The organism is Rhodococcus sp. 05-2254-5 (assembly GCF_002258575.1).
Lineage (GTDB): Bacteria > Actinomycetota > Actinomycetes > Mycobacteriales > Mycobacteriaceae > Rhodococcoides > Rhodococcoides fascians.
The window spans coordinates 173015-225483 of record NZ_NOZG01000001.1; the positions used below are offsets into that span (position 1 = coordinate 173015).

At 62.7% G+C, this 52469-nt stretch carries 47 protein-coding genes and 3 pseudogenes (1 of these 50 cut by a window edge); 34 read left to right on the forward strand and 16 right to left on the reverse strand.

Features of this window, described 5'->3' with window-relative positions:
- From CH278_RS00750 to CH278_RS00765, 4 genes are all read left to right on the forward strand, one after another.
- A protein-coding gene (locus tag CH278_RS00750) for a sensor histidine kinase (RefSeq protein WP_139278552.1) crosses the window boundary here: on the forward strand, positions 1-563 show its 3' end. Its footprint begins 616 nt before the window's first position; 563 of the gene's 1179 nt are visible here — the last part of the coding sequence; its start codon lies beyond the left edge, outside the window; the stop codon is at positions 561-563.
- Positions 560-1228: a response regulator gene (locus CH278_RS00755; RefSeq protein ID WP_032375872.1), complete on the forward strand. Its 669-nt coding sequence runs from the start codon at positions 560-562 to the stop codon at positions 1226-1228. Before CH278_RS00750 ends, CH278_RS00755 begins: the two co-directional genes overlap by 4 nt.
- Before the next feature lie 72 nt (positions 1229-1300).
- A complete protein-coding gene (locus tag CH278_RS00760; protein WP_015586189.1) occupies positions 1301-2503 on the forward strand; it encodes a glycosyltransferase 87 family protein in 1203 nt (400 codons plus the stop codon).
- Positions 2500-3660: a glycosyltransferase family 4 protein gene (locus CH278_RS00765; RefSeq protein ID WP_015586190.1), complete on the forward strand. Its 1161-nt coding sequence runs from the start codon at positions 2500-2502 to the stop codon at positions 3658-3660. Before CH278_RS00760 ends, CH278_RS00765 begins: the two co-directional genes overlap by 4 nt.
- A gap of 289 nt (positions 3661-3949) precedes the next feature.
- Here CH278_RS00765 and CH278_RS00770 read toward each other — a convergent pair whose 3' ends face one another.
- The 12 genes and pseudogenes from CH278_RS00770 to CH278_RS00820 form a co-directional block, all read right to left on the reverse strand.
- Positions 3950-4327, reverse strand: coding sequence for a hypothetical protein (locus CH278_RS00770; RefSeq protein WP_015586192.1), 378 nt, complete (start codon positions 4325-4327; stop codon positions 3950-3952).
- Positions 4324-6405, reverse strand: a complete 2082-nt coding sequence (locus CH278_RS00775) for a hypothetical protein (RefSeq protein ID WP_015586193.1) — start codon at positions 6403-6405, stop codon at positions 4324-4326. The genes CH278_RS00770 and CH278_RS00775 overlap by 4 nt, the downstream gene beginning before the upstream one ends.
- On the reverse strand, positions 6402-8321 hold the full coding sequence (locus CH278_RS00780; protein ID WP_015586194.1) for a hypothetical protein: 1920 nt from the start codon (positions 8319-8321) through the stop codon (positions 6402-6404). The genes CH278_RS00775 and CH278_RS00780 overlap by 4 nt, the downstream gene beginning before the upstream one ends.
- On the reverse strand, positions 8314-9030 hold the full coding sequence (locus tag CH278_RS27830) for a hypothetical protein (RefSeq protein ID WP_256991776.1): 717 nt from the start codon (positions 9028-9030) through the stop codon (positions 8314-8316). Before CH278_RS27830 ends, CH278_RS00780 begins: the two co-directional genes overlap by 8 nt.
- A 333-nt stretch (positions 9031-9363) precedes the next feature.
- Positions 9364-9795: pseudogene (locus tag CH278_RS28170) on the reverse strand (site-specific integrase); the annotation flags it as partial.
- Positions 9796-9925: 130 nt separating this feature from the next.
- Positions 9926-11830 (reverse strand): hypothetical protein, encoded by a 1905-nt coding sequence (locus CH278_RS00790; RefSeq protein ID WP_015586196.1) that lies wholly within the window; start codon positions 11828-11830, stop codon positions 9926-9928.
- 752 nt (positions 11831-12582) lie between these two features.
- The gene (locus CH278_RS00795; protein ID WP_015586197.1) at positions 12583-13317 is read right to left on the reverse strand and encodes a type 1 glutamine amidotransferase domain-containing protein; all 735 of its coding nucleotides are present in this window, start codon (positions 13315-13317) and stop codon (positions 12583-12585) included.
- On the reverse strand, positions 13314-14321 hold the full coding sequence (locus CH278_RS00800) for a cupin domain-containing protein (protein WP_015586198.1): 1008 nt from the start codon (positions 14319-14321) through the stop codon (positions 13314-13316). The genes CH278_RS00795 and CH278_RS00800 overlap by 4 nt, the downstream gene beginning before the upstream one ends.
- On the reverse strand, positions 14318-15796 hold the full coding sequence (locus CH278_RS00805; protein WP_015586199.1) for a pyridoxal phosphate-dependent decarboxylase family protein: 1479 nt from the start codon (positions 15794-15796) through the stop codon (positions 14318-14320). Before CH278_RS00805 ends, CH278_RS00800 begins: the two co-directional genes overlap by 4 nt.
- On the reverse strand, positions 15793-16104 hold the full coding sequence (locus CH278_RS00810; protein WP_015586200.1) for an antibiotic biosynthesis monooxygenase: 312 nt from the start codon (positions 16102-16104) through the stop codon (positions 15793-15795). Before CH278_RS00810 ends, CH278_RS00805 begins: the two co-directional genes overlap by 4 nt.
- Before the next feature lie 22 nt (positions 16105-16126).
- Complete coding sequence (locus CH278_RS00815) at positions 16127-16963, reverse strand: hypothetical protein (protein ID WP_015586201.1); 837 nt, start codon at positions 16961-16963, stop codon at positions 16127-16129.
- Positions 16914-17906, reverse strand: a complete 993-nt coding sequence (locus tag CH278_RS00820) for a DMT family transporter (RefSeq protein ID WP_230591638.1) — start codon at positions 17904-17906, stop codon at positions 16914-16916. Before CH278_RS00820 ends, CH278_RS00815 begins: the two co-directional genes overlap by 50 nt.
- Before the next feature lie 92 nt (positions 17907-17998).
- On the opposite strand from CH278_RS00820, the gene CH278_RS00825 reads away from it, so the two are divergent.
- The 4 genes from CH278_RS00825 (at position 17999) to CH278_RS00840 (ending at position 21164) form a co-directional block, all read left to right on the forward strand.
- On the forward strand, positions 17999-18856 hold the full coding sequence (locus CH278_RS00825) for a LysR family transcriptional regulator (protein ID WP_158514280.1): 858 nt from the start codon (positions 17999-18001) through the stop codon (positions 18854-18856).
- A 374-nt stretch (positions 18857-19230) separates the two neighbouring features.
- Entirely contained in the window at positions 19231-19428 is a 198-nt protein-coding gene (locus tag CH278_RS00830; protein ID WP_032375875.1) for a hypothetical protein, read from the forward strand.
- A 22-nt stretch (positions 19429-19450) separates the two neighbouring features.
- Positions 19451-20104 (forward strand): MerR family transcriptional regulator, encoded by a 654-nt coding sequence (locus CH278_RS00835; protein WP_371828345.1) that lies wholly within the window; start codon positions 19451-19453, stop codon positions 20102-20104.
- Positions 20105-20156: 52 nt separating this feature from the next.
- The gene (locus tag CH278_RS00840; RefSeq protein WP_139278550.1) at positions 20157-21164 is read left to right on the forward strand and encodes a DUF6615 family protein; all 1008 of its coding nucleotides are present in this window, start codon (positions 20157-20159) and stop codon (positions 21162-21164) included.
- A gap of 136 nt (positions 21165-21300) precedes the next feature.
- Here the strand turns inward: CH278_RS00840 and CH278_RS00845 are convergent, their stop codons facing one another.
- On the reverse strand, positions 21301-22167 hold the full coding sequence (locus CH278_RS00845; RefSeq protein ID WP_015586207.1) for a phosphoadenosine phosphosulfate reductase domain-containing protein: 867 nt from the start codon (positions 22165-22167) through the stop codon (positions 21301-21303).
- 827 nt (positions 22168-22994) lie between these two features.
- Here CH278_RS00845 and CH278_RS27835 point away from each other — a divergent pair.
- From CH278_RS27835 to CH278_RS00870, 4 genes and pseudogenes are all read left to right on the forward strand, one after another.
- Positions 22995-23987 (forward strand): annotated as a pseudogene (locus CH278_RS27835) (MinD/ParA family ATP-binding protein); the annotation flags it as partial.
- A 750-nt stretch (positions 23988-24737) separates the two neighbouring features.
- Positions 24738-25187: a hypothetical protein gene (locus tag CH278_RS00860; RefSeq protein ID WP_015586210.1), complete on the forward strand. Its 450-nt coding sequence runs from the start codon at positions 24738-24740 to the stop codon at positions 25185-25187.
- A complete protein-coding gene (locus CH278_RS00865) occupies positions 25184-26044 on the forward strand; it encodes an RAMP superfamily CRISPR-associated protein (protein ID WP_032375876.1) in 861 nt (286 codons plus the stop codon). Before CH278_RS00860 ends, CH278_RS00865 begins: the two co-directional genes overlap by 4 nt.
- A complete protein-coding gene (locus CH278_RS00870; protein WP_015586212.1) occupies positions 26044-26760 on the forward strand; it encodes a hypothetical protein in 717 nt (238 codons plus the stop codon). Before CH278_RS00865 ends, CH278_RS00870 begins: the two co-directional genes overlap by 1 nt.
- 302 nt (positions 26761-27062) lie before the next feature.
- Here CH278_RS00870 and CH278_RS28175 read toward each other — a convergent pair whose 3' ends face one another.
- Positions 27063-27848, reverse strand: coding sequence for a WhiB family transcriptional regulator (locus CH278_RS28175; protein WP_230591640.1), 786 nt, complete (start codon positions 27846-27848; stop codon positions 27063-27065).
- Between CH278_RS28175 and CH278_RS27840 the strand changes: the two genes are divergently transcribed.
- The 21 genes and pseudogenes from CH278_RS27840 (at position 27737) to CH278_RS27305 (ending at position 49550) form a co-directional block, all read left to right on the forward strand.
- On the forward strand, positions 27737-28837 hold the full coding sequence (locus tag CH278_RS27840; protein ID WP_015586215.1) for an ATP-binding protein: 1101 nt from the start codon (positions 27737-27739) through the stop codon (positions 28835-28837). The two genes, CH278_RS28175 and CH278_RS27840, sit on opposite strands and share 112 nt — an antisense overlap.
- A pseudogene (locus CH278_RS00890) lies at positions 28834-30004 on the forward strand (vWA domain-containing protein). Before CH278_RS27840 ends, CH278_RS00890 begins: the two are co-directional and overlap by 4 nt.
- A complete protein-coding gene (locus tag CH278_RS00895; protein ID WP_032364835.1) occupies positions 30001-30189 on the forward strand; it encodes a hypothetical protein in 189 nt (62 codons plus the stop codon). The pseudogene CH278_RS00890 and the gene CH278_RS00895 overlap by 4 nt, the downstream one beginning before the upstream one ends.
- The gene (locus CH278_RS00900; RefSeq protein WP_015586217.1) at positions 30186-31382 is read left to right on the forward strand and encodes a hypothetical protein; all 1197 of its coding nucleotides are present in this window, start codon (positions 30186-30188) and stop codon (positions 31380-31382) included. The genes CH278_RS00895 and CH278_RS00900 overlap by 4 nt, the downstream gene beginning before the upstream one ends.
- 57 nt (positions 31383-31439) lie before the next feature.
- A complete protein-coding gene (locus tag CH278_RS00905) occupies positions 31440-32735 on the forward strand; it encodes an AAA family ATPase (protein WP_015586218.1) in 1296 nt (431 codons plus the stop codon).
- A gap of 27 nt (positions 32736-32762) precedes the next feature.
- On the forward strand, positions 32763-33098 hold the full coding sequence (locus tag CH278_RS00910) for a hypothetical protein (RefSeq protein WP_015586219.1): 336 nt from the start codon (positions 32763-32765) through the stop codon (positions 33096-33098).
- 677 nt (positions 33099-33775) lie between these two features.
- A complete protein-coding gene (locus CH278_RS00915; protein WP_032375878.1) occupies positions 33776-34078 on the forward strand; it encodes a hypothetical protein in 303 nt (100 codons plus the stop codon).
- A 343-nt stretch (positions 34079-34421) separates the two neighbouring features.
- A complete protein-coding gene (locus CH278_RS00920; protein WP_032375879.1) occupies positions 34422-34829 on the forward strand; it encodes a hypothetical protein in 408 nt (135 codons plus the stop codon).
- Between the two features lie 151 nt (positions 34830-34980).
- Entirely contained in the window at positions 34981-35301 is a 321-nt protein-coding gene (locus CH278_RS00925) for a hypothetical protein (RefSeq protein WP_015586223.1), read from the forward strand.
- The gene (locus CH278_RS00930) at positions 35298-36017 is read left to right on the forward strand and encodes an HNH endonuclease family protein (protein WP_015586224.1); all 720 of its coding nucleotides are present in this window, start codon (positions 35298-35300) and stop codon (positions 36015-36017) included. Before CH278_RS00925 ends, CH278_RS00930 begins: the two co-directional genes overlap by 4 nt.
- A gap of 20 nt (positions 36018-36037) precedes the next feature.
- The gene (locus CH278_RS00935; protein ID WP_139278549.1) at positions 36038-36226 is read left to right on the forward strand and encodes a hypothetical protein; all 189 of its coding nucleotides are present in this window, start codon (positions 36038-36040) and stop codon (positions 36224-36226) included.
- Positions 36226-37179 (forward strand): DUF5131 family protein, encoded by a 954-nt coding sequence (locus CH278_RS00940; protein ID WP_032375880.1) that lies wholly within the window; start codon positions 36226-36228, stop codon positions 37177-37179. The genes CH278_RS00935 and CH278_RS00940 overlap by 1 nt, the downstream gene beginning before the upstream one ends.
- Entirely contained in the window at positions 37176-38570 is a 1395-nt protein-coding gene (locus CH278_RS00945; RefSeq protein WP_015586227.1) for a DNA cytosine methyltransferase, read from the forward strand. Before CH278_RS00940 ends, CH278_RS00945 begins: the two co-directional genes overlap by 4 nt.
- Before the next feature lie 142 nt (positions 38571-38712).
- Positions 38713-39324 carry an NYN domain-containing protein gene (locus tag CH278_RS00950; protein ID WP_157773221.1) on the forward strand — a complete coding sequence of 204 codons (612 nt, stop codon included), beginning with the start codon at positions 38713-38715 and terminating at the stop codon, positions 39322-39324.
- A gap of 14 nt (positions 39325-39338) precedes the next feature.
- On the forward strand, positions 39339-40487 hold the full coding sequence (locus CH278_RS00955; protein WP_157773223.1) for a DUF4407 domain-containing protein: 1149 nt from the start codon (positions 39339-39341) through the stop codon (positions 40485-40487).
- Between the two features lie 79 nt (positions 40488-40566).
- Positions 40567-42981, forward strand: a complete 2415-nt coding sequence (locus tag CH278_RS00960) for a DUF4407 domain-containing protein (RefSeq protein ID WP_015586230.1) — start codon at positions 40567-40569, stop codon at positions 42979-42981.
- A 404-nt stretch (positions 42982-43385) separates the two neighbouring features.
- Positions 43386-44420, forward strand: a complete 1035-nt coding sequence (locus tag CH278_RS00965; protein ID WP_157773226.1) for a PP2C family protein-serine/threonine phosphatase — start codon at positions 43386-43388, stop codon at positions 44418-44420.
- A 71-nt stretch (positions 44421-44491) separates the two neighbouring features.
- Positions 44492-45340 (forward strand): FHA domain-containing protein, encoded by an 849-nt coding sequence (locus tag CH278_RS00970; RefSeq protein WP_032392088.1) that lies wholly within the window; start codon positions 44492-44494, stop codon positions 45338-45340.
- Positions 45337-48081: an FtsW/RodA/SpoVE family cell cycle protein gene (locus CH278_RS00975; RefSeq protein ID WP_015586233.1), complete on the forward strand. Its 2745-nt coding sequence runs from the start codon at positions 45337-45339 to the stop codon at positions 48079-48081. The genes CH278_RS00970 and CH278_RS00975 overlap by 4 nt, the downstream gene beginning before the upstream one ends.
- 579 nt (positions 48082-48660) lie before the next feature.
- Complete coding sequence (locus CH278_RS27175; RefSeq protein ID WP_139278548.1) at positions 48661-48957, forward strand: hypothetical protein; 297 nt, start codon at positions 48661-48663, stop codon at positions 48955-48957.
- A 422-nt stretch (positions 48958-49379) separates the two neighbouring features.
- Complete coding sequence (locus CH278_RS27305; RefSeq protein WP_155289038.1) at positions 49380-49550, forward strand: hypothetical protein; 171 nt, start codon at positions 49380-49382, stop codon at positions 49548-49550.
- Between the two features lie 359 nt (positions 49551-49909).
- On the opposite strand, the gene CH278_RS00990 is transcribed toward CH278_RS27305, so the two are convergent.
- Both CH278_RS00990 and CH278_RS27845 read right to left on the reverse strand, forming a co-directional pair.
- A complete protein-coding gene (locus CH278_RS00990; protein ID WP_032375883.1) occupies positions 49910-50200 on the reverse strand; it encodes a hypothetical protein in 291 nt (96 codons plus the stop codon).
- 1181 nt (positions 50201-51381) lie between these two features.
- The gene (locus tag CH278_RS27845; RefSeq protein ID WP_255032396.1) at positions 51382-51504 is read right to left on the reverse strand and encodes a hypothetical protein; all 123 of its coding nucleotides are present in this window, start codon (positions 51502-51504) and stop codon (positions 51382-51384) included.
- 19 nt (positions 51505-51523) lie between these two features.
- Here CH278_RS27845 and CH278_RS01000 point away from each other — a divergent pair, with 19 nt between their 5' ends.
- Positions 51524-52240 carry a hypothetical protein gene (locus CH278_RS01000; protein WP_143536193.1) on the forward strand — a complete coding sequence of 239 codons (717 nt, stop codon included), beginning with the start codon at positions 51524-51526 and terminating at the stop codon, positions 52238-52240.
- The last annotated feature ends 229 nt before the right edge of the window (positions 52241-52469 follow it).

Here is a 52469-nt window from a genome sequence, read left to right on the forward strand (position 1 = left end):
CACCCGAGGCGATTGCGACGTTCGACGACATACATCGCGCATCGGCAACCGCACTGACCGAGATGCGCCAGGTTATCGAGGTCCTTCGTGACCCGGACGAGGCAACTGAACACTCACCGGCACCGAACCTGTCCGACATCGGCGCCCTTGTGAGCCAATGGAGCGCGGCCGGAGCCCACGTCACGTTGTATACGGACGGGGAGCTCGACACGCTGCCGGAAGCGCTGTCCACTACCGTCTACCGCATCCTCCAGGAATCGCTCGCCAATGCAGCACGTCACGCACCCGGCACGAAGGTTGAGATACGCGTGACCCGCACGAACGACGAGCTTCGGGTGACTGTCGGCAACGAAACCGAACAGGTGTCCGCCGATTCGAGAGGCCGAGGACACGGACTTGTCGGTATCTCCGAGCGGGCAGCCGCATTCGGCGGAAGCATGACTGCCGGGATGACGAAGAACGGACGATTCGAGGTGTCTGTAATCTTCCCAGTTCGCGGACGAAACATCCCACCACGCAGTAACATTGGCGATGATCCGAGCGCAGTGGAGCGCCGCCGATGACCATCAGGGTTCTGCTGGCGGACGACCAGGAATTGGTGCGCGACGGAATCGCAGCCGTACTCAGGGCCGAACCTGACATCGTCGTGGTCGGTGAGGCCGCGAACGGTGCGGAGGCCGTCGATCTTGCTGTCAGCCTGCGGCCCGACGTTGTCGTGATGGACATCCGAATGCCAGTGCTCGATGGAATCCGGGCGACCGAGCAGATCCTCGCATCACAGGGCGAGAGGACGAACTCGATCCGCGTGCTGATGCTCACGACGTTCGACCTCGACGATTACGTGTACGAAGCGCTCAGTGTCGGTGCAAGCGGGTTTCTGCTCAAGCAATCCACCGCAGCGGATTTCGTCCGGGGCGTCCGCACAGTCGCGTCCGGGGAATCGATGCTGGCACCGACTGTCACAACCCGGCTCATCTCGGAGTTCGCCCGGCGTCGGCGCGGTCGCCCGAACACCGCCGCAGTGTCGGCGTTGACTCCCCGAGAGCTCGACGTGTTGGACGCTCTGGCCACGGGTCTGTCGAATCGAGAGATCGCGTCCGATCTCGTGCTGGCGGAGGAGACAGTGAAGACCCACGTCGGGCGGATTCTCACCAAGCTCGACCTTCGTGACCGGACGCAGGCTGTCGTTTTCTACTACGAAAATGAACTCTCCCACCGACTCGACTAGCTCCTCCGGGGGATGCCGAGTTTGGCTCCGATGCGTGACGACATAGTCCCACTGTCTTTGTAGCGTCGAAACATGCTCTTACAGAGGGATTCTCGTAGCATTGTCGGTCGGGACCGCCTACTCGTCGGGATCTACGTGGCACTCGCCGCGTACACGGCCGTGTACGTGATGACCACCGAATTGACCACGCATCGGGTGTGGGGAGTGTGCGCTGTCACTGGCTATCTCGCTGCGGGTGCGGTCCTGTTGCGATCACGTAATCGACCTCGAGCGGCTGGTGTCGCTGTGTTGGGCGCTGTGTTGGTTCCGATGATCGTGCTGATCGGGGGCGCACTCGCGCAGCTCGAGGTTGCAGTAGTCATCGACTCGGCCCGCCACTTGCTCGACACCGGCAGTCCATATGTCAATGACCCTCACGAGCTGACTCAGTACAACCCGTACCTTCCGGCGATGGCGTTGTTCGGGCTGCCTGGCGTCGTCCTGGAGGGTCCGCTCGGGGACCCCAGAGTCTGGTTCGGAGTGTTCTTCGCCGCCTGTGTGCTCATCGTTGTTCGGCTGACGAGATCCGACCGGGGACGAATCGATCAGGAGTCGTTCGGGAAGCTCGGGCTTCTCACAGCGTCCCCTCTCATCGCGATTCCGCTGTGCACAGGTGGGGTGGATCTGCCGGTCATCGGTGCTTGTCTGCTCGGTTTGGCGCTGATGGCGGCAGACCGCCGATGGGCCGCGGCTGCTGTGTTGGCGTTCGCATGCGCACTGAAGTGGACCGCATGGCCGGTAGCCATCGTCGCGTTGGTACTACATCGTCAACGCGCCGGTACATGGTCAGCAGTGCGGGTCAGTGCGGTGTCCGTTGCTCTGGCGGGAGCGGTAGTCGTTCCTCCAGTGATCCTCGATGGCGGCGCACTGGTGGAGCACACGGTGTTGTTCCCACTCGGTCGCGCAGACGTTCCGACTCCGGCAGGCTCGTCGGTGATCGGCGGCGCGTTGGCGGAAGCGGGCGAGTACGGCCACATCGTTTCTTTGCTCGCACTTTTCGTCGGTGCCATCGTCATCGGAATCAGACTGTGCGTGAAACCACCGCGCACGTTCGCGGCGGCCTGCTCGATCGCTGCACTCGGGCTCACCGTGCTGTTCCTTCTTGCCCCTTCGGCCAGGTTCGGGTACTTCGCCTACCCTTTGATGTTCTGGGGAATGGCGTGGATTGCGAGGGTTCCCGGAACGGACACCGCCGTCTCGAGTCCCAATCGTGAAAGCGAGCGGGTCGCGGCATGAGCCGGACCTTGATCGTGACCAACGACTTCCCGCCGAGGCAGGGCGGCATCGAAACGTTCGCATCGGAAATGGCTCACCGCTTTCCGTCCGAGTCGATCGTGGTCTACACCTCGGCGGAACGCGGAGCAGCCGCATACGACGCTTCGCTTCCATTCTTGGTCATACGGGACCGCAGCCGAACCCTGCTTCCGACGGGACGGGTGATGCGCAGGGCAGGTCGAATCGCGCTCGAACACGGCTGCGATACCGCGTGGATCGCTGCCGCAGCTCCCCTGGGCCTGATCGCTCCCGCGCTTCGGGCCTGCGGGGTGAAGCGGGTCGTCGCCACCACTCACGGGCATGAAACATGGTGGGCCAAGGTTCCTTTGACGCGGTGGGGATTGCACACAATTGGCCGTTGGGTCGACGTGCTGACGTACATCTCCGGCCATACCTACCGCGCAATCCTGCCAGCGGTTACGCCCGATACAGCGTTGGTGCGTTTGAGCCCGGGCGTCGACGTCGAACAATTCAACCCCGTGCGCGGCTCCGTGGCGGGCCCCGATCCATCCCCGGACGGCAACAGCGGCGTGATCGTGTGCACCGCGCGTCTCGTCCCGCGGAAAGGCCAGGACTCGTTGATTCGTGCGCTTCCTGCGGTTCTGGAACGACATCCCGACACCACGTTGCTTCTCGTCGGCGACGGCCCTGACCGTCGACGTCTGCAGCGTCTGGCCCGGACAAAGGGCGTGGAGAACGCGGTGACCTTCGTTGGGGGACTTCCGCACGAGCTCGTTGCGCAAGTCCTCGCCGGCGCCACGATCTTCGCGATGCCGTGCCGAACGCGTCGCCTGGGACTCGAAGAGGAGGGACTCGGTATCGCATACCTGGAGGCCTCCGCCATGGGACTGCCGATCATCGCGGGTGATTCCGGAGGTGCCCCCGAAACCGTGCAGGCAGGCCGAACTGGCTATGTAGTCAAAGACGTCGAGCAATTGACCCAAGCCATCGTCGAACTCCTCGACAACCCGGTCCGCGCCCGCGCGATGGGTGAACGCGGACGCAGTTGGGTTGCGGCGCAATGGACTTGGAATACCGCGTATTCAACTCTTCTCACTGCTCTGTTCCCGAACGTCCTGGCAGACGGCCAGGATCGGTCGAGTACGCCACAACAGTGATTCGCAAAACCGCCTGACCCTGCGATCTAGACCTACAGCTCAGAGCGGTGGCGGTAACTCGGGGCGGGTGTGAGCCGGTCCGGGCACGAGAGCTGCAACACCGGAGTCGCCGGAGCTTCGAGGTGGGGTGAGATTGTCGCATTGGGCTCAAGGCTTCGCTCCATTCGCGTTGGCCACTGGCTTGCGTATCCGCCCGGGAAGCGTTTGGGCACGCGATATGTCAACCTGACCAGCGAGGTCACGGCTACGGCCGACGCGGATCGGAGTTGGGCTGGAGAAGGTGCCAGCTTCATCGAGGTCTGAGTGTGGTGACGCCGGACGTCTTATCGAGCTCCGCTGTCATCGCTGCGTTGTCGAGGGTGAGTTGACGGATTGCGTTCGCGTAGATCGCCACTAGCTTTTTCAGGTCGGAGTTATCGCGCCGCAGTCGAGCGAGATCGTCTGCTGCACTGTCTTTTCGGCTGACCTGTGTCGCTGCCCGACTCTTGTTTTGTTGCTGGAACCAGGTGATGAGGGCGGGATAGTTCCGGTAGAACGTCGCGTGGGTAATGCCGAGACGGTCCTCTACCGAGGTGACGGTTGCTCGACGCCCCGATGTTTCGCATTCGGTAAGCACGCCATCCATCGCGGCCTGGACTGCGGCGTCATCGGGGAGTGGTTTCTTCACGGTGCTGTGAGTGAAACGTTGTGCTCGTCGGTGAGGAATTCTGCGATTTCGGATCGTTTGAGTTGGAGGCGGTGACGAACATAGGGGCCCAGACGGACGGTGTCGGAGAGTTCGCGGTCGTAGGACTGCAGCGCTTCCTTCATCTGCTCGCGGTTGCCGGTGGTCAGTGCTGCGTTGCGGCAGCGCAGTGGTTGGCAGTCCGGCAGTGACGGTCCGTCTCGTCCGTCGCTTCGTCGGCAGAGCGCGCGGTCGGGGTTGTGGACGCAGGTCACGAATTCGCCTGGGTAGATGTGGGGGTCGTGACGTGCCATGTGGCGTTGCATTCGTTTGGGGTCGTTGATGACCGTGCCGTCGAATCGAACGTGACGCTCGAATTCAGCGAGCCGTCGTTCTGCCTCGGCGGCGGCGGGTCCGGTCAGACGGTGCAGATCCGGGTTGGTGATCAGGTCGGCGAGCTTGTCGCCGCGGGCGATGTCGTCTTCGGCTTCGTCGCGGAACCCCGACTGGGAGGTGCCGGCGTAGCCCTCGAACATCTGGACGCGCACGTGGCGATATTGCAGTGCCCCGGCGATGCTCCCGCCGGGGCGTCTCGCGATGTACCAGGCCAGGGTTCGCCGGAACTGTCGGCTGCTCAGCTTCCATGCCGCGCCATTGACCTCGGGAATCCGATCGCGGTGACCGAGTTTGCTGCTGAATTTGTCGATCCAACTTACGAAGTCGGCCAGGTCGCGGTTCGTGGCAGCGGTAGATTTCACATGGTTGGGCCGCGGGCTGCCGCTTCTTCTCGAGGTCGGGGGCAGCGCAAACAGGTATTTCTCCGTCGTGGGTTGCAACCGTTCCAGGACTGCAACTGCCCGTTGTGCAGGCGCGGTAACGACCCAGGTGGCGGCGACCCCGGTGGCCTGTCGTTCACCTTTGAACGCCACTCCGGTTATCCGGTGCCTTGCGACCTTTCCGGTGTCGTCCCGCCATACCGATACGCATCCTCGCTGTAGGTGTTTGACCTCGCTGTCCCGCATGCCGGAGAGGTAGATGATCACGATGTAGCAGGCGATGTACAGCATCCTGGTGAGTTCTTCGAGTTCCGCATATCGGATCCGTCCCCGCCAGAGTTGTCCGTCCAACAGTCCGTCGATCGGTGCCCGCAGGTAGGTGTCGTCGTCGATCCCGAGCTCGGCGACGGCAGCGATGATGACCGCGCCGGCGGGCCGGGTCGGGCCGACGACCGAGCGGCCGAGATTGGCTTCGCGGCGCAGGTGACTCAAATTCACCGTTCCTTGGTAGGCCGGAAGCGCGCGTCGTTCACCGCGATAGCGAGCTATTACCCGGGAGATCGCCGCGACGTTGGCCCGTGTGTCTGTCTGCGGCCCTCGGCGATCTTGTCCCGGCGCGGCCGGGGGTCTTTGCAGCGTGTGCCACTCTGCCCCGGCGCGGAGCACATCGGGTGCGAAATCGTCGACCCATCGCATGGCCCAGACCAGTAGCGGTGCGTGCACCTGCTCGGGTATGCGGGCGGTCTCGTTCTCGTGTCCGTGCTGGGAGTGTCCGGACCGGGGTGTATCGAGGGCGGCGGCCGGATCGAAGGTCAAAGGATCATCGAGGTGTGCACGGCAGAGCCACAGCAGCTGAAAGGCCCGCGGAAGGTGCGCTCTGCTTCCGTCGGTGAGGCGGAGCTCGTGCACATGCTGCTTGAAGGCCCGTAGGTCGTCGCGCGTGATCGCGGAGATCGAGCGTAGGCCACGGTTGTCGACCCAGCGCAGGACCGCACCCACTTGCCCGGACAGGTTTGCGACCGTGTCGATCGCCTTGATGCGTTCGCACCCGCGAGGACGATCCGCCCGGAGCAATGCGTAAGTAACCTGTTTCGCGACCTCGCGAAAACTCTTAGGAACATTGGTGAAGTCGATGGATATCTGCTTCTGGTGTTGTTGTCGCTGTGCGGGTCCCAGCCTCCACACCATGTCCGAAAAGCGTGCCGTGTCTTCGAGTACCGCGCCCGGTCGCAAAGTTCGGTCCCCGAGCACCAGCGTTTCGGCAGATATCCGTGCTGGCCCGGGGTGGGGTGCTGGCAAGCTCATGCGAGTTCCTTCAATCCGTCGAGCAGGTCGGCGGGTAGGTCGTCAGGTTTCGCGGCGCGGGCCTGTTCCTGTTGCGCATCAGTAAATTTGGGAAGTATCAGGCGGGTGATGATCAGCCAAGTGACGCCGTGCCGACCACACCAATCGTCGATGTCGCGTTGGTCGAGATCACGTTGAAGCCAGTCGAGCAACGAGAAAAGGTGGGGGAGGTGGCGTTCGGTGACCAACGCGTTCGGGCAGCGCAGGCAGGTCAGGAAGGACACCCCACACACTCCGCCGCCGCTGAATGGGCTGTGCTCGAAGTCCAGACACGAACTCACCAAGGTGTCCAGTTCGCCGTCGACTGCGCGCCGGATCTGATCGACCGAAACACCCAGTCCGGCGGCGGTGCCAGTTGGATCCGACACGAATGCAGCCGCCCCAGTGGGTCCGAGAATTCTCCCACGGAAGGCATGAGCATTGTGTTCTGCCTCGTGGAGTGCTTCGGTGAGTACCTCATCGGCCCAGTCACGCACCCTAGGATCGCTACGCAGGTAGTGCAGAAATGACACATCCGGCGTGTTCGTTCTCGACGCAGACCTGAGATGCCCTCCGACAGCGCGTGTTCGACGCACTTCCACCGTGGTTTTCAGACGGTTCATCGACAACACCAACGGTTCCGCCCCCGGACCATTGCCGTCGGCTGTCAGACCATGCTGCGCAACCCACTTGCGATGCTCGAGCCATCGGCCAACCTGCAGATCGAAAGGGTCGATGTGACCGTTGGCTGCCGAGCGCGTCCGGATGAAGTCCGCTGTTCCTCGCATGTTGTCACGTGTCCAAATGGACCACACCCGTCGGCTACCGCTGAATGCTCTGCTACTGCTGGTCAACTCGTGGAGCAGTAGGAAGAAGCCGCCGGGGGTGTGCAGTCCGGAGTCGTTCGGGCCGCCCTCCCAGTGCACTGTTTCGCAGGTACGAGCCTTTCCTCGCCGGCGCTTGATCACGTTGACCGCTACCGCGCGATCCTCCAGAACGCGGTGCTCGGGCGAAAGCTCCTTGATTGTTTCGCTGTTACGGCCACTGAGTCCGACGCCCAGCACGAGCAGGGGCAGCACGTCGCGGGTCGTGAGAAATAGTTGACCGGCCTTCGTCAGCCATCCGGCCAGGTCGGTGACAGATCCGGAGACAGTGCTCGGGCGTTGCGGTGGTGTGACGGCACCGGTGCTCGCCATCTCCGCCAGATGCGCGGCTCGCTCGCGTTCTGCCGCTGAAAGCGTGTGCGGCTGCAGCTCGAACACGGACAGCAATCGCCGCGACGACCGCAGCCGCCCGCGAAGGGCAGCGACGTCCGAACGTGCCGCTGCCATGATCGCCATGAACTCGCGGTCCGAGTATCCGGGAGCCGCGCCGGCCCCGGGTCGGTGAGGTTCATGGAAGTCACCCGGTCGCGCTACGTATTCTGCGACCTCCCAGTGCAATCGGGTGACCGGCAGGTGGCGAAGTATCAGTTTCACTGCAGCCATCTGTTGGGTCACGCGCGTCGCAGTGGTTCTTTTGAGCTGCAGTGCGCGATAGTGCTCGAGATTCGCCACCGTCACTCGGTCCAAACAGACAGGCGGCTGTGGGAGATCGCCGAGGAACCTCAGGAAACGCTGCAGAGTGATCCACCCGTTGTCGGCACCCGAACGGGTGCGCACCTGACCCACCGGCCCGATTCGAGCCGCCCATGCGACAGCCAGATCGGCGTGAAGCTCAGGGCAGGGCAACCGCGCGAACGAATAGTGCGCTGTCCTGTTGTCCTCGCCGTAGAACCGCACAACCGGCGGGTCGCCTGCTGATTGCTCGGTGACATCGGGCTGGTAGTAGCCATCTGGATGCGGTGCCACGTGATGCAGTCCCGCACGGCGCACTTGGCCGTTGATCGGCTCAGACAACGCAATTGTCCGTGCCGGATAAGTCGGGGTCGACTCGCTTCTCGACAACGGTGGGCTCCCACCCGTCGGGGACCAACGCCACGCGCGTCTCCATCTCCAATTCCGAGAGGGTGTGCAGGTAGATCTGTGTCGTCTCGATCGAGCGATGCCCCAATCGAATGCGGATCCAGTTCAGCGGGTCGCCGAACACACGTTGGTACGTCTCGCGCTGAGGTCCCGACATCGGTGTCAGCTCCTTGATATGCCCGCGCCACAGTTGTTCGAGAGTGATCACGGCAAACGAATGCCGAAGCATGTGCGGATGACACCGGATCGGGACCTCGCGGCGCACACAGCGGCGGTTTGCTGTCTTGAACACTTCCTGCCACGCGGACGGCTTGCTCGGAAGACCGTCCTCGTTGATCCACAGGGCAATTGGCTCCAAGCCCTCGCGGCACTCGATGAAAGTACGGCGCCGCTCGTCGTGGGTGAGCTTGGCAGCGTCGACCCGTTCGCCGCCGATTCGAACGAACGGCCGAAGCCGATTGGCAACGATCAGCGGACTCCGAATCTGCTCGTACGCGCCGTTCGCCTGGGCCATCTCGATGGCTTCCGCCCGCTCTATCGCGATGTAGTTCCATACCTCGGTCAACGTCGACATCGGGAAGTAGATGTGGCGGGCCGATCCACCCTTGGCGATACTCCGCGGAAGCCACGATCGAACGTTCAACGTGCCCGCTACTGGGTGAGGGAATTCGAACACACTCAAGCTTGTCTGCTCGGACAACCGTAAACCGGTGCGAATCATCAGGTCGCAATAAGCCCCGTTCCGTGAGGCAAACCGTCCGCGGAACGCCGGATCCGGCAACCCTGCCATGTCGAAACCTCGGACACCTATATCGCGCCACCGCCGATACGTGGCCGGTGGGAGCCACGCGACGTCATTGACTCGGCCCCTGTGCGATGACTCTGCCGGTGTTTGACCGCGGGGTCTCCGTGGATCTCGGCTGCGAGATAGGCGCTGCACGAACGGGTTACATGCGGCGTGCCCGCGTACGACTGCCCAGCGATAGAACTGGTTCACCGTCGCTACCTCACGGTCCCACGTCGTAGCTTCTACTCGTGCGCCCGCCGGGTCGAGCAATCGCCAATGCTTGTACGCATCACGATCGCCTGGCGTTGCATCAGTCCATGATCTCTGGGATCGGTTGTCCCATAGGAATTTCAGGAACCGTTTCAGGTCGTACGCATACGCTGCCTGGGTGGTCGGCGGTGCGTTGATCAACTCCGTGGTGAAAAAGTCGTTCAGGCGTACGTCGTATCGTCCGGACGGATCGATCAGGTACGGAGTGCCATCCGGCGTTTTGCCGGTGTGAGGCAATCTGTCGAGATCCTCCGATTCAGCCCCCGGGTCGTTCACTGACCGAGGTATAGGCAACTGCTGACGAGTGAAAAACAGTCGCCAGCCCAATACGCCGGAACCCCCCGAATGCACAGCCGCAAGCTATCACCGATACCTGCGGACAAAGTTCAGAACCGCATAACGCCTCGATCACCAATGGTGCCCCGCCGACGCCGCCCAGCCCGTCGAGTAGCTACCGGAGCGGGGTGTTCGGGCTGGCCGATCAGTCTTGTTCTGTAATCGGTGTTTTCCGATGGGCAAGTGCGTTACTCATCAACGCATCCATCCATTCCCGTGTCATGTCCAAGCCTGAGTGGTTTTCCAGCAGTTCAGCGGCGGTAGCCGCCACCTTCTGTGAGAATAGAGCCAGAATGCTGATTGACTCGTGCGCCACCAGAGTCGTCACCACATTCAGTGCGTCACCACGCGCGCGTTGCAAGGCGTACGGCTCGTGAGCGTCGAGCTGCAAGTCCTTCAGGAGCTCTCTTGCGCCTTCCCAGTTAGGCTTTTTGTGGGCGTGCGCGTATGCGCCCAATACTCGATTCCAAGCCGACAGTCGACTCCACCCGGCGGTCTCTATCCACCGCTGGGGCTTGTTGTGTACGGATTTTTCAAGGCGCTGCGCTTTCTCCGGTTTCGTCCGGTGGACTCTTGATCGAGCGATTTGTTCGAGCGTGCATCGAAGCGAGGCCATCGCCCGGTCGTCGTCTTCCAACCACAGCCAGTATGCGGACCGCAACGTCGACGACACCAGAGCCAGTGGAGTCGATGCTGCTGGTAGCAGAGGACCGTTGCGTGTCCACAGAGCAGCAAGAGCTGCCAACTCGGCAACCACGATGTAGTTCGTCCCGCGCGAGGCCACCGAGTCAATGTTGAAATCGTCGCCTAGTTCGTCTCGCTCGGCGGCGAGGGCTCGTAGCGCAAACGATGCACTCGCCTGGCGATGAGCGCCGAAGGCTAAAGTCGCAAGCTCGTCGTCCCGATACAAGCGACCTGCGGGCCGATGATTCCAGGCCAGCGACTCGTACGTGGATCGTTGATCGTCTAGGTAGCGAACAAACACCGGCAAGAGGCCTTCATCGGGCGACAATGGCATGACTGTAGGCAATCTCGGCAGTACGAACGATGCCGAATAAGGGAGGGCATCATCTGGTGGTTCTTCACACGCGACGTCAGCCGACGGCCGTACGGCAAGGTTGATACTTGCTATCAACGTCACGGCGTCCTCGGGATCGCCCTGCCGATACAGGCCAGCAGCCGTCATGTACTGGATCTGGGTAAGGCTCAAGCTCAACGCGTCCGCTATGCAGTCCACCGCGCCGTATACGACACTTGGTACATCGAATCTGCTCAGGAGCGCGGCCGACTCCCACCACATGGCTTCCTCGAAGAGTCGCGCATGCATTATTTCGCTGAGAACGCCGTAGACGACGGCTGGGCATACTTCACGTCCGTTCGCCAGGACGACGTGCTTATGAGGTGCGGTTGGCTCCTCTGTGCTTGCGGAGCTGTCGTCGCCCTCGATATCTTGCGCAGTAGTCGGGTCTGCGTCGCCCTCGATGTTGGATGATTCCGGCGGTGCGCCAGGATTTGGCATGCGCTCGGCGTATGCGGTCCACGCACGCGCGATGAAGTCCTCCACTTTTTCAGACGGATGTTGCTCGACTCCGACGACAGGTGCCATGACCGCAGTCCATCGTTCGAGTTGTTGTCGGGCGATCGTGGCAGCGGCCACCACTTGTCCTGCGAGAAGCAGTCGGGTGGCCGCGACGCAGCTGTCCACTCCCCAACCGAGGTCGTGAGGCCATTTGCCATAATAGGCTGACGGTGCGCGATCCAAAGTGAGGTTCAGCTTGCGATGCGCGATATCCAGTATTGCTATCGGTGCCAGAAAAAGGATTGCTTCGAATCGGAATCCATCCGGCAGCTTCTCCGTGTTCTTCATCCTGACGTTGTGGCGCGCAATCAGAGTCTCGGCCAATCGATCGGGTCCAGATCCGCACATGCGCTCGTAATCGCGCACTTTGGTGCCGACTCGCCGTCCACGGTCATCTTTGCGCTTCGCTTTGCGTTCTGCGCTGCTCAGATGGTCCATATCGCCAGGCGACGGAATGCTTGCTCTGTCCATTCGTGCAGCCTACGAGGTCGAGCAATGCTAGGTCGCCGAATGCAGTCAGCCAGCTGTAGAGTGGTCCCAGCATGCACGACGCCTCCGGGGTGATTGAGGCGAGGTCTTGAATCGTTTTGGCCGGTGATCCGGGAAGTGCTATCGCAGGTATCGAAGCGGTCAATTCCGTAAGGTCTGCCGGGCAGCGGCGCGGCAGAATTGATGCGACAATAGGACTACTTAAAGTATCTGCCTTCTACTCTTCGCAGAGTTCGTTCTCATCGTTTGGAGGAATGGGTTGCTCAAGCGAAAAGGTGAATTACCTGCTATAATTGGTGGATGCCGGAAAAGCATCGGTAAATCTATTGAATGGAGGATCTATTTGAATCATGATAGATAAATTATACACCTTAGCGGCGATCATTGTTGCCGTGACAGAAGTAATTAAGGCAACAACGGGATTGGTTGTAGCAGCGTCTACATTGATCCCTTCGATATTAATGTTGATTTGCATTATTGCGGCGCTTTAATCGATGGAAAGACCCGTCACTCGACCTAGGGTGGCGGGTTTTCTGTATCTGTAATGTCGGTTTTCATGGTCGTGTTTTCGTTTCGGTCGGTCAGTGGTTAAGAATGCTGGTCGTGGCGACTTCGGCCAAGACGTCAATCCTGACAGACAGAATAGGCCTCTAAAATTCCAAATCCCACGCACGTTACAGCGTTCCGAGCAGTTCCATCCAGGGATAAAGCCGAGAGGTCAACCGGCCGGTGAACTAGCGAGTTCCTGAACGGGTAGTCGAACTGGAGTAGTTTGCGATCCGTTGGGTCAGCTGTTCTGCGACCGCCTCGGTGGAGGCGGGGTTCTGTCCGGTGATGAGCGTGTCGGTGATTTCGATGTGCTGCTGCCACGGGTGTCCTGCGGTGTACGTGCCGCCCCGGCGCTGGATTTCCTGCTCGACGGTGAAGGGGAGCGTGCCGAGCAGTCCTACATCGGCTTCCTCTTGGTCCGAGAAACTCGTCATCGTCAGGGCTGCATACGGCCACGTTGCTCCGGATGCTGTGTCGGCAAGCAACGCCGCAGTTCCATGGCAGACCGTCGCGATCGGGGTCCCCTCCCGTCGGAGCGCGCGGAGAAACTCTCCAACGTGAGAGTTCTTGTGCAGGTCCACCACTGGCCCGTAGCCGCCGGGCACAAAGATCCCGTCGACGGTAGAGGGGTCAACCGTTTCGAGCGCGGCCGGCGCGCGCAAATTTTCGCTCAGACCGGATAGGTACGTTCTGTACCCGTCAGGGTCTGGGCTGTGAGGGGCGTGCATGCTGTCGGGCTCGACGTGCGCAGCGCCGCCGCCGGGTGTCGCGATGATCGTCCGTATGTTTGCGGCCGTGAAGATTCGATGGGCTGTGATGAACTCTTCGGCCCAGAAGCCGCATGGTTGAGTGGAGCCGTCATTGAGCGTCAGAATGTGGGCTTCGGACAGCAGGATCGTGATGGTCGACGTTGGTGTCACCGTTGTGCGTCTTTCTCTTCGCGGTAGAGACCGAGGGCGGTCATCGCGGGCGCGTCGTTGAACTCGAACAGCACGGCTGGAATGTCGGTGTCGTTGACGTAGCTGACAGTCGACCACGATGGAACGGCGAGGCTGTCTCCTTCGCTGCACCGGAACGGCTTTCCGTCGACGTGGATGGTGGACAACCCTTGTGCCCCGATCAAGACGGCGGAAGCGGTGCGCCGCATCGGTTGTGTTTGGATCCCTGCAGGTAGGAGTGTGAATGCAGCATCGATGACCGGTGTGACAGGGTCGTGGGTTCCTTCTGCGTGCAGGGTGTGTCGGTATGCGTGGTGCGGGTCGGCCTCGTGGGTCCGCTGTTGCTCACCGAGAGCGCGAAGTACGTTGTCCCACTTGTAGAGCAGCGGCTCGCTCAGGTTTCGGTGGTGTCTGTCTTGCGCGAAAATGTGGGGCTCGAGGTGGGTGTTGTCGGTGTGGAGCTCGAACTGTGTCGCGGCGAGGGCGGCGACGAGGGGGTCGTTGGTGCAATCCTGCCAGATGGCGGGGGAGTCGGTGGGGCTGTCGTTGCCGTGCTCATGCCATTCGCCGGCGGGGGTGATCACCACGTCGCGAGGCTCGAGATACATCTTGGTTCCACCGACGGCCGTCCATGCCCCGTCACCCTCGTGCATGTAGCGCAGGGCCGTCGGCGCGTGCCGATGCGGGGTCATACCTTCACCGCGGTTGATGATCTGCAGCCCCGAATAGAGATATCCGACGGCGGCCTCGCGGGCATGGCCCGGATTGGCGAGGGTCAGTACCCGTAGAGCTGCTCGGTCGCCCTTGACCATGTCGGCGGCCGCGATCGCGAGCGGTCGAAGCTCGGCATAACTCCAGTGCACGGCATGGGAGTCGGGGGCCGGGGCCCACGGCAAGTTCTCGTTGGCCGCGGACCACCGCCCGATGGCGGAGATTGCTGCCGCCTTCTCGTGCAGCATGGCCTCGGTGGAAATGGTGGTGGTCACGATGCAGGTACCTCCTGTTGGGTGACGGTCACTGAAGCGAGTGGTCGGGGTGTGCCGACGACGGCGTCGGCTGCCTCGGTAAGTTCGGCAACCAGTTGGTCGATGTGGTCGGCAGTGGTGTGGATGTTGCCGATGGACACTCGGATGACGTAGTGGCCGTCGAGCTCGGAGTGGGAGAGCAGCGTCCGGTGGGTGCTGTTGACGGTCTCGAGGATCTTCCGCGTCGCCTGTCCGTCGGCAGAGGAGATCCGGAGGCAGAGCAAGGGGAGCGGCGAATCGTTCGCGAGATGCCACCGCGGGTCTGCGGCAAGGGCGTCTCGCAGCCTCGTCGCCAGGGTGAGACTGTGTTCGAGTCGAGTTCGGATGCCTCGTATTCCGAAGGCGCGCAGGGTCCACCACAGTTTCAGAGCTCGGAATTGTCGCCCAAGGTTGAGGGTGTAATTCATGTAGTCGATACCGCCGGTGGTGTCGGTACGCAGGTATTCGGGAACCAGTGTGAAGGCGGCTTCGAGTGCTCCGGGGTGACGGCAGAACAGTGCCCCGCACTCCATAGGGGTGAAGAGCACTTTGTGTGGGTTGGCGACGAGAGAATCGGCGGCCGCGAGTGACGGAAGGACCTGCGCGATGGCCGGGGCTATGCGCCAGAAGCCTCCGTACGCGGCGTCGACGTGCAGCCACACTCGGTGGTCGCGGCACACGGCCGCAATCGCCTCGACCGGGTCGAGAGCACCTGAAGTGGTCGTACCGACGGTGGCGACAACAGCGATCGGTGTGTAACCGTCCGCGACGTCCGATCCAATGCGAGTCGACAGAGCAGCAGGATCGAGTTGGCCGCTAGCGTCGGTGGGTAGGCGTACGACATTGTCGAGCCCGATGCCGAGAGCGATCGCAGCTTTGTCGACCGACGAGTGGGCCTGGTCGGAGGCGTAGATCCGGCCGGGTTTCTGGCCGGATGTTCCGTGATGTCGAACCTCGGGCTGTGCCCGGTGGCGGGCGGTGGCCAACGCGTAGAACGTGCCCAGTGATGCACCGTCGACGAGCAGTGCGTCTGCGGCGGGGTAGTCGAGCAGTTCGGCGAGCCATCTGGTGACGGTGTCTTCGACGGCGGCAGCCGAGGGCGCGCTCTTCCACAACATGACGTTGACGTTCAATGCCGCAGCGGTCATCTCGGCGAGGATGGCCGGTCCGGAGGAACTGTTGCTGAAGTAGGCGTGGAATCGTGGATGGTTCCAGTGCGTCAAATGCGGAACGACGTTGTTCCAGGTGTCGTCGAGTATGTCGGCGAAATCTGTTGCCTCGGACGGCAGCTCGCTGTCGATCGCGTCGGCGACATCGGCCGCATCGGCCGGCGTCGTGACGGGCACGTCGTCGAGCGCGGCGAAGTGTCGACATATTCGATCGAGGGTGTCGGTGCCGAAGGCTTTGAGCTGCTCGGGAGTCCAGTCGCCAGTCGGCTTTGTTGGGTCGGGGGTCATTCGACGTCGACCGGCAGCTCGTGGGCGAAGACGACCTCGCGGGGGCGTTCGCAGTACCGGCGGTAGAAATCTTCGAGTAGTGGCGTCTCCGATTCGAGGAGGTGCGTGGCGTGCTCGGCGCTTTCCCAGGGGTAGGTCATCGTTACGCGTTGGGGGTCCGATGCGTGCTGGAAGAAGCGCGCGTGGCCCGCCCACCCCGGGTGGTGGTGTGCGTTGTCGTCGAGGAGTTCGTCCATTTCTTGCAGGACCGAGAGGGCGTTCTCGGCCGCTTCGGCGGTCAGGTGCCAGGTTTCGATGACGGTGATCATGAGAGGGCGAAGCCTTTCTGTTTCAGTTGCTCTGACCGGTGCTGTCGAAGTGCTCTTGCAGCAGTGAATCGCCGCCGGGGACGAATCGTTGGCAGATGAGTTGGTGGGCGCGCCGGTTCTCGGCCTGGCTCTTCCAGAGCCGTCGTGCGGAATCTGCTGCGACGCCGGGAAGTTCAGCCGTCTTGAGCGTTGTACGGACGATCTTGGCGCGGGTGAGCATCACGTCGTGATCCCGGTTGAACACGGCGGAGAACCCGGGTTCGAGCCAGGGCGGTTCCATGGAAGGCCGGACGAAGTCACGGTAGATCTCCGGTGAGAAATCGGACGCGTACCGCATGCTCTCGGTCGCCCCGGCGTAGAGAGTCCCTAGTTCGGTGAGTTGGTGGGCGAGAGTGGGCCACTGCTTGTTTGCAAGGCACTCCAGCACTGCCGCGAGCCGGCTGTTCATGGATATGACGAACAGGTGGAACAGGTGGTGGCCCTTCTTCCAGCGTGTGATCGCTTGTCGTGCAGAGTCGTTCGGAGCCTGCGGGGTGCGATTGTCCGCACTGTGGTCCGTCGGCGCTGCCAATTGGGAAGGATCTCGTTCCCGTGCGGACACGGCTGCTGCGGCGGAGGCATCGCCGACGACTACGGCCAGGGCGTCGAGTAGGCGGAGTCGTGAGTCGTTGTCCAGAGTGGACTGCGGCAGATCTGTGGTGATGGCGGTGACGACGGTCAGTGCGCTGACCGCCCACGCGTGCGGGTCGTTGCTGCGGGAGATCCTGAAGTAGGTGTCGTATTCGGCGCTGCGGGCGACAGGGATGGTGCTATCGGTGGGTAGGACGACTCGATCGATGCTCGTCGGAGATGGGGTCATGAAGGCCTCTTCCGTGGCTTGAAGTGGAGTCAGGGTGGTGGGGGTGTCGGGTTGCGGTCCAGACGGCTCCGACGACGACGGCGGCTCCGGCTAGTTGAATCCAGGTGGGTCGCTCGCTGAGGACAACGAATCCGAACGCGATAGCCAGCACAGGCTGCAGCAGGAGTAGGGCCGCGACGGTATTAGCCGCCAGCGATCGGGATCCCGAACTGATGAACAGCCAGGCGGCAACCTGTCCGAGCAAAGCGAGCGCGATCATCCATCCCCACGCGGCCGCGGAGATGTCGAGATCGAGGTCTCCGAGGCCTGCCGAGACAATGCCGGCAGTGACCGTTGCCGATGCGGTGGCCACACAGATCGGGGTGACCAGATGGCTGGGGCTTCGCTGGGTGGAGCGGCGGTTCAGGAACAGGTAGGCCGCGTACGCGGCACCGGCGGAGATTCCCAGGATGGACCCGCGGAGCGCGTTGTCGGCTCCTGTTCCGCCGATGAGTCCGCCGGCGAGTGCAACGCCGAGCAGCATGCAAGGCACCGCCATGAGGAATCGTCGGGGGATTGCGGTTCGATCGACGACGAGCGCGATCAGCGGCAGCACGACGACCTGGACATTGATAAGGACGGTGGCGATCGAGGCACCGACGTCGAGGATGCTCGCGGTCCACATCACGTAGTCCGCTCCGAGGAAGACTCCGGCACCAATGGCCATGGGATACAACCTCGTCGGCATTGCGCCGCGTCGGTGAAGTTCCCACAGCGCCATCGGAACGAGAGCCGCCAGCGCGATCAGACATCGTAGAAATGCCGCCGTCCCCGAGGTGACATCGGCGAGTTTGACGAAGGTTGCGGACAGTGACAGCGACGCGGCACCGGCGATGACCAGCGCCGCATTCCCGCCCACCCCCCGATCGGCGGCGTCAGCTCTCGGTATCGCGGTTCTGGTCACCTGGTCAAGGCAACCAGTTACAAACCGATAAGTCTACTAGCCAGTTCTACCGCTGAAACAGTAGTATCACTTATATGTTGTCGTGGGATCGGATGAAAGTTTTCGCCGCAGTAGCCGAACAAGGTTCGGTCACTCGAGCTGCAGAATCTTTACACCTCACCGGACCCGGAGTGTCGCAACACATCCGCAAGTTGGAGAAGGAAGCCGGCACCACCCTGGTCGAGAGAGAGGGAAGGTCGATACGGCTGACCCCCGCCGGTCGCGCACTGGCGACACGTGCGGCCGCCATGTCCGCTCTCGCCGAAGCCGCAGAAGACGACCTTGCCTCGATCGACACCGACGTTGCCGGAGCGCTGAGAGTAGGCGCGGTCGCAAGTGCATTACGTCGGCTGGTGGTCCCAGCTCTGGCAGACCTTGCTCGCACGTATCCACTGCTGCGCCCCGAGGTCGTCGACGGAGAAGGAATCGATTTGCTCGACCGCCTCCAGCACCGCACCCTCGATCTCGTCGTCTTCGAGTCCTGGGACCATCGGCCGGCGACGGTCCCCGCAGGTATCGACGTCCACACGCTCCACACCGAGGATGTACACCTCGCGGTACCGATCGAGGACAACCGTGAGATGGCAACCCTCTCCGGCGAAACGGAATCGATCTGGACGGTATGCCCATCAGGGTCGGATGCGCACTCCGCGCTCGTGCACGCATTGCGCGAAGCTGGAGTCGAACCGACGATCCGCTACGAGGTGTCCGACTACTCGACCCAACTGGCCCTCGTCGAAGCAGGTCTGGCCGTCGCGCTGGTTCCGGACACCGCGCGAGTCCGAACGGCCAGGGTGCGGTATCTGCCGACCGAGCCGGCCGTGACACGTTCGCTACGTGCGGCGAGCTCGACCCGAATCCCGGCAGTCGGCGCGCTCCTGAATGCGATGAACGTGATTCTCGCAGGCTGATTCCGCGGCCGATCTCACCCGTAACGCTCGGTTATCAGGACTGCTCAAAAGGTAACGGGCAGGCACATGACATCTGCGAAACAGGTTGTATGGCAGTGATTGTCAGGGCGCAGGTATGCGCTAGATCCGGGTTCACGGCCACCGGAGGCGGGGAGATCGAGAATGCTGAACGTCAGCAGGGCGACGGTGGTGGCCGAACACTGTCCGACACGCCCGTGGGATCAAGCTTCGTAGAATTCCCCTATTCGGGGAATTCTACGTTCCGTTCAAGACCTCCGCCATCGGTGCCATAATCGTTACGGTGCGGCGATGAACAGCATCACGCCCCATGAAATGACCCCACTCAGCCCGATTGCATCGGCAGGTTTGCTCGGATGAGCGGCGACGACGTGCTGAACTTCTGCTCCCTGGTAGTGGCAGTCACTGCCGTTATAGCGATCCGTTCCTTCACGGAGTTCCGATCCAAGCGGGTCACGATAGCCGTCTTCCTCGCGGTGTTTCTGCTCTTCAGGTTCGGTGTTCCTCGTCTTACGCCGTTCATCGGATGGCTGCTCGGTTTGTCCGCCGAGTAACGGTGGGGGCGGACGTGCAGAGGTGGCCCGCTGGCCGGGAGAGAAAGCAGAGCGATGTCGAGCGGTATCGTGCATCGAACGATCGATTAAAGGGTGGGTGCGAGTTGTGAGCTGCAGCGAACAGGGTTCGTTCGAGGACATCGTGCCGGGGCTTTTCAAGACCTCGAACGGCACCGCCGCCGACGCCGTGAACGGGTGTCTGGGGTACAAATCGCCCCAGGTCCAGCAAGTGACTGGGGTAACGTACCGCCAGCTCGACTACTGGGCCCGTACAGGGCTTGTGTCACCGTCGATCCGCCCTGCATCCGGTTCGGGATCGCAAAGGATGTATGCCTTCTCCGACATCGTGGTGGTCAAAGTGATTCGTCGTCTCCTCGAGGCCGGAGTGTCTTTGCAGAATGTACGCATTGCGATCGAGTGCCTGCGTGCGCGTGACGCCCAGGGGCTGGCGTCTGTAACTCTGCTCTGCGACGGTATTTCGGTGTACGAGTGCACATCTGACGACGAGATAGTGGACTTGCTACACGGTGGTCAGGGCGTGTTCGGCATCGCGATCGGACATACAGTCGCGGACGTGGCTGCCGATATCCGTGCGCTCCCTGCAGTTTCTGTGGGAAGCGACAAGGTCACCCGAATCGACGAACTGGGATCGCGACGCGACCGCAAGAGCGCCTGAAGTCGGCCCCGGGATGAGTACACACTTCAGTGCCAATTACATGGTCCACGCGATGAATGAAGCAGCCTCTGATACCTGGGATCTGATGGAGACGGGAATTGCAGGCGGCATCGGACCTGGAGAAGAGACGCTCACCGACCTCAACTTGATCAAGCTTCAGCAGCGTATTCCGGCGCTGAGAGTGACGAAATACGCCAAGGCGGTCGAGGCGGGCAACGGTGCGGATTGGGAGTGGTGGATCGGTTCTTCGGCCGACGAGCGGTGGATCAAGCTTCGTATTCAAGCAAAACGCGCCAGCCACAAATTCAACCGCTATGAGCAGCTCGGACACTCAGTTAAAGAAGTCAAGCAGTACGAGACGCTGATTTTGAAGAGCAGGCTCGACGGTGCAACTCCGTTGTATGTCTTCTTCAACGGGTGGCCCGAAGATAGATTTCTCGTAAAGGGCCAGTACATCGATGCGATCGCACGCAACCTCAGGGCGGTGCACGGCGGGCACGTTCCGTATCCGATGTGGGGCTCGTTGGATTGGGGGTGCGCAGTCTCCGCGGCGCAGAAGGTCAAAGAAATTTATGAGAACCCATCCACATCAGTCTTCCCGCCAGCTCTCATCCCAGCTGCTACCCGCCGAAACAAGCGCTATATCCCACGGTATCTCGTGCATTCGACCCCTTGGGCGTATCTACTTCACTCCGGGCCTTCGGGCGCGGCTCCGACTGTGCGGCAGGTGGCCGAGAACCTGCACCACATGGAGGGAAACAGATCGCCGCTCACCGACGATGCCTTCGAAGCAATGACTTACCCGATTCCGTCTCGCGAAGCCGAGCAGGCCGCCTACGGCATGTACACGATGAGGAAATTTCTCGACCCCCGCGATGAGGCGCGTTACGCTCAGCGCCTCGCGAGCGCCGAACAATTCGCTCATGAGATCGGCAGAGACGATCTGGTGGGTCGAATGCTGAACCTGCCCGACGAGACCGAGCGGACAGGGCCGGGGTATCGCCTGTTGTTGGAGCTCAACCCGGAAAGTTCAGACCTCATGAACCTACGCCTGAGCTAGCGCCGATCGGCCGACAAGAGGTCGTTTGGTTCTGATGCAAAAAAAGTAGTCGGAGGCCACCGTGTGGTGTGCCTCCGACTCACCCTGTGCAATCTCAGTGCCAGGAATGCTACACGCGCACAGTCGATATGGCGATCTACACGAACTCGCGTATTCGCGGGAGCACTGCGGCGATCTCCTCGAACAGGCTCGGCCAACCTCGACGCAGACGAGTGACCCTGCCCGATTCGAGGAAATTTCCGTCGAGAATGTGTGAAACCCGCAGATTCGCTGCAGGTGCGCCCAGCGCGGCCAGTTTGGCGTAGACAGGGTTGCTCGGAAGGTCGTGCTGATGCGAATAGGCGAGCACATCGTCCGCGGACCAGTCCCATACCGGCCCATAGGCCACAGTTCCATCGGTGCGGCGAACCGTCCCCCCGTGGTGTCGACGCTGCTCCGCTTTGTTGCTGCAGCAGCTCGCGCCTTGGCAGCGCTCGCTGATCTCACGTGCGAGAGCGGAGTAGTACATCGACCACCTGCCGGTTCCTTTCCTGGATTCGTCTGCCCGCACGCCCCAGACCTCCCCGTCACCGAACTTGGTGTGCGCAGCCCGGGCAGGCTGCGCAATCAAGGTCTCGAAGCCTCGTGCGGGTACATGAGCCGACGGGCTACCGCCGTGGTCCCATTCCCCGGTCCGGGCCATCACTGTCAGCAGCGTTGGTTCAGCGCGAATGATGTGCAGGTCCAGTCCCAGCTTCGTCGCAATCTGCTCGACGTAGGCGTAGGTCTCGGGGTATTCGAGACCGGAATCGAAAAAGGCTACCGGGACATCTGGGTCCGCCTGGCGGGCGAGATCGACAGCAACGACGGAATCTTTTCCACCGCTGAATGCGACGTACCCATCGAATTCGTCGAGGTGTTCGGCCACGCGATCGACGATCGTCGAAATGTCATGCCGCGAGGATCGAAGGGACCGTAGTCGAGTGAGATCGAGGCCGTCGAAATCGTTGCTACGCACCGCCACAACGATAGTCGGGACACGGACACTTCAGACTGGACAAAGCAGAAGCTGTACCCGAACAGGCGGAATTACCGGTTGCACAACGGCGGTCCGTGGGGCCGCTCGGCAGCAGTTTTCGGGGTGTTCGAGGTGTCCGGTGCCGGTGTTATGTTCGCCCGGATATCGTCCGTTGAATGAGCAAGAGGAAGAGGTGGCGACCGATGAGTCCCACAGAGTCCGACCCAGGCAGCGCGTTGCCCCGGTGGGTGGTCGATCCGTCGGCGGCGAACAATGCGACCGATCAGTCGAACCATTCCGAGCCGGAAGGGGGGTCGGAAGATCGCCACGATGGGCAGGACGGTGACCTCGTCCAGGACTCGGGCGTAGGCCATCCAGAACCCGCCCGTGAACAGCCTGTAGCCAGCGAATTCGTGCCGAACGACGCACCCAAAGTCGCAGCCAACAACGCTGATGAAAACGTGTCGAAAAACGTATCCCAAGCCCGGTCCAAAGTCGCATCAGAATTCGCGCAGAGAGACCGGCCCAGCTCCGCACCCAGCAGCTCCCCCTCGGCGAGCCAGCCCAATTCTGGTGCACATCGACCCACCTCGGAGCCGGCCTCACGGCCGCCGCGCGTCAACGATGGTCAGGCACCAATGCCGGACCGGCCCTCGGCCTGGCCAGGGCAGGGCGGCTCCGCACCCGCTGTTGAGCAATGGCACACCAACAAGTCGGTCGACAGTTCAGCACCGACGTCTCACCCGGAGCCAACAAGCGCCTCCGACTCTCTGGCAGTGACAGCTCATCGCCCCTTCACCTCGCAGCCCGTTCAGTTGGTAGAACCAGTGCCGACAGCAATTCCGACAGCAAGGCCGACAGCAGCTGTTGCCCCTCCGCGGTCGATCGACGAACTGGAGCTGATCCGCCGTGCGCAACTGCCTCCGAGCAAAGGTTGGCGACGGTGGCTCTACCGACTCTCGTTCGGTTCAGCCAATCCCGGACAGTCGCCGGCTGAACTCGAGTACGAGCAGCTCCTGCGCCGCGTACGGCAACCGGTTCGAGGGAACTACAAGATCGCAGTCCTGTCCATGAAGGGCGGGGTCGGAAAAACAACCACGACAACAGGGCTTGGATCGACATTCGCAGCACTGCGGGGCGACCGCGTCATTGCCTATGACGCCAACCCAGATTTCGGGACGCTCGCCTACCGCATTCACCGAGACAGTGACCGCACAGTGCGGGACTTGCTCGCGGACAAAGAAGTACACAGCTACTCCGACGTACGGAGCTACACCTCGCAAGCGCGAAGCAGGCTCGAAGTTCTTGCAAGCGAGCGTGATCCGTCCGTTTCCGAGGCATTCAACGAGCACGACTACACCGCCGCACTGCGCATCCTCGAACAGTTCTACAACATCATCTTGACCGATTGCGGCACCGGTCTCATGAACTCGGCCATGGCAGGGGTCCTCAAAGAAGCCGACGCATTGGTCCTGGTCTCCTCCGCGGCCAAGGACGGAGCGCGCAGCGCTGGGGCGACCCTCGAATGGCTGTCGCGACACGGCTTCGACGACCTGGTCAAACGCACCGTTGTCGTCATCAACGAATCACGGAAGGGCTCGACGGCCCTCGATGTCGAGCAACTCAAGTCCTACTTCGCAGAACGCACTCGCGCCGTCCAGGTCGTCCCGTACGACGACCACCTTGCCGAAGGCGACACCATCGATCTCGAGTTACTGGGCAAGCCTGCACAACGCGCGTTCGTCGAGCTGGCTGCTCTCCTCGCCGACGACTTTCCTGCCAACGTCGGCCGGCACGCACCAGCGCCCGGCCCGAGTCCTTGGTGAGTTGGACCGTGCCGGTGAAAGTTGGCCTGTCCGTGGTGTCCGGGCGCGCCGTTAGAGTGCAGAGATGGTCGAACTATCAAGGGGCAGTGCGGCGCTCGACGTTGTGACGACCGCCTACAAGGCCGCAACAGGATGCGCGGTTTCGTGGCCACCAGCCGGCGTTTCTGGTGACTCCGCGTGCGCGCGGTGCGGTGGCGCGACAGAAGGTTCCGGACGGCGAGTGCGTGAGACTGTGTCGAGAACGTTCACCGGGTTCGACGGGTGGGTAGACGTTGCGGCTCCTACGATGTGTCACGTCTGCGTCTGGGTGTACACGACAACGGCACTTCGCTCGGACCTCCTGCTGGTCACCAGTGATCCAGTGTGCGCCACAAAATTGTCGAAGACCCGCTTACGTCGCGTTCTGGGACAAGCGATCTCTCCGACGTCCGCCGTCGTGGTTCCGTTACGCCCTGGGCGCAAGCACATTCTTCCTCATGCCCGGTGGGGTCGGGTCGCCGTCGACGACGTCGCGCTTCCATGGACAGAGCACGACGCGGAACGCCTGAGCGCAGTCGTGCGATTGCGACGGCGAGGGTTCTCCCTGGCAGCGCTTGCGCGCGCAGCGCCGGCATTCAGCACGCTCAAGAACATTCCTCATCGAACGTGGACGTCTGTGTTCGCGGATTGGGACAGCCTCGATCCGTGGCGAGAGCGTCCTGTGTACCTCGACCTCGCAGCGACGGCTTCAACGTCAACCAGAGGCACGGCATGACCCCGACCAGAGCTACGACACCGACCCGAACCTGGCTGGACGCAGCGAGCTTTCTGCCGCCCGTCACCGGTGCGGCAGCAATAGCTGAACGACTGTTGTTGCTGCTGCACTACGGAATCAACTGGGACACCGGGTGGGTGGGACGCCGGAGAGAGCTGTACTGGGACCACCACCTGCCAGACCGAGTCCGGGTCGCGACATACACCGGCGGAGCCGACCTCGATCGATGGTGGAGCACCGTGGCAACCGATCTCGAGTCAGCGCCGTCGACGAAAGAACAACGCCTCGAACTATCGGTCCTTCTACGCGAGGAATCGATACCGGTCCTGACCCTCTTACGGGAAAACACCACCGCCCTCGTACTCCGAACACGGATCGTGGCCGAAGCTGTTCAAGCGCGCCGGTCCACCGCAGCGACTGCTACATCGCCCAGGAGGCAGAAGTGACCTCGACCATGCGCTGGCAGCTCGACATCACAGCGGTCTCGGCAATCTCGCACCGCGGTGAACACAGCGCCACCACAACGACCTTGTTCCGGCGCGAAAAAATACTGCAGCCCAACGGTTCCGCAGCCTTGGTTCCGATTGTGTCCGGGAACTCCTTCCGAGGGGCGCTCCGGCGGATCGGGGAGGAGCTATTACGGGACGTCCTCGCATACGAAGGGCTTCTCAGCTTGTCTGCAGCACACACACTTCGGAACGGGGGCAGCCTGACCAAGGTCACCGGAGAGCCGCTGTCCGGCGAACGGCTACACCGGCTCCGTACATTGAACCCACAGGTCAGCGTGTTCGGCGGGAGCGGCGGCGGTCGAATGATCGACGGCTGTCTCCGCGTGGGCAAAGTGATCCCGCACGTCCTCGAAACCGACCACCTCATGAGCCGTCCCGCACCGGACCGTGCTGTCTTGAGCCAATTCGACACCATGGCGCTCGAACGGTACAGCCGGTTCGACGATTCCACCGATCATGACTTCCCCGCAGTCGGCCGAACCGACGCAGCCACCGTCGACGGTAGCTCTCTGATGCGTTATGAGATCGAAACGCTGCCTGCCGGTACACGATTCGAGTCCTTTTTGCGTCTCGATCGCGCAACCGATCTGGACGTGGCCTTCTTCTCCGACGTCGTTGGCAGGTTCGTCGAGTCCGGAACCATCGGCGGGCGTACAGCTATCGGACACGGCCTCGTCCGCACCAGATTCGAGCGGACCCTTCTCGCCGGCGACGAGCCGAAAGAGCTCGACTGGCGAACCCATCTTCGAGAGCGCCGTGACGAGGCGCTGGAAGTCATGGAGGCGTTGACGTGATGAGGCCGTTCGAGGTAAAAGCACACCTGGCGGTCGGACTTGCGCATGCAGCTCCGTGGGCGACGAGCCTCGATGGCTTGCTCGCATCCGAGATGTGGGAAGACGAAAAAGCCGCTGCTCGGGACCGCGGACAGTACCTCGAAGCCGCCGGCCCCGACGAGGTGCCCGCCGATCTGGATCTACCACTCGCTCGGTGCACTCTGGGGGGAGGCGACGACTGGCATTGGTGCGCGACATACGCCTATCCCGAAGACCTGGCCGACGCCCCGGAAATCCATCACTGGAGCGGACGACCCGACCACCGTGCGCTCGAGCAACTCGCGAGGTACCGACCATCGGTCATCTCCGACCGGCAGGGCCGATATCGCGCACGCCAAATGCCGCTCCTACTGACCTCCACGCGGACTGTGCTCTGGAGAGGTGTCGGCGACATCGACCGGGTGAGCGCAACCCTGGCGTCGATCGATGCGATCGGGAAGAAGCGCAGCCAGGGCGAGGGGCAGGTGCTGAGATGGGAAGTGCAGCCCGTCGACATCGATGACTGGTCGGCCGGCCACCTCCATCCGAACGGCCACCTCGGCCGCCTGAGCCCACGCATCTGTCTGCAGGGCAAACCAACAGTCGAAACAGGCGGTTTGGGCCGAGGCGCGATACGGCCACCGCACATGCACCGGTCGAGAATGCGCGAGCTATGCATGCCATGGACACCCCAGTGACCCGTGAACACGCACCGGAAACGTTGCGGGACAGCAACTTGTCGGAGCCGAACGCCATACTGACAACCATGCGAATCCGAACCCTCGATGGTCCACCGCTACCTGCCGAAATCTTGGCCCATGCGGCGCGCGCGGTCGTTCTTGCGGACCTTCTCGCCGGCCAAGACATCACCTGCGGCGAGAAGCCTTCAGCGAGGAGCGACGCAAGTCGAGACGCTTCGACGATCAACCGCGGTTGATCGCGCCGACTGTAACGGGGTAGGCATCACCAGGCAGGTCTGACCGGCGAATCGCGCGTTGATTCACGCTGTGCGGGAGCGTATTCGGTACACCTGCCGGGTCGTGATTCCGAGCTGGCTTGCACTGGACTCGGCTGGGACGTTCTGGGCCGAAAGCGTGGCTATCGTGAGCGCCTGTTGTTGATGCCGGGTAGGCCGGCTCTCTATGGCTGTGGTGTGCTGAAGCTCTTGGCGCTCTCGTGGTGTCTTTCCGCCCCAAATTCCGTGTTGTTCGTTGTACGTCAGTGCATGGGCGAGGCAAGCGGCTCTGGCGGGGCATTCTGCGCAGACCCGCTTTGCTCTGCTGGTTGCTCCACCCGGGGGCGGGAAGAACTCCTCGGGGTCTGTCTGTGCGCACAATGCGTCCGAGCGCCATGACGAAATGTCCGCCGCCGCGGGCGGGGGCAGTGGCGCGGCGATGGCTGTTTCGAGCGGTGTCACGTGTTGGGTCCTTTCTTTCGGGCGACCCGGCCTTTTTCGAGTGGGTTCGACGATATCGAGGGACCCGGACACTTCACGCAGCACACGTGGCGGTCCGGTGCTCTTTGAGCCCGGACCGTCAATGTCCCCGGCACTGAGTGCGCCGGGGACGTTGACGGTTGGTGTGACTGGGTGAAAAGCGTTCTGACGCAGTAAGATTGAGGCGTCCTGTTGTTGGTGAGACTGACCATCTTGCCCATCTTTCGAGGAGTTTTGCGATGCCGGATTTGGCGACTGCGGTAACTGTTGTGGATGCGTGCGGGAGGGCTGGTGTCCCGTCGTTGTTGATCTCGGGTCCGGGTATGGGGAAGTCGAGCCTGGTTCGAGCACTTGCTGCATCCGAGGGGGTGTTGTGCGAAACGGTCTTGGGGTCCTTGCGGGAGCCCGCCGACTTCGCAGGCCTACCGGTAGTCCGTGAGAGTGGCGTGAGATTGGAGGCCCCGGATTGGGCGCGACGGCTACATGCAGAGGGTGGGGGCTACCTCTTTCTGGACGAGCTGACCACGAGTCCACCGGCCGTTCAGGCGGCGATGCTGGCAGTCGCACTGGATTTGAAGGTGGGTGATCTGCAACTGCCGAAGGGGACTCGGGTCATCGCAGGTGCGAATCCGCCCGATTGCGCTGCAGGGGGGTACGAGTTGGAGGCTCCCTTAGCAAACCGCTTCTGCCACATCGAGTTCACGCCGTCTGTCGATGAATGGCTCGACGGTATGGCCACGGGTTGGGCAAGCACGGCCTCTTCGCGTGCGGTGACCAGCGACGAGCAGCGGGAGGCGTTGGTGCGCAGTTCCATCATCGGGTACATCCAGCGTGCGCCCGAGGCGCTCGATGCGTTTCCGAAGGTCGGAGTGCAGACAGGTGGAGCATGGCCGTCTCGGCGCACCTGGTCGATGCTTGCGCGGGTGTTGCCACATCTTTGCGACGACGACAATGCGGCGACCAACGCGGTGGTATTCGGCTTGATCGGGGAAGGCGCGGGTGTCGAATTCCTCGAATGGCGTCGCAAGGCCGACCTCCCAGACCCCGTTGCCGTGATCGAAAACCCCGAGACGGCGTTCGATTGGCGCTCGCGTCCTGATCTGGTGTGGGCCGTGCTGTCCGGCGTGACGGCGTGGGCGGCCTCGCGGGGCACCGTCGAAGCGTGGCGCAACGCCTGGGGTCCGCTGATTGCCGCCGCCGAGGCAGGAGCACCCGACGTGGCCGGGGCTGCGGCACGCACTCTGGCGAAAGCGCGACCGGCGAAGGCCGCTGTTCCTGCGAGCGCGCGCCGGTTTGCGCCGATGCTGGTGGCAGCGGGTTTGGTCGAGGCTGCGGCATGAGCGGCGTGCGTGAGCTCGAGCCGGTTGAAATGCGAGCGTTCCGACTCGCGCGGCTGGTGTCGGCTGAGCAGATGCCGTACTTCATGCGCGCTCTGTTCGCAGCGCAACCCGTGGCGGCACCGGGCCTGGGTACGTTTGCGGTCGACGCTCGGTGGCGGCTGTACCTGGATCCGGATCTGTTGGTCGGGCCTTGCGCGTGGCCGGTGCCGATGGTCGGTGCAGTGCTGCTGCACGAGGTCGGGCATTTGTTACGGGCACACGCCGACCGTGCCGCCGCTCTGGCGAAGCCCATCGATCATCTGGTGTGGAACTTCGCGGCCGACGCCGAAATCAACGACGACCTGTTGGCTGCGGGAGTCAGCCTGCCCGAAGGGGTGATCACCCCTCAATCATTCGGCTGCCTTTCCGGAGACACAGCCGAGCAGTACTACGACTACCTGCGTGACCCGATTGCGCATCAGACTGTCACCGAACTCGTTGGCGCTGAGGGCGATCCGGGATGCGGATCAGGATCGGGGTGCCCTGCGGTCCCCGGTGAACTCATCGGCTCGGGAGAAGTGATCACGGAGGGACTGGACAATGCGGAAGCGGACCTGGTGCGCCGATCTATCGCGCAGGCAGTTCGCGAAGCAGCTGGTACCGGTCGAGGTAGTGCCCCGGCGGGACTGGTCCGGTGGGCAGCTGATGTTCTCGCCCCGCCCACGGTAGCGTGGGATCGTCTGCTACGGGCCGTAATTCGGCGTGCGTTGGCAGAGCAGGCGGGTAGGACGAACTATTCGTACTCCCGTCCCTCCCGCCGCAGACCTCGATGCCGCGATGGGCGAAGTGGCGGGAGTTCTCAAAGCTGGTGGCATAGCACGCGACCGGGTTCGGATTCTGGCGTGTGACGCCAAATCCACTACGGCACAACACGTACGATCGGTCGCTGATGTGACGTTGGTTGGTGGTGGCGGAACCGATATGAGGGTGGGAATCGCCGCAGCCAACGCTGCGCGCCCTGCACCCCACGTCGTCGTGGTGCTGACCGATGGCGATACACCCTGGCCCGACCGGCCCACGAGGTCCCACCTGGTGTGCGCAATCATCGGCGGCGTCCAGGGTAGGGGCGTCACACCGGCATGGGCATCGACGGTGCACGTGCCAGTCGGATCGGGGGCCACACGATGAACGAAAGCGGACCCGTGGAACTGCTCAAGTACGCAGACAGGGTGCTCACCGGCACTGGAATCGCCGCCGCCGATATCCGCATCGTCGTCGCCAGCGCAGCGGCCGACGCCGCCACAATGGCGTTGCGCGCAGGGTGGGAGTGCGCGAGCAACGCCCTGATCCTCGTCGACGGTGACGAGCGATGAGCGTGGAGTGGTTCGACCTCGCGCAACGCCTCTATGCCGCCGAAAAGATGCAACCGGTCCCTCGGCTGGCACATGCCACCTTCAAGCCGTCCAGAGCCGCCGTGGCCGTGCGTGCGGTCACGCGAGGAACAACGCTGGCCGTGTCCGTCGCTCGAGATGGATGCACCGAAGAGTCCGCGCACGACACCGAGGCTCTGGCCCTGCTCGCTCGCAACGGGGCAACGACGGTGGGTACGGCTGAACCGGCCATGCTGCTCACCGATGACGCCGCGACGATACCGAGCCTGCTGGCCCTGGCGCGTGCGCACGCCCACCACCCTGATCCGGACATAGCGGGGGCTGCCGCCATGATCGGATGGTGGGCCGATCGAGCCGACCATCCCGGAACGTCGGCGGTGATCGATCTGGTTGCTGCGTCGTCCTCGCGTCTGGTCCTCGGCACTGCGCCCGACGCCGAGCGAGCGGCCCGAACATGGCGTTCCTGGCTCGGCATTACCGACGAGAGCGTCGCAGGCCTGCATGAGTGGGCAGCGTGCATCGCAACGGGACCGCTGTTGCCGCTTCTCGATCCGATACACGACGATGACCGATACTCCTGGGATCGGACATTGTCGGCCACGACTGCGGGCCACGACTGGTCACGGCCGGACAACTCAGCTAGTGCGGCCATGGGACTACGGACCCGATGCGATGCCGCCGACCTCAAAGCCGCTGCGTTGCTGAGTGATCCACTGTGGCGAGTACGTGCGCTGCATACAGGACACGTGGCCCAGGGCATCGCATCGGTGGCGGCACCGCCGACAGGTTCACGCCGCCGCAACGTTTCGGTGTCGGTGACCTGCGACCGGCTGGACTCAAGGATGCGGGTTGATTCGGCAGTTACGGGATGGGTCGGATCACCGCTCGATCAACCCTTCGAGCGCTTCTCTGCCGACGTCACGTCCGCACAGGTGGTCAACGGCAAACTGACGCTCGGTATCGGGGTGTTCGGAGCGCACGCACCGAACGACGGAGACCAGGTGACCTTGATGCCCCAACCGCCTTCACCGGCGACGATGCGAGCAGGACGGGCGAGGTACTGGAATCTGTACCGCGCTCGCCGTTCCTGGCTTTCGACCGGACAAGCCCCGAGCGCCGTGCGCCGCGAAGTCCCGCTCGATGTCCTGATAGCGGGTGCAGAGGACGCTCCGTGATCAGAAGACGACCAAAAGTATTCATGAACAACACATTAGAAGAAGAACGGGACAACAATGCGTATCGTCGCACCCGGAGCGGACACCCCGAACCCCGACGCAACACCTTTCAAGGGAACCGAACCGTCATCGCCCGCCCATTGGCCCGGATCACAGATCATGGCCGACCCGATCACTGCACGCGTGCTGTTCTCTGTGTGGTCCGGAGACCCCGTTGTCGTCGTCCCGTCACCACCGGGCGCAGGAAAAACTCGACTGGTCGCGTTGCTCGCCGCCGCCTTGGCCCATCGCGCAGACCTACGGGTGGGTATCGCGGCGCAAACCCGAGAACAAGCCGTGGAAATCGCGCGTCGGCTCGGCGCGCTGACAGATCGAGCAGCGTTGATCTGGAAGGCGAAAGCACCCCTCCCCGACAGTGGAAGCACTCCCGTAGTGACAGGACGAAAAGTGCGGTGGTCGAATGAGACTGGCGCAATTCTCATCGGTACCACGGCGCCGTGGCTCTTCTCGGACCCGGACCGAATCGGTGCCGATGTGTTGATCGTGGACGAAGCATGGCAATGTACCTACGCCGATCTGGGGGCGCTCGGCGCGATGGCTCGACAGGTCGTCTGCGTCGGAGACCCCGGACAGATCGATCCGGTGGTCACCGGAGACGTATCGCGGTGGGAGGGCAGCGAGACCGCACCGAACCTGCCTGCCCCCCTCGCTCTGCAAGCAGCTCACGGCGATTCGGTCGGCGTGGTCCGTCTGCGACACACCTGGCGTCTCGGCGCGAGGACAACGGCCCTCATTCAACCGCTGTTCTACCCCGGCCTGCCTTTCACTTCCCGTCGCCCACCGGAGCATCTGACCGATTCCAGCGGCCCCGGCCTGCCCGAACTCGCGCATCGGCCAGTGCGGGTCATCGGAGGCCCAACCGACCCCGTCCTGGCCACACAGTGCGCCCTGCGCGCGCGAGAACTGCTGGACGCCGATGTGACCACACCGGACGGACAGCGGGCCATGACAGCGGCGGACCTGGCTGTCGTCGTCCCTCATGTCACGCAGGCTGCCGCTGTCCGGGCCTTGCTCTCGGATCACCCCGACGTACTGGTCGGCACCGCAAACTCTCTGCAAGGCCTCGAACGCGCCGCCGTTGTCGTGTTGCACCCGCTTGCCGGGTACCGGACAGCCGAGCCGTTCAATCTCGACCCCGGCAGAGCGTGCGTGATGCTCACCCGCCACCGAGCCCACATGACTGTGGTCATCGATGACGCCACCGCCCACGTCCTCGAACACGCCGAACCATCCCCGGCTCACGCCACCCACACCGGCCTGATGGCCGCACTGCACTGCACGCCCGTCGTGTAGCGATCCCCAAAAAGAAAGGCACACAACATGTCCGACACAAGTATCGAGTACAAGGCCGAGCGGCTATCCGGCATCGAGACGCCGAAAGAACTCCACGCATCGGTCGAGGGACGCGAGCGTCCGCGCATCGGCTACACCCTCGATACCCAAAGCCGGGACAACGGTGTTCGAGCGGCCAACGCTGCCGAAGGGCTGATCGCATACGCCAGACCGATCGGCCTCGAAACCGAGGAACTGACAACGGTGTTCGGAGACTTTCTGAGCGACCTGCGGCACCTTGCCGACGCCGTCGGCGTCGATTGGGACGCCGTAGACGAACGCGGTCAAGACCACTACCGCTGCGAGCTGTACGGGACCGAGTAGGGGACGCTCTGGGGAGAGGAGTGAGCGGCGGTTCGGTGCGCCGGGTCGCTGCTCGCCCCAGGCCCGTCCCCGGCACTGGGTGCGCCGGGGACGTTTTCGCTGCTGAGCCCTAGCGAACTCCGGGTCCGGTGGGTAGTGTCCTGGCGTATCGGCTTGGTGGGTGGTTCCACGAAGCCGCGGCGACGACGACTTCTGTTGTTGTCGGCGTTTTCACCAGATGAGCGGACTGACCATCCGACTTCCGAGAAGTGCAGAGGTGTGTCGAATATGAGAGTCCTCGTCCGGATCGACGGTAGGAATCATGTACCTGCGAGCAGTTCGGGTTCGTCGCGATATTGCGTGGTAGCCGTAGCGCGCGGTGTTGCGGGGGTGTTGGCTGTCTTCGCTGCATTTGCCGGCTTGGCTTGGGCTGCACTGCTGCGCCGGACCGACGATGCCGCCATCGACGGAGATCCGCGTCGTGTAGCGATGGTGTTCGCCGTTTCCTCCGTGGCGTGTGCTGTAGCAACCGGGATCGAGTGGCTGCTTCGACGGCGTAGCGGCGCAACGGATGCCAAGCCCGTTCACAGGGCACGGCCACCGAGAGAGGCTGCGTCGCGCCACCACCGGACTGTGAACTCGAATAGTCGGGCGGCAGGGGAGTTCGACAGGCCCGAGCGTCTGGCCGGTGCGACATCGTGACGAGAAGATTCGCCCCCGCACTTCGGATCGAGGTGATCGTCGTCCGCGATCCAGATGGTCCTACCCACATCCAAGTCTTCGTCGACGGTGTTCCGGCTGCAGCAACACAATTTCACATCGACGCAGGAAGGGGATGGACGTGGGGCGACTGGGCCGACACACGAGACTGCGATCTCGCGGTCATCTCATCCGGAGCGCGGGGAGCGCTCGAAGACGCCTACGACGATCCCCCCGGTGGTGACGCCGTCCGCGGCAGGATCGGTGACTGGCTGGACGGCGCTGAAAGGTCGGAAAATTAAGCAGCAGAGTGATATAGCGCCGCGTTGTTGGTCGCATAGCGGCACAGAGACCAGTCAGAAATTGATCGACAGACCGACCATCTGTCCCACAGAAACGGGAGTACCCATGCAATCCTCGATCTCGACAACGCGGCCGCCCTCGGTCGACCTCTCACCGCACGCACGAGCTGCCGGCAGTACCGGCTGCAGCTCGAACAGTAAGGCGCACAGCGCCATCGCCAGCGAAGTCCATCGCCGGATGCAACACGGCCTGTCTGAGAGGTACTTTGCTGCTACTCCGAACGCCGCCGACCGCTTCCGACCAACCGTTCCTGACCATGAGCTGACGGACCACGTTTTCGAGGTGGTTTTCGGATTGCGGTGGCGGCAGGTGTTCGACTTGGCGCGCACCCTCGACGTCGAGTCCGATCTGCTGGAAACCGCACCGGAGACGGTCAGCGCCGCGTGGTGGTGCGCACCCGGCTGGCGGAAAGCGACACATGCTGCCCACACGGCGGCCTGCGGCGACAATCGGCGTCACGAACTCACAGCGACCATGAACCTGCTCGGCGTCCTCGGATGCGGGGCTGCCAGAGTCGCTGCCCGCGATGTCGGCCGAGGCTTGGTCGTACGAGATCTGATCGGTTCCGATTTCACTCAAGAGCACTACGACTACCTGACCGGGCCGTGGCGTCGCAACGTCGGCCCGGTCCATCCCGGCGACCGGCCACTAGACCAGTACCAGACGGCCCCGAACTCGCAACGCTTGTGACACCCGGGCGCATATTGCCCGCCCGGTGCAGCCACAGGAGAACGCTCCTGGGTTGCGATTCAGTGGCCGGCTGTCACAGACCTCACCGCCACGCTATCTACCCCGTGCAGGACTGCGTTTGCTATCGCGCTCACTACGAAAGGACTCCCTGATGGACCCACAATCCGGCCGAGACGGCCTCATCCACGACGTAGAGCGCCACCTCGCGGCCGAAGATGGCCGCCGCGAGGCTCGCACTGTTGCGCTTGCATGTGTCGGCTACGTCGTCGGCATGCTCGCGATCTTCAACGGGGCTCTGCCGATCGTGAAGGATCTGGTCACCGTCAGTTTGGTCATCTCCTTGGCCGGCACGTTGCTCGCTGCCTTCTCGGCTCTGACTCTGGCACTACTGCATCGTTGGTCAGACCGTTCGGACCGTAGGCGGCGCGGAAGCTGCGGGCATGCCGACTTGCCGGCGGAGGCGGTTCGATGAGCGCGCGCGGACGACTCCGCATCGCGGTGCCCATCGTGATGGCCGTACTCGCGGTCGGGACGTACACGTTCGGAACGCACGCCGATCCGCTCTCACGACTAGCGGTGGTCAACACCCCAGACCCAGCCGCGGCGAGCACGCCTGTACCCATCGCGCAGCTCCTCGCTCAGCTCGAAACGGTGGACTCGCTCGCAGACGTCGATGGATACGACCGATCCTGCAAGAAGGGCTCAGGGTGCGTGTTCGGCCCGGCGTGGACCGATGACTCGTCCGCCCCTGGATCGCACAACGGCTGTGACACTCGAAACGACGTCCTGGCAACCCAACTGATCGACGTCGAGTTCAAGCCCGGAACCCGCGACTGCAAAGTCGCAGCAGGGATACTCCACGACCCCTACACAGGATCGACGATCGACGACCTCGGGAAGATTCAGATCGATCACGTGTACCCGTTGGCGAGGGCGTGGGACGCAGGGGCGTGGGCCTGGTCGATCGACCAGCGAACCGCCTTCGCCAACGACGTCGACATCAACTTGCTCGCGGTGGACGGACGTACGAATCAGCAGAAGTCGGACAAGGGAATCGACACCTGGCTGCCACCCAACGCGCCATACCAATGCCGTTACGTCACTTCGTATCTCACCGTGGCCGCGAAATACGACCTCGACATCACCAGCGCCGATGCGCGAACAGCGTCGAGCGTCTGCAGCCAATGACCCAACGTTCGGAGGACGCCATGACCGAAACCGACCCCACCACCGACACAAACGCTGTCCCGCTCCACCCCAACCCATGGATCATCACGACCGCACCTGATCGAAACAGCTACACGATCGAATTGCCCAGCAGGGGGATCTCGTTCGCGATTGACGCCGATCTACGATTCCAGCTCCTCGATGCCCTCCACGACCCGGAAGAGCGATGATGGGCGACGCCACGGCCATCGAATGGACCGACGCAACCTGGAACCCGGTCACCGGCTGCACCGCAGTCTCGTCGGGCTGCGATCATTGCTACGCCCAAACCCTCGCTGAGCGGTTCCGCGGCACACCGGGGCACTACTTCGAGCACGGATTCGACGTCGAGATGCGCCCCGGCAAGCTCGACCAGCCGCTGCGATGGAGCCGGCCACGCCGGATCTTCGTGAATTCGATGAGCGACCTCTTCCATCCAGCAATCCCGGACGACTACATCGCCCGGGTGTTCGCGGTGATCGCGCTCGCCCGCCAGCACACCTTTCAATTGCTCACCAAGAGACCCGCTCGGATGCGGGCACTGCTCCAGTCCGATGCCTTCCGCCGCGCCGTCGACGACGCCATCGCTGGCGTCGTCGCAGCCTTCCGCCCCGCCGATGTCTGGTACCAGAGCTGGCCGCTGCCGAACCTGTGGATCGGCGTCTCGGCCGAAGACCAGAAGACTGCAGACCTGCGAGTATGGGCGCTGCTGGACACGCCTGCAGCTCTTCGGTTCGTCTCTGCCGAACCGCTCCTCGGACCGATCGACTTCACGCGCCTACGACCCAGCAGAATCGGAGGAGCGCTGACTCGCGACGGGCTCCGTTCGGTCGAAGACTCGAAATGCGGCGGCGAGCGCGAACCAGCGCTCGACTGGGTGATCGTTGGCGGTGAGTCCGGCCGCGGGGCACGGCCTATGCATCCGCGATGGGTACGAGAGATCCGGGACCAGTGCACCGCTGCCGATGTGCCCTTTCTGTTCAAGCAGTGGGGCGAGTGGGCACCAGCGGAGGTGATCGCCAGATTCCGCGACTACCACCACTTCGACGACGGCACCGAAGTTCGACGAGTCGGCCGTAAGGCCGCCGGCCGGATCCTCGACCGACGGGTGTGGGACAGCGTGCCCGACGGAGCCGGACGATGAGAGGATCGCTCGACATCACGGCATCGGACTTCTTCTGCGGTGCCGGCGGATCTACGACCGGAATGATCGCCATCCCCGGGGTGAGGGTATCGGCAGCGTCGAACCACTGGGACAAGGCAATCGAGACGCACCAGTACAACCACCAGCACACCGAGCACATCCTCGCGGACCTCTCTCAGATCACTCCGAAGCTGTTTCCTCGCACGACAATCGGATGGTTCAGCCCCGAATGCACCTGGCACTCGAATGCTCGCGGGGCCAAGCGCCTCGCCGCGCAGATCTCGTTACTGTCCGACGACCTACCGTCCGAGGCCGCCGAGCGATCGAGGGCGACGATGTGGGACGTCGTTCGGTTCACCGAGTATCACCGATACGAATTGGTTTTCGTCGAGAACGTCGTCGAGATCTACTCATGGCCTCTCTACAGGCCATGGATCGCGGCGATGCACGCCCTCGGTTACGAACATCGCCTTATCTGCCTGAATTCGATGCACTCATGGACTTTTGGGACACCAGCGCCGCAGTCCCGCGATCGCCTCTATGTGTGCTTCTGGAAGGCCGGCAACCGGGCACCTGACTTCGAGACCGTGGTCCGTCCGCCGGCAACCTGCTCTCGCTGCGGGCCCGTGCGTGCGTTGCAGGCCTGGAAGAACCCAGGGGTGGCTGTGGGTAAGTACCGTAGCCAGTACTCCTACCGGTGCCCCGCACGTGCGTGTGCGGACACCGTGCTCGAGCCCGACTGGCTCCCTGCCTCGACCATCATCGACTGGACCAAGACCGGCCAGCGGATAGGGGACCGCACTCGTCCGTTGAAGCCGAAAACGATCGCACGAATCCAGGCCGGCATCGACCGGTATTGGGCAGCTCCGCATGCCGAGGACGCGAGAGAAGCCGCGGGCACGCTGTTCGAGTATCGGCAGGCAAGATCACGGCCGTCTGAGGGGCGGGCCCCGGTGTTCGAGCCGTTCGTGTCGGTGCTGCGGGGCCAGTCGAAGAATCATCGAACCTCGGAGGCGCTGTCGACCGTATCCGCGGGCGGCCGCCATCATGCGGTGATCACCCCGTTCATCGCAGAGCTGCGAGGTGGAGGTTCGACTGCGCGATCGGTCAGCGACGCTCTCTGCACCGTGACGGCATCGGGTAACCACCATGGCTTGGTCGTGCCCGCTGCCGCTCACCATCGAAAGTCCACACGCCGACCGATCGCTGTCGAAGACCTGTCCTTCAGAATGCTCGACGTACCGGAACTCAAAGGCGCAATGGGCTTCGCGTCGACGTACGTTCTACGCGGGGGAACCAAGCAGCGAAATGTTCGGATGTGCGGAAACGCGGTTACCCCACCGACCTCGCGAGATATCGTGGGAGTCGGCGTGCAGAGCTTGAGCCGTTGACATCGGCCAAACAGTCGTTCTGTAGTTGCATTCATGGTTCCCGGGCAAAGGGGACGCACCGATTCTGTTGTCGTCGCCTCTCCTCCAGTTTGATCATCGTCAGACCCCGTATATGCGGGTCCTGACGGAGATCGGAGAAGTCATGAGCGACGACCGGGCTAGCCGAATCGATCCATCCAGATTGCACTTGCTCGACATCGAGAACATGGTGTCCGGCGACGTTTCCGCTGTCCGATGCTCCGCCTGGTGGGCGGACTACGTCACCGATGTGGGTGTCGGAGAGCGTGACCAGATTACGGTCGCCGCAGCCTGGCGACATGCCGCGCCGGCATTCTTCGCCGTCCCGGCGAACGCTCGGCGTATCGGTGTCACGTCCGCGCCGGATGCCGCGGACCTCGCGTTGCTCGATTCGGTGGATGTGGGCAGGGTGGCTCACCAGCACGATGAGGTGATCATCGCGTCCGGGGACCACATCTTCGCACCGCTTGCACGCGCGCTCCGGGCTGCCGGCGTTCGAGTCGTTCAGGTCGTTGCCTCCGGCGTCGGTGTGAGCGCCGAACTGTACTGCAGCTGTGACGATCTGATCTGTCTTCGTGGATCGGACCGTGTTGTCGAGGCGCATAACGCGCATTCGACGAGCGCAGCGCGGCGTGGCCCACGTGCGTCCGAGCGCAGCTCGGGTGTCGCCGTGTTCGCAGCGCGGATGGCCGATAGTCGGCCGCAGTTACGGACTACCGATCGGGCAGCGCAATGAGCGGGGAAGGCAGCGTGACGTCCTACGACGACGAGGAGCCAACGGTCTATCCGGACGGGTCGGTCGGCGGCGGAGTCGAGCGAGGGGGTGAGGAATTGAGCGGCCAGTACGGGCCGAGTCGTTTCTCCCAGGCGCTCGTGTGGTGCGCCGGCCCGACGTACGTACGTACTGCGCCCGTTGGTACATGGACTCTGCTGCAGAGCGTCGGAGTAGCTGGTTTGTTCTCGACAATGATCGTCGCGCTGAGCGCGACGATCATTGCGGGGCTTGCCGACATGGGTCCTGTGTGGGCATCGATCGTCAGCGTCGTTGTTGCCGCCCTCTACTTTTCGTATCGCCGCCTCGTGGTGGCGACCGTGGCGTCCACCGTGTTCGCGCGGTCGCGACGAACCGGATCGCATCTCGTCAGTGTGGCCGTCATGGCGTCCGTGAGCGTGCTCACTGCCGGGACGGGTTCCTGGGTGTTCGGGATGGCGATCTTCGGGCAAGAGGTTCGCTCTCAGGTCGCGGTGAACGTGGCGATGCATCAACAAGACGACTTGAACGAGTGGTACCGCAGCCGAGAAGCCAACCGTGATGTCGCGTCGAGGATGTACGCCGAGCAACTGTCGCAGCCTGCGCAGATGCGAGACAGCCTGCAGGACGCAGTCTCCGGTCTTGAAATGCGCGAAGCCGGGGCCTGGCAAATGGTGATGTGCGAGATGACGTCTTCACCCGATTGTTTTTCCGGCACAGGCGAAGTAGGAATAGGCCCTCGGTCGGTGGCGGCCAATGAAGAGCTGGATGCTGTCACCACTGAGCGCACTTCGGCCCAGCAGCGGCTTGCCGAGTACACCGTCTTTCCGGTGCCTGCCCCCTTCGACGCAGTCCAACTTGCAACGTGCGGATACTCGAAACAGACGACCGAGTTGACGCCCTACGATTCCGACCGCTGTCAGGGCATGCTGCTGGTCGAATCGAGCGTCGACCAACTCGCCCCGGAGCACCCACCCGCGCGCTCGAGCAACGGGCTTCTCCCGCACCTCGAGGCATTCGGTTCCTTGCTGTGGAACTCCGAGAACGCGGGCCCGGTCTGGCTCGTCGTGGTCGGGCTGTTCTTCGTTCTGGTCAGCGTGGATCTCCTACCTCTGTTGTTTCTCGTGCAGAGCGGCCGACGCGGATGACTTCTAGTTACTTCAACACCTGCGACCATCGTGATGCCGATCCCGTCGGCGTTCAGCAGCATTCGGAAAGGCCACGGCCATGACAACCCCCACCCGACCGGACACGATCACTCGACCCGGCCCCATCGCACGCTTTCTACTCGGTTGCTGCGGTGCCAACTGGATGCACATCAAGGAAAAAGCGGAGCTCAACTGGTACTGCAGCCTGGGGATGTCGGTGATCGTGACCTCGATCATCTCGGGCATTTCCGCAGTGCTGCTCGCTACCACTGGCTACTCGAATCTGCCGCTGGCGCTGGTGATTGCCATCGGAGTGGTGTGGACGATCGTCGTGTTCAACGTCGACCGCCTGATCGTTTCCCGGCCGCTCACCTCGTCGCGGTGGCGGAGCAAATTCAGCCTGTTCTTCGTGCGCTTTCTCCTCGCCGCGGGCATCGCGATCTTGATGGCCGAGGGCGTTGAGCTGACGCTTTTCGACGACGAGATCTCAGCGCAGGTCGATCGAGACAACAATGCTGCAGCAGTCCGGCAGCAGAACGAGTACAACCAGGCTCGGCTCGATGCCAAGGCATCGGCAGAGCAGAGGTACAAAGAGCAAATCGAGTACCCGAACACAGCCGTCGACCGTCTCACGGCCTCGGTCGATGCCGCGACGAAACAGGTCGAGGACGCGAATCGCGTGCTCAAGTGCGAATCAAACCCGGCACCGGACTGCGAGACGGGAACCGGCATCCCGGGGCTCGGCGCAGAAGGACAAGAGGCCTCCGCTGCAGTCGCGAGAGCGAACGAAGCGCTTCAGCGAGCAGTCGCTGCGCGCCAGGACTACACGGTGATACTCAAACCATCAGGCTTCACCGCCGACCAGTTGCAAGCGTGCGGCCAAGGACCGACGAGCACTGACCTGACACAGCAGGCCATCGATACATGCCAAGCACAGATTCTGGTCAGCGAACAGGTCAACGCTGTACCGGTACCCAGCGAGGCTGACACCAGCCAGAACGGGCTACTGCGTCGGATCGTCGCGCTGTCCTCACTTGCCTCCGGAGAACACGGAACCACTATCTGGGCAGTACGCATCCTGTTGTTCATCGTGCTCGCCAGCATCGATCTGGTGCCGTTGACCGCGAAGTTCGTCGGCGGCACCACCGGTCATGACGCGCGGGTCCGCAAGGACAGCATCGACGCGAACAACGAACTGGCCGAGAAGATCAACGACTCTGTGCACGCTGTTCCACACTTCCTGGAAAAGCAGAGGGGATGGAAGAAGCCCGCGGCCGATCAACGCCGCGCGTTCTTCACCGACGTCTTCGAGAAACAAGCCGACGACATTCGGGGGCGCTGGCAATCCCCGACCAACGCCCGTGACGATGTTCTCGATGAGCCGGAGACACTCGTCGACCCGGACTCCGAACCGACGAACGGTGTCGGACCCGGATACGTCCTCCGAACGACTGACGGGGACAAATTCCAGCTCGTGGAACCACTCCCGGACGCTCGAACACGGTGGTACGACCTCTGGCTGTGCACCAGAAAAGATCGTGAGGACGAAGACCAAACGACTCGGGAGGAATACTTCGTAGCCAAGATCGGGAAAATCGATCCTGCGTTTGCGCCGGCCAAGCAGCCAGCGTTAAAAGGGCTCGAACGCGACGTTCTCGCTCGGCTCATTCCGTTGGGTCGGCACCATGTCGTCGACATAGTCAGTGGACAAGACGTGCAGCTAGACGACGATTCCGAGAGACCGTTCATCGTCATGAGGCACTACCCGCTAGGCGATATGAAGAAGTACGTGGAGGACCGATGGGGTAACGAGGTGCCGATACTTCCACTGCTGGAGTTGATCCACCAGACGCTGGAAGCTCTGCTCGTGACGCACCGCGCCGGCTTCCTGCACCTCGACATCAAGCCTGCCAACGTCCTTGTCGACTTGATCAATGGAGAACCTCACGCTGTGCTCACCGACTTCGGTATCGCCGGAGCGACCCGCGCATTCGATCAAGCAGGGTTCACCGACATGGACTCCACCTTCACCGGCACGTACAACTACGCCGCGATCGAACAGATCCTCCCGGGGCGCGGACTCGGCCATCAAACGGCACTGTGCGACCTGTGGTCAGTGGGCGCAATGGTCTATCGGCTCATCTCGGGGGCGTACCCGCGTGACTTCGCCGAGTCCCGTTGGGTCGACATGCCCCTGCTCGACAACGGCAAAGTCGACCGCCGATCGGACGAGTACCGACGGTGGCTGGAAAAGACCAGGCCTGACGCGCCCCGGCTGGACGTCATCACCCCCGGTGTGCCTACGCCGCTTGCTGATCTCGTCGAACGATGGCTATCGAACAACCCACTCGATCGAGTTGATCGCACTGCTCTGACGTTGGCCGAGGGTGAGAGCCTGTCCGACCCCGGTGCGCTGCTCGAGAACCGCGGTGACGAAGCCGTGATGTCGGACGCTCTGGCACGCCTCGGCTCGACGGTCAGGGGCATACGATGAACAAGCATCTACCACTGAGAGAGGCACGTGCGATGGTCCCCAACTCTTCGCCAGTTCCGCCCGCGAAGATCGGGATCCGCGAGGCACTGCGTACCCGGATAGCCTGCGCTGCGTTGTGGATCGTTTTCGTCGCTGTGCTGGTCTTCGGTGTGGGGAGAATCGACTTCGTCCGTGACAACGCCGCACTGGCAGTCTTTCTCGTGGGAAGTGTTGTCCCACTGATGGTGTGGCGGTTTGCTGGTATTGGCATTTCAGACCTGAAGTATCGCCGCGAACGTGGGCAAGGGCTTGGGTCCCAGGCCGGTGCTTCATGGACCGATCGCGAGGAACAGACAGAACACGATCCCTTCGATCCTGTGGCGCAATCACAGGCCGCCTCCCCCCGCCGCGACGATCGGAATGACATGTCTCGCAACCTGTTCGACTTCCACGATGAACGCCGTCCGGAGCGAACACCGGCACCGCAACCGTTCGGTCCCGACCGGGTGCTACGGCAAGCGAGTCCGGACGATTTCAGTGCGCCTCGTGCAACGGTCAACCCGGACAGCCTGACCGTCACCCGTCACGTTCCACTCGGCGGTGAAACCGACTCTGTGCAAAGCGAAATGACCGATATCGGTGTGCCCCCTGCGTCTCGCGTAATCGATCGTGGCGAGCCCAGTACGAGTACGAGCACCCGAGGCGGAGCCCTTGACCGGTTGTTCGGCCGATCGACGGACCGGATCGATACCGAGGAATCGACAGTAGGTCGAATACTGTCGTTTCCCGGCGGCGGCGGTGGCGCACTCTTCTTCGACGCCGACAGCGCGACGGACGCCGGCCCGCGCAAAGAAAATCAGGACTGGGCGATCCTCAGCGGGTCTTTGCTGGGTATAGCCGATGGGGTCGGCGGGCGGTCTGCCGGCGGTCAAGCATCTCGCGCTGCGCTGCGGGCAGTCCGCGATGCGATCGAGGAAGACGGCATGAGTCTGGCGTCGGCGGTTACGCGTGCGAACACCGACGTCCGCGCGCGCCAGGACGACGACCCCGCGGATCGAGGAAGAGCAACGACTCTGGATATCGTTCACTTGGATGAAACCGGCTATCTGTACGGCGCCCATGTCGGTGACAGCCGCGTCTACATTCTTCCTGCGCGAGGTCGGCGACTGAGAAGATTGACGGCAGACCATTCGACCGGCAACACGCTCACACGCAGTATCGGTGGTGCGCGGTCGGTCACGCCCGATGTGTGGGCCCACGAGGCAGAACCAGGCGACATCGTGCTCGTCGCCACGGACGGTCTGTGGAAAGGCTCACTGCACGAGAATGACATCGAATCAACGTTGGTGGAGGCGCGACAACGCTCCACGATTCACATCGCAGAACGCCTCGTTGAGATTGCCAAAACCGGTGCGACCGACAACATCACAGTGATCGTGGGCCGAATCCAGCGCGCGTGAACTACAGAATCCATCGGTTCTGTTCGTGAAGGCCGTAGCGCGTCATGCTTTCCTCGACCGAGGAGGAAAGCATGACTGCTCTGATCATCATCGCAGCACTGGTCGCTACAGCCGCTGTCATTGCGAAAGTGGTTCGGACCCAACGCGCACAGGGCACTTTCGCGGGGAACGCTCCTCGCGCCGTCTCCAAGACGGTGCAGGAGCGTCTTCGGGTTCCTCTACCCACCCCCGAAAACGTTAGTGTCCGGGTTCTGGACAAGATCGTGAGCGGTGCGATCGGCACCGCTCGAACGAAGTTCATGCCGGTAGGCGTGCTCCTCGAACTCGCTCCGGAGATGTATGAACGCGTCGTGCCGATCTGGGTGCAGTTCTCCCGTGAACTGGGAGAAGATCTCGCCGCCCGTGCTGAAGCAGAATCGTGGAACTACTCCGGCGTTGCGTTCTCCCTCCGCGCAAACCCGGCTCTCGGCCGACGAGATGTCGAGGTAGTACTTCGCTATCCCGACGGCGACGACTCTCCGACCGACCAAGTCGGCGACGTCCCTCGCCGACCGCGCGGCGAGGACGACATCACCGATGTCGCGCCGGGTGACGCCTCCGAGCTGTGGTTCGCCGATCTGCCCGACGGTCGACGCGTCGCTCTTCGCAAGGGTCGGCGCTACGTGGTCGGCGCATCCTCCACATCCGACATTGTCGTTTCCTCGCGGACCGTCTCACGGGCACACGCTGCCCTGCGCTGGCATCCCGCCGCTCAGGTGGTCGAAGTCGAAGATCTCGACAGCACCAACGGCACCTGGCTCGACAACAGCCGGGTGGCCCCCCGCGAACCGAGGGCGGCGACGTCCGAGTGCGTGATCCGACTGGGAAAGCACGACCGGATACGTCTGGTGAAACGAAGTGCCTCGGGGGCGTCGAGATGATCGCCGACATGCTCGCGACGCTGTCCGTACTGGCGCTCACAGTTCTCGCCCTCCTGCGGGTACACACGGAAGCGGTGGCGACTCGACCAGCAGGTGGCGGCGCACCCGGTTTCAGCGGCGGGCAGAGTTCCAGCGACCTCGCGGCTCTTGGGGGACCTCCCGCGCTGGTGCTGACTGCAGCAGCCCAGCTGGGTTGGTCCGTGCAGCATTCGTTGCTCTACGTCGCGGCGGCAGCGGTGGTTCCGATCGTGTTGTGTGCGTTCGTTCGGCGCGTTGTGGGCGCATCCGCCTCCCTCGTGATCCCAGTCGCCGCCTGGACCCTCACGTGCCTCGGTGCCGTGACGGCGGAGAGGCTCTATCCGGGTAGCGGCGTCGACCAGGCGCGGTGGGCCTTGGTCGGGGTGGCCGCGTTCCTCGTCGCTGCGTGGATCGGCAGTACGTGGAACACCACCGCTCGCTCGATCACGGGGACAGGCGTAGCGGTCGCAGGTTGTGTCGCACTGACGCTTCCCCTCATGCCCGGGATCGGCGTACTAGTCAACGGTGCCCCTGGTTGGATATCTGTCGGGCCCTTCGTCGGACAGACGGGCGATCTGGCCAGAATCCTGATCATCATCGGATTGGGATCGATGCTGTATGCCGCAGGACCAGCGCTGCGAGCGGGAAGGGTTACGCCCGCGTTGCTAGCCTGCTGGCCGGTCGCCTTCGCCGCGGCCCTCGGTGGCTACGCATCCGACCTCGGTCCGGTACTCGTGCTCACCGGTGCAGTAGCAGTCATGCTGATCGTGTGCGGCCCGCCACCGCGCGTCTGGATCGGATTTACGGCCGTCGGTACAGTCCTCGTCGTCGCAACCTTTTTCGGTGTGGGAAAGCTCCGCGCCCGCATCGACCAGATGTTGAACCCCATCACGTCCGACGGACAGCTTCAGAACACAGGCGCGGCACTTCGGTCGTTCGCGACCGGAGGCTGGCTCGGCACCGGCTTCAACAACGGATCCCCGCTCGACGTCGCCAACGTAGAGAACGACTTCGTCCTCGCCGGCATCGGAGAGGAACGGGGAGCGATAGTGGTCATAGCAATCTGTTGCCTATTCGGTGCCTTGGTCACCGCCTGCTGGCTGTCGGCAATCCGTGCCACCAGCGCAGGGCCACGCCTGATCTCGACCGGCCTGGCAGCCATGGTGTCCGTGCAAGCCCTGTACGTCACGCTCGCCACCATCAACAAGGTGCCTGTCACGGGGATGGTCGTCCCGTTCCTCTCCAACGGAGGAAGCTCGCTGACCTGTATGTGGATCGCCGTCGGGCTTATCGTCGGCATCGGATCCCACCGCTGGCGGCCGGTTCCAAGCGTCCCCGAACTCCGCGTTGTCGCACGCGTCGACCGAACGAAGTGGGCGATCCTCGGACTGTGGTTGATCGTCATCACTTTGGTTGCCTGGCAAACCGTCGTACCCGAAGTTCCCGCACGAACCGCAGCCCAGGATGCCGCGTCACGAAACCCCGGCCCGGTTGTCTTCCGCGACGGGACGCCGTTCCTCGTCCCATCGACGATGCGTGACGCGACCACCGATGCCGACGTGCAAACCCGCACCCTGGAGTCGTCGATACCGCAGCTCAACGGAGACATCGACGCCGCCTACTTCGTCGCCACGAACATGAGCGCCGGCACTTGCTTACGACCATGGCTGGAACACCTTGTTGTGAAGAAGGCATGCGAATCACCGACAATGGTCACCTCCCTCGATTCAGCGGTCCAGACCGCTGCCCGCGACGGTCTCGAAACCCGCGGATACGAAGGGGACGTCGTAGCCTTGGACCTCAAGGACGGCAGTATCCTCGGCCTCTACTCACACCGCTCGGACCAACACTCCTATGACGCCGGCTACCCGGCGGTGTATTCGCAAAGCGCACCGGGATCGACGTTCAAAACCATCGTCGCAGCCAGCGCCCTGAGCGCAGGACAGAACACCACCACGCCGGTTCGCGACGAATACACACCCCCGGGCGGGGTCGGCATCGTCCACAACGCCGGCAACATCGAAGGCGGCGGCGATCTGACCCAGGCACTTGCGGAGTCCAGTAACACCGCATTCGCCGAGATCGCCATCCGAACCGGTCTGCAGTCGATCACCCAGATGACCGCGGTGCTCTCCGCCGATTCCGCCGACTTCCCGACTCACCCCGGCATCGTCGTGGGAGGCGTCGGCGACGACCCAGATGCGCTTGCGCGCACGGGATTCGGTCAGCAGGACGTCCGCGCATCACCGTACGAAATGGCCGTGGCGGTGGGCCGACTCGCGACGAACGGAGCACTACCCCGCGCGCGGGTGCAGCTAGGGCAATGCACAGACGACCAGCTGGATGTCGACTCCGTTACGTCGCCACCGGCAACCGCACTCGTTCTCGACAACCCGGTTACCGGACCCGTGCTCGACGGTATGCGGGCGGTCGTGCAGGACGGACACGCAGGCGAGCTCGGGATTCTCGACATGCCGGTCGCCGCGAAGACCGGCACCGCGGATGACGACCGCGGTTCCTACGACGGCTGGGTAGTCGCACTCGCGCCGGCAGAGAACCCCGAAATAGTCATCGCCGTCCGAATCTTGGGCGGTGAACAGTCGCCTCGATCCGGTGCAGCGGATGCCGCTCCCGTCGCAGCCGAGGTAGCGGTGGCGGCAATCGACGCAGTACGAGAAGATATCGGCCCGTGTCGCAAACCACAAGGAACGCAGGGAAAATAGTTCATGACGGCAACGAATTACACCACGGTCGAAGTGTGGGCCTCGGACATCGTCAAGTACCGAGATGACGGTGCGAACAACAGGCGCGTCCCCGTCGTAAGGTTCAGCCCGCCGAAACAGGTCGGACCTGCGATCCAGCTGGAGGAAGGGGACCGCCTCGAAATCGGTAGGCCCACCAAGAACGTCACCGACGGATACAGACGACTAGATGTGCCGGATGCACATAAGGCGTTCTCTCGGAACAGTTTTTTGATCACGGAGAGGGCGGACGCGACGCAGGTTAGGACCAAGCAGCGCGGAGGCTGCCATATCCAGTGGTGGGGTCACGCAACAGCTAGAGCGCTGAGAATGAACGAGAATTTTTTCGTGACAACGGACCCCACGTCGTTCCGAGTCGATTGCTCGGGACCGTTGGAACGCGGTCAAACGACATCCCACGAGCAGGCAGTCTGGGTGCTCGTACATCCGGGCAGGGTGCATCGGTTGCCACCGACGTCCCCGAACTATGTTCCGGGCGAATTAGAAACCGGTCTCACAGCCGGAGAAGACCCGACTGACCAGTACTTCTACCCAAAGGTCGTGCCGGGGACCAAGGCGCATCGGGAGTATCTGGCCGCACTCGATCTAATCGAATGGCACTTCAGCGATCTTCTGGAGTGGCCGCCGCGTTTCGAGCCTTCGGCGAGCAGGCCCGGGCTCTCTGGCGAGCGTCAGAAGGTGCTGCTTTTCCGTCACGCCCTGACCCAAGTCGGGCACCACGTCGATGCCGACGCCATTCACGCTCTCCCGGATTCGTTTCTACAGTGGATCGTCGCGCACAACATGCTGTCGTTCCACGATCATCGGCAAGACTCGCGCCTGGGATCGCTCGACTAGAGCGATCCCCGATCACTGTCCGGGCGTATCGCCGTGTTCTGTCAAGAATGCGGGCGAAACACACTGACTCGGCACGGCTGTACGACCGCAGTGATCAGGGCGTCCGCCAAGGTGGGATCGCTCGCAGGAAGCGATCCCACTGCAAGCACCAGCCTGTTATTTCGAGTGACGTCTCGCGCCGCCCACGTTTCCGGGAACGCTGCCATGTCGTCCTGACCGTCGGCCGACTCGGCTGCACGATTGGTCGTCCGCGCTCCGCCGTCGAACGCCGGCCGAACCACACACCCAGACGCGAGCATTACAGCCAAGCACACCTTCGCAACTACCTCGGCGCGTCCGGACCGGGCTACGAGCTGCTGGGACGCCGCCTCTATCAGATCAAGAAACTCCTGATCTCCGTCGCCGAGTGAGGTCAAATATTCGTGCCACGGCTGCGCGTACGGACGTTCGGTCAACGCGACTCGTCGAGCGCGTGCGAGTTGCTGTTCGAGGACGAGATCAACGGTAGCGCGGCGCAGTTCGATCGGACCCCGAACATCAACAGCGTGAACCCGAATAGTGTTGTTGCTGTGGGCCGCTACCGGATCCCGTGAGACGTGGGAATGGATACGAAAGTTTTCGGTTCCGGGTGTGGATCACAGTGCAATCGTCCCCGGCCGAGTCGGTGCTCAACAGGATCGATGAGTTCTGCTCAGCAATTCACGACGGGTCACTGTTGTTGTCACGTGCGCGACGTCGAGGGTCGTTCAATCAACTACGCTGGGTGGGCAATCCTCTTGCAGGGCTATGGGGCGGGGCTGCGTAACTGTGTCGAGCGACGGCTTCCCCGCCTGGCGGCAAACCAGCTCCAAACCGGGTTGTCGAGCGATGCAGTTCGATCAGGTACTTGGCAAGCCCGGCGAGCTCGTCGCGGAGACGCAGAGACCGAGACCAAGGGGCGGTCACCTGCTAGCTAGATGCCTGCGATCACGTCGTCGCGAAGCGCGTCGGACGACTTAGTGAGGCTCTGTGCTGCGGCAGCAAGTGCTCCTGAGATCAGTCTGAGCTGGTTCCCTTCAGCAGGTTGCCCAGCCTCGGTAGCTGCAGCGTAGGTGTCGAGAACGAGAGCTAGGCGAGCCAGTTCTTCCTGCGTTTGCGCAAGGTCTCGCTTGGTGCCGTCCAGTGTGGACTGCAGAGATTGAATGCGGAGGCCGGCGTCGTGGATCGTAGAACTGGCCTGGTCCAGCGAACTGGTGAGCGTCATGCCCGCGAGAATACATCGCGAATACGAGGTCGAAATGGGAGCTATCAACGCTGTTGGTGGCGGAGCGGCCGCGCCGTGGGCTATCCAAGGTTCGAGTAACTGATGGGTTCGTGGCCGTCCTCTGGCCAGGCAAGCGCAATGTATTTCTGGACGTCTGTCGAGGGTCTATCGAAGCGGTATGAAGCAGGTTGTACCGTCGCGCTGTTCTCGGGCACCCCAAGGCCGAGGTTCAGATTGAGTGCCCCGAATTGAACTGTTGCACCGCATACCTCGTCGTCAATTGTTTGGTTGATGACGCCGATGGATTCTGGCGTGCCCTTGGGATCGACTCGGTGCCTTCGAGCGTGCAGTCCCCATCGATTAGGGAACAACGCTCCGCGCCAAAGAATATCATGGAGCGCAACCCCTGGTTGTGTCCTGACTGACTTGAGGGGTGTGCCGGCCGCACCGAAGGAGCGTGAGGCCACGCCCCCGAGAACGAGTTTGAGGAGCCAAAGTTGTAGTCGTGGTCCACTGAGAAGGAGGAAATGATCGTCGGCCGGCCCCAGGAAAGGTGCTGTCGTGCTCGCCAAGGACAACTGCATGTCCCGTACTGCCTGAAAGAACTGTCCTGCAATGGAATCCAAAGGTGACAATGCATTGTTGTGGCGCTCACAGAGGATCTTCGAGGCTAGTGCTTTTGTGCCTACCGATTTCGATGCTCCATGCAGCCACGGTGCGCCGCTGAGCATGGGTGCTTTTCCGTCGATGTGCAGCTGCCGGTGAATGTTGGCACTGATCCAATGCTCTCTACTGATCTTGTCGGAACAGTCTGCTCCTGCCTGGCCGAAGCACTCGGGGTGTGCGTAGCCAGTGCGAGCATCGTTCAGGAGGGGTGGCGGTTCCGAGACGATCCAGCGACCGGCTGCAGTCGCATGGCAGGACCGCGTCCGCCGGCGGGATCCGCAGAGGCAGGCGTCCTCGAGATCGGGTCCCACCCGTTTGGTACTCCGCTTGTATCCGGAGGAGGTGAAGACGGAGTCGTCGAGAAGAGGAAAGGGACGGGGCACCTGAGCGATCCTATTCCGGCATTGGCTTCGGACAGGGCGCACCCGGTCCCCGGCACCGAGTGCGCCGGGGACAATTGCGGCCGCTGCCGGGTTGCGTCTTGTCGATAGATGTGATCCCAAACGCTTTGTTTATCAACGTGTTTCGATGACTCCTACGTCTTCCAGTGCAAGTGTTTCGATGGTAGATTCAGAGGCGTTCTGTTGATCGGCGGACTGACCATCCGTCACCCGAATTGAGAGGCTGAAATCTGCCATGACATCGATCGTCGATTCAGTGTTGCCAGTTGCGTCCGTGCTCGAGGTGGTCTTCGACAACGGGTCTCTAGGGGGTGCTGACTGGTCGAACCGGGCCGTCGTGCTCGAGGCCTTGCCAGAGCCCCTGGTTGCGGGATACCCCGCAGAGGGGGCCTATGTGCAGATAAGTGATGGAAGCGGCGGTATCGCCGCGTCGGGATGGTTCTCGGTGGACGAGCGCAATGCCACCGAGACCCATGCAAGCGTTGCTGTCGTGTGGCGTGAGCCGTTGATGGCCGTCGAGCACACCTACAAGAGCTGGACGGGGTTGGTGCGTACACGTGACATCTCACCGGTCACGGTGTCACCTGGGGCCGCTCCCGCGTGGTTCGGTGAGTATGTGCGGCCGATCCACGAACGGGCCGCCGTCGAACGGACCTTGCAGGCCGTACGCGAGAGCGCCAATACCGAGCGTGCGAACCATCGCGAGTGGGTCAGGCGGCTGAGCGAGTCCGCGTGCGAATGGGCGGACGAGAACAGTCTGTGCAGCGAGTTCGAGAGGTTCTGCGAACAGTGGGGGCTCGAAGGCCGAGAACGTGACTTCGATGTAGAAGTGAATGTCACGGTTGCATTAACAATGACGCGATCGGCGCGTAGCCAAGAAGATGCGGACGAGGCCGTAGATCTCGACGATGTACGGCAGCATCTACGAGACAATTTCTCGTATCTCGATGTGAATTTCACTGTGGGTGAGTAGTAGTCGCACGGGAAGTGGGGTACGCGCAGCGTGCCCCACTTCCCGGTAGCGGTCTACTTGGTCGGGGCGCGCAGCGGTCCGAAGGTGTACTAAATGCGAAAGATGTTGGAAGACAACCAAGATAGGTGATCCGTTGGCCGTTGGCGCGCAGCGCCCGGCAAGGAAAGACCGCAATAGGCCGCCTTGGCGGCCGGCTTCTGGCGGTGGGCGCGCAGCGCCCACCAGAGCC

Excerpts from the sequence above, each read along its gene's own strand:
- CH278_RS00810 (WP_015586200.1), bottom strand. The coding sequence starts at position 16,104 with ATGATCACCGTCATCGAAACCTGGCACCTGACCGCCGAAGCGGCCGAG.
- CH278_RS00990 (WP_032375883.1), bottom strand. The coding sequence starts at position 50,200 with ATGACGCTCACCAGTTCGCTGGACCAGGCCAGTTCTACGATCCACGAC.
- CH278_RS00755 (WP_032375872.1), top strand. The coding sequence starts at position 560 with ATGACCATCAGGGTTCTGCTGGCGGACGACCAGGAATTGGTGCGCGAC.
- CH278_RS00825 (WP_158514280.1), top strand. The coding sequence starts at position 17,999 with ATGAAAGTTTTCGCCGCAGTAGCCGAACAAGGTTCGGTCACTCGAGCT.
- CH278_RS27845 (WP_255032396.1), bottom strand. The coding sequence starts at position 51,504 with ATGGCAGATTTCAGCCTCTCAATTCGGGTGACGGATGGTCAGTCCGCC.
- CH278_RS00805 (WP_015586199.1), bottom strand. The coding sequence starts at position 15,796 with ATGACCCCCGACCCAACAAAGCCGACTGGCGACTGGACTCCCGAGCAG.
- CH278_RS00790 (WP_015586196.1), bottom strand. The coding sequence starts at position 11,830 with ATGGACAGAGCAAGCATTCCGTCGCCTGGCGATATGGACCATCTGAGC.
- CH278_RS00860 (WP_015586210.1), top strand. The coding sequence starts at position 24,738 with ATGACCCCGACCAGAGCTACGACACCGACCCGAACCTGGCTGGACGCA.
- CH278_RS00775 (WP_015586193.1), bottom strand. The coding sequence starts at position 6,405 with ATGAGCTTGCCAGCACCCCACCCCGGGCCAGCACGGATATCTGCCGAA.
- CH278_RS27840 (WP_015586215.1), top strand. The coding sequence starts at position 27,737 with ATGCCGGATTTGGCGACTGCGGTAACTGTTGTGGATGCGTGCGGGAGG.
- CH278_RS00870 (WP_015586212.1), top strand. The coding sequence starts at position 26,044 with ATGAGGCCGTTCGAGGTAAAAGCACACCTGGCGGTCGGACTTGCGCAT.
- CH278_RS00945 (WP_015586227.1), top strand. The coding sequence starts at position 37,176 with ATGAGAGGATCGCTCGACATCACGGCATCGGACTTCTTCTGCGGTGCC.
- CH278_RS00935 (WP_139278549.1), top strand. The coding sequence starts at position 36,038 with ATGACCGAAACCGACCCCACCACCGACACAAACGCTGTCCCGCTCCAC.
- CH278_RS00830 (WP_032375875.1), top strand. The coding sequence starts at position 19,231 with ATGAGCGGCGACGACGTGCTGAACTTCTGCTCCCTGGTAGTGGCAGTC.
- CH278_RS00910 (WP_015586219.1), top strand. The coding sequence starts at position 32,763 with ATGTCCGACACAAGTATCGAGTACAAGGCCGAGCGGCTATCCGGCATC.
- CH278_RS00900 (WP_015586217.1), top strand. The coding sequence starts at position 30,186 with ATGAGCGTGGAGTGGTTCGACCTCGCGCAACGCCTCTATGCCGCCGAA.
- CH278_RS00940 (WP_032375880.1), top strand. The coding sequence starts at position 36,226 with ATGGGCGACGCCACGGCCATCGAATGGACCGACGCAACCTGGAACCCG.
- CH278_RS00970 (WP_032392088.1), top strand. The coding sequence starts at position 44,492 with ATGACTGCTCTGATCATCATCGCAGCACTGGTCGCTACAGCCGCTGTC.
- CH278_RS00930 (WP_015586224.1), top strand. The coding sequence starts at position 35,298 with ATGAGCGCGCGCGGACGACTCCGCATCGCGGTGCCCATCGTGATGGCC.
- CH278_RS00960 (WP_015586230.1), top strand. The coding sequence starts at position 40,567 with ATGACAACCCCCACCCGACCGGACACGATCACTCGACCCGGCCCCATC.
- CH278_RS00765 (WP_015586190.1), top strand. The coding sequence starts at position 2,500 with ATGAGCCGGACCTTGATCGTGACCAACGACTTCCCGCCGAGGCAGGGC.
- CH278_RS00905 (WP_015586218.1), top strand. The coding sequence starts at position 31,440 with ATGCGTATCGTCGCACCCGGAGCGGACACCCCGAACCCCGACGCAACA.
- CH278_RS00965 (WP_157773226.1), top strand. The coding sequence starts at position 43,386 with ATGTCTCGCAACCTGTTCGACTTCCACGATGAACGCCGTCCGGAGCGA.
- CH278_RS00760 (WP_015586189.1), top strand. The coding sequence starts at position 1,301 with ATGCTCTTACAGAGGGATTCTCGTAGCATTGTCGGTCGGGACCGCCTA.
- CH278_RS00925 (WP_015586223.1), top strand. The coding sequence starts at position 34,981 with ATGGACCCACAATCCGGCCGAGACGGCCTCATCCACGACGTAGAGCGC.
- CH278_RS00950 (WP_157773221.1), top strand. The coding sequence starts at position 38,713 with ATGAGCGACGACCGGGCTAGCCGAATCGATCCATCCAGATTGCACTTG.
- CH278_RS00895 (WP_032364835.1), top strand. The coding sequence starts at position 30,001 with ATGAACGAAAGCGGACCCGTGGAACTGCTCAAGTACGCAGACAGGGTG.
- CH278_RS00975 (WP_015586233.1), top strand. The coding sequence starts at position 45,337 with ATGATCGCCGACATGCTCGCGACGCTGTCCGTACTGGCGCTCACAGTT.
- CH278_RS00815 (WP_015586201.1), bottom strand. The coding sequence starts at position 16,963 with ATGACCCCATCTCCGACGAGCATCGATCGAGTCGTCCTACCCACCGAT.
- CH278_RS00840 (WP_139278550.1), top strand. The coding sequence starts at position 20,157 with ATGAATGAAGCAGCCTCTGATACCTGGGATCTGATGGAGACGGGAATT.